We start from the raw sequence: 56143 nt of genomic DNA on the forward strand, positions 1-56143 counted from the left end.
TAAACTGCGCTTCCTCGCCTGTTTTTGCCTTGCCTGATCGCCGCTCGGCGAGTTCTCGTACAGACCCTGGTGCGTGCCCGCACAGAGGGTGCCTGGTCCAAGAGCTGTCGTCGCGGATCCTATGCGCCGGCTCGGTTTATTCCTCTGCCTGCGGCGGTGTCTGCGGCGGTGGACGCAGGCCGATTTCCGCCATCAGCTTGAGTTCCTTGCCGTTGCGCAGCACCTGGATGGCCACGTTGTCGGTCGGCTTGATCCGCGCCACCTGGTTCATCGAGCGACGACCGTCCGTGGCCGGCACGCCGTCGATGCTGAGAATCACATCCCCCAGCTGCAAGCCGGCCTTCTGTGCCGGGCCATCACGGAACACGCCGGCGACCACGATGCCGGGATGCCCGCTCAGACCGAACGACTCCGCCAGCTCCTGGGTCAGGGGCTGCACTTCGATCCCCAGCCAGCCGCGAATCACCTGGCCGTGCTCGATGATCGCCTTCATCACCTCCACCGCCAGGTTGATCGGAATCGCAAAGCCGATGCCCTGGGAGCCGCCGGACTTGGAGAAGATCGCGGTATTGATGCCGGTCAGGTTGCCGTTGGCATCCACCAGGGCGCCGCCGGAGTTGCCGGGGTTGATCGCCGCGTCGGTCTGGATGAAGTCTTCATAGTTGTTCAGGCCCAGCTGGTTGCGGCCGGTGGCGCTGATGATGCCCATGGTGGTGGTCTGGCCGACCCCGAACGGGTTGCCGATGGCCAGGGCGATGTCGCCGATGCGGATCTGGTCCGAGCGGCCGATGGTGATCGACGGCAGGTTCGGCAGATCGATCTTGAGCACCGCCAGGTCGGTTTCCGGATCGCTGCCGACCACCTTGGCCAGGGTTTCGCGGCCGTCCTTGAGGGCCACCACGATCTGGTCGGCACCGGCGGTCACGTGGTTGTTGGTCAGCAGGTAGCCGGTGGGGCTCATGATCACCGCCGAGCCCAGGCTGGACTCCATGCGCTTCTGCTTGGGCAGGTTGTCACCGAAGAAACGCCGGAACTGCGGGTCCTCGAACAGCGGGTGGGTGCTCTTGTTGACCACCTTGGTGGTGTACAGGTTGGCCACCGCGGGGGCGGCCAGGTCCACGGCATCGGCATAGGAAGCCGGGCCCTGCTGGTTGAGGGTGGTCTGCGGTGCCTGTTGCAGGTTCACATCGAGGGTGGGCAGGCCGACCCATTGCGGGTAGCGCTGGATGATCAGCAAAGCCACCAGCACGCCGGCCAACAGCGGCCAGCCAAAGAAACGCAGAGCCTTGAGCATTGAGCAAAGTCCTGGAAGGTTGCAGGCCATGTCGGACGGCCCATAATGTGGCGCATTATACGAGGCCACGGGCGCCTCTGAATGGGATATTCAGGAGTTTTTATGGCGGTTTCATTGAATACGCTGGTCGAGGAAGCGGATCGCTTCCTGAGCAGCGCGCGGATTGCCGATTATTGCCCCAACGGCCTGCAGGTCGAAGGCCGGCCGCAGGTGATGCGTATCGTCAGCGGCGTGACCGCCAGCCAGGCGCTGCTGGACGCTGCCGTCGAGGCCCAGGCCGACCTGATCCTGGTGCACCACGGCTACTTCTGGAAGGGCGAGGACCCTTGCGTCACCGGCATGAAGCAGCGCCGGCTGAAGACCTTGCTCAAGCACGACATCAGCCTGCTGGCCTACCACCTGCCGCTGGACCTGCACCCCGAGGTCGGCAACAACGTGCAGTTGGCGCGACAGTTGGATATCACCGTGGAAGGCCCGCTGGACCCGGAAAACCCGAAGGTTGTCGGGCTGGTGGGTTCGCTGAACGAGCCGCTGACCGCCCGCGACTTTGCCCGCAAGGTCCAGGAAGTCTTGGGGCGCGAGCCGTTGCTGATCGAGGGCGACACCATGGTCCGCCGGGTCGGCTGGTGTACCGGTGGCGGCCAGGGCTATATTGATCAGGCGGTGTTGGCCGGTGTGGACCTGTACCTGAGTGGCGAGGCATCCGAACAGACGTTCCACAGTGCGCGGGAGAACGGCATCAGTTTCATCGCCGCCGGCCATCACGCCACTGAGCGTTATGGCGTGCAGGCGTTGGGCGACTACCTGGCGCGGCGTTTCGCGCTGGAGCACCTGTTCATCGATTGCCCGAACCCGATATGAACCCGTGGGAGCGGTCAAACGCCCCGGTATATTCTTATACCGTTTCGATCTAGTCGGCCCCCCTCAATAGAATAGGGTGCTGTGCTAGCATGCCTCGCTCGAACACGGCCCGCTGGCCGTCCATAAGAACGCTTTTCGTGAGTAGCCATGGTCGACAAACTGACGCATCTGAAACAGCTGGAGGCGGAAAGCATCCACATCATCCGCGAGGTGGCCGCCGAGTTCGATAACCCGGTGATGCTGTACTCCATCGGTAAAGACTCCGCCGTGATGCTGCATCTGGCGCGCAAGGCGTTTTTCCCGGGCAAGCTGCCGTTTCCGGTGATGCATGTCGACACACGCTGGAAATTCAAGGAAATGTACAGCTTTCGCGACAAGATGGTTGCCGAGCTGGGCCTGGACCTGATCACCCACGTGAACCCGGACGGCGTGGCGCAGGACATCAACCCCTTCACCCACGGCAGCGCCAAGCACACCGACATCATGAAGACCGAGGGGCTCAAGCAGGCCCTGGACAAGTACGGCTTCGATGCGGCGTTCGGCGGCGCCCGGCGTGACGAGGAGAAGTCGCGGGCCAAGGAGCGGGTCTACTCCTTCCGCGACAGCAAGCACCGCTGGGACCCGAAGAACCAGCGTCCGGAGTTGTGGAACGTCTACAACGGCAAGGTCAACAAGGGCGAGTCGATCCGCGTCTTCCCGCTGTCGAACTGGACCGAGCTGGACATCTGGCAGTACATCTACCTCGAAGGCATCCCGATCGTGCCGCTGTATTTCGCCGCCGAACGCGACGTCATCGAGAAGAACGGCACCCTGATCATGATCGACGACGAGCGGATCCTCGAGCACCTGTCCGACGAGGACAAGGCGCGCATCGTCAAGAAGAAGGTGCGTTTCCGTACCCTTGGCTGCTACCCGTTGACGGGCGCGGTGGAGTCCGAGGCCGAAACCCTCACGGACATCATTCAGGAAATGCTCCTGACGCGGACTTCCGAGCGCCAGGGTCGGGTCATCGACCACGATGCTGCGGGTTCCATGGAAGACAAGAAACGTCAGGGCTATTTCTAAACAGGGTCTAAGCATGTCGCATCAATCTGATTTGATCAGCGAGGACATCCTCGCCTACCTGGGCCAGCACGAGCGCAAGGAACTGCTGCGTTTCCTGACCTGCGGTAACGTCGACGACGGCAAGAGCACCCTGATCGGGCGCCTGCTGCACGACTCCAAGATGATCTACGAAGACCATCTGGAAGCCATCACCCGCGATTCTAAGAAAGTCGGCACCACCGGTGACGACATCGACCTGGCGTTGCTGGTCGATGGCCTGCAGGCCGAGCGTGAGCAGGGCATCACCATCGATGTCGCCTACCGCTATTTCTCCACTGCCAAGCGCAAGTTCATCATCGCCGACACCCCCGGCCATGAGCAGTACACCCGCAACATGGCCACCGGTGCCTCCACCTGTGACCTGGCGATCATCCTGGTGGACGCCCGCTACGGCGTGCAGACCCAGACCCGTCGCCACAGCTTCATCGCCTCCCTGCTGGGGATCAAGCACATAGTCGTCGCCATCAACAAGATGGACCTCAAGGACTTCGACCAGGGTGTGTTCGAGTCGATCAAGGCCGACTACCTGACGTTCGCCGAAGGCTTGAAGATGAAGCCGACCAGCATGCACTTCGTGCCGATGTCGGCCTTGAAGGGCGACAACGTGGTGAACAAGAGCGAGCGTTCGCCCTGGTACACCGGCCAGTCGCTGATGGAAATCCTTGAAACCGTGGAAGTGGCGGGCGATCGCAACTTCACCGACCTGCGTTTCCCGGTGCAATACGTCAACCGGCCGAACCTGAACTTCCGTGGCTTTGCCGGCACCCTGGCCAGCGGCATCGTGAAGAAGGGCGATGACGTGGTCGTGCTGCCGTCGGGCAAGAGCAGCCGGGTGAAGTCCATCGTCACCTTCGAAGGCGAGCTGGAGCACGCCGGTCCCGGCCAGGCCGTGACCCTGACCATGGAAGACGAGATCGACATCTCCCGTGGCGACCTGTTGGTGCATGCCGACAATGTGCCGCCGGTGACCGACAGCTTCGAGGCCATGCTGGTCTGGATGGGCGAGGAGCCGATGCTGCCGGGCAAGAAATATGACATCAAGCGGGCCACCAGCTACGTGCCGGGTTCGATTGCCAGCATCGTCCACAAGGTCGATGTGAACACCCTCGAAGAAGGCCAGGCCAGCGCCTTGCAGCTGAACGAAATCGGCAAGGTCAGGATCGCCCTGGATGCACCGATTGCCCTGGACGGTTACGAGAACAACCGCACCACCGGCGCGTTCATTGTCATCGACCGCCTGACCAACGGCACCGTGGGCGCCGGCATGATCGTCGCCCAGCCGTTGGCCCATGGCAGCACCACGCACCATGGCAAGCTGGCTCATGTTGCCACCGAGGAGCGGGCCCAGCGTTTCGGCCAGCAACCGGCGACGGTGCTGTTCACCGGCCTGTCGGGCGCGGGCAAGAGCACCCTGGCCTATGCCGTGGAGCGCAAGTTGTTCGACCAGGGCCGTGCGGTGTTCGTGCTGGACGGCCAGAACCTGCGTCATGACCTGAACAAGGGCTTGCCGCAGGATCGTGCCGGACGTACCGAGAACTGGCGCCGTGCCGCCCATGTGGCGCGTCAGTTCAACGAGGCCGGCCTGCTGACCCTGGCCGCGTTCGTGGCACCGGATGCCGAAGGCCGTGAACAGGCCAAGGCGCTGATCGGTGACGAGCGTTTGCTCACCGTCTATGTCCAGGCTTCGCCGCAGGCCTGCCAGGCCCGTGATCCCCAGGGCCTGTACGCGGCCGGAGGCGATAACATTCCGGGTGAGTCCTTCCCGTACGACGTGCCGCTCAATGCCGACCTGGTGGTGGACACGCAGTCGTTGTCGCTGGAAGACAGCGTGAAGAAAGTCCTGGAGCTGTTGCGCCAGCGCGGCGCGATCTAAGGATCAGCCGCATTGAAAAAGCCCGCGACCGAGTGATCGGCCGCGGGCTTTTTCATGCCCTGAAGACGCCTCAAGGGCAGGCGGGGTACTCGCGATGCATCTGCGTCAGCAGCGCGTCCTTGTCGTGCCACAACTGGTTGATCCAGCCCTGGAACTCCAGGCGGTACTCGCCGTCCTGGTCGTAGTTCCTGCCGATGAACTGCGGAGGGATCTTCAGCTCTTCGAAATGCACCACCACATCCCGTACGTTGCCGCACAGCAGGCCCCAATACCCCGGCTTCCCACCCGGATAGTGAATGGTCACGTTGACGATGGACTCCAACTGCTCGCCCATGGCATCCAGCACAAAGGCGATACCGCCGGCCTTGGGTTTGAGCAGATAACGGAAGGGGGACTGCTGCTGCGCGTGCTTGCCCTGGGTGAAGCGCGTGCCTTCGGCGAAATTGAAGATACCCACAGGGTTGTCGCGAAACTTCGCGCAGGTCTTGCGCGTGGTTTCCAGGTCCTTGCCTTTCTTTTCCGGGTGCTTCTCCAGGTAGGCCTTGGAGTAACGCTTCATGAAGGGAAAGCCCAGGGTCCACCAGGCCAGGCCGATCACCGGCACCCAGATCAGCTCCTGCTTGAGAAAGAACTTCAGCGGCTGGATCTTCCGGTTGAGCACGTACTGCAAGACCATGATGTCGACCCAGCTCTGATGGTTGCTGGTGACCAGATAGGAATGCTGGTAGTCCAGGCCCTCCAGGCCGCTGAGGTGCCAGCGGGTGCGGCGGACCAGTTGCATCCAGGCCTTGTTGTTGCTGACCCAGGCCTCATGGGTATGGTTCATCAACCAGTGGGTGAAACGCCGGGTCAGGGCAAAGGGCAGGGCCTTGAGCAGGGCCACGCCGAACAGGAACGAGCACAGCAACAGGGTATTCAACGCCAACAGCAGCGAGGCGATCACGCCTCGCAACGGGGCCGGGAGGAAGTCGAGCATAGTGTCCTTTCTCGGAAATACGGTCATATTTTGGCGAGTGGCCGTTGCCCTCAGGCAAGGCGCCGCGACGAGTCATAGCCCGCTATGGCGAGGAGCGGCAACGCCGCATGAGGGTAACGGACGCCGCCAAAATTGAGCAGTTATTTTCGAGAAGGGACACTTAGATATCCACAGGTCGGTTGGCGGCTTGGATCGCGGTGAGGGCGATGGTGTAGACGATGTCGTCCACCTGGGCGCCGCGCGGCAGGTCGTTGACCGGCTTGCGCAGGCCTTGCAGCATCGGCCCCAGGCTGACGCAGTCGGCGCTGCGTTGCACCGCCTTGTGGGTGGTGTTGCCGGTGTTCAGGTCGGGGAACACGAACACCGTGGCACGTCCCGCCACCTGGCTGTTGGGCGCCAGTTGCCGGGCCACGTTTTCGTTGGCCGCGGCGTCGTACTGCAACGGACCGTCGATCAGCAGATTACGCTGCGACTCGTGGGCCAGCAGGGTGGCTTCGCGGACTTTCTCCACTTCCTCGCCGCTGGCCGATTCGCCGCTGGAGTAGCTGATCATCGCGACCCGTGGCGCGATCCCAAACGCCTGAGCCGAGTCGGCGCTTTGCAGGGCGATTTCCGCCAGTTCCGCCGCGGAAGGGTGGGGGTTCATCACGCAGTCGCCATAGACCAACACCTGGTCCGGGAACAGCATGAAGAACACCGACGACACCAGGGTGCAACCCGGCGCGGTCTTGATCAGTTGCAGGGCCGGGCGGATGGTGTTGGCGGTGGAGTGGATAACCCCGGAGACCAGTCCGTCCACTTCGTCCAGCGCCAGCATCATGGTGCCGATCACCACAGTGTCTTCCAGTTGCTGCTCGGCCATGGGGGTGTTCAGGCTCTTGCTCTTGCGCAGGGCCACCATGGGCTCGGCGTAGCGCCCGCGAATCAGGTCCGGATCAAGAATTTCCAGCCCCGGCGGCAGTTCGATACCTTGGGCCCTGGCCACCGCTTCGACTTCCGCCGGCTTGGCCAGCAGCACGCAGCGGGCGATGCCCCGGGCCTGGCAGATGGCGGCGGCCTGCACGGTGAGCGGCTCGCTGCCTTCGGGCAGGACGATGCGCTTGTTGGCTTCCTGGGCGCGCTGGATCAGCTGGTAGCGGAACACCGCCGGCGTCAGGCGCATTTCCCGTGGGGTGCCACAGCGCTGGTGCAGCCAGTGGGCGTCCAGGTGCCCGGCGACGAAATCGGTGATGATCTCCGCGCGCTCGCGGTCATCGATGGGGATTTCCTTGTTCAGGCCGTTGAGCTGGTTGGCGGTGTCGTAGGAGCCGGTGCTCACCGACAGCAGCGGCAGGCCCGCCGTCATGGCACCGCGACACAGCTCCATGATGCGCGGATCGGGCAGGGTGCCGCTGGTCAGCAACAGGCCGGCCAGGGGCACGCCGTTCATCGCGGCAATGCTCACGGCGAGAATGATGTCGTCGCGGTCCCCTGGAGTCACCACCAGTACGCCGGGCTTGAGCAGGTCGATGGTGTTACGCACCGTACGGGCGCAGAGGATGATCTTGTTCATGCGCCGTTGCTCGTAGTCACCGGCGTTGAGCACCTCTGCGCCGAGCAGTTCGGCGACGTCGCGGGTGCGCGGGGCATTGAGGTCCGGCTGGAACGGAATGCAGCCCAGCAGGCGGAAGTCGCCACTGCGCAGCAGCGGCGAATGTTCCTTCAGGCGGGCGGAGAAGTCGGCCATGCTCTCGTCGGTACGGACCTTGTTGAGGATCACCCCGAGCACTTTCGGGTCCTTGGGACCGCCGAACAGCTGCGCCTGCAATTCCACCCGGCCGGAGAGTTCGCTCAGCGCCTCGTTTTCCGCCGCCGAGACCAGGATCACCTCGGCGTCCAGGCTCTTGGCCAGGTGCTGGTTGACCCGGGCCGCATAGCTGGCGCTGCGGGTCGGCACCATGCCTTCGACCACCAGCACGTCCTTGCCGACGGCGGCCTGTTGGTACAGGGTGACGATTTCTTCCAGCAGCTCATCGAGCTGGCCGTCGCCGAGCATCCGTTCGACATGGGCCAGGCCCAGGGGTTGTGGCGGTTTCAGGCCATGGGTGCGGGCCACCAGTTCAGTGGAGCGCTCCGGACCCAGGTCGCCGGGATGGGGCTGGGCAATGGGTTTGAAAAAGCCGACCTTCAGACCGGCGCGTTCCAGTGTGCGGACCAGCCCGAGGCTGATCGAGGTCAGACCCACACCAAAATCGGTGGGCGCGATAAAAAAAGTTTGCATGCGTATTCTCTTGAGGAAGCGCAAGTGCAATCGCCTATGCCTGGCGATCTGCGAAGTTCAGTCGCCAAGGTTATCGTTAACCGAGCCTTGAGCGCACCAACCACATTCAAAGCGCTGAGCGATTTTTTCTGCGCGCAGCGATGGATCGAGCACCCAGGCGCGCGACTGCCAGGGCGGTTGATGGCGCAGGTGCTGGGTATGGCCGCAGGACAGCTCGACCACCCAGTGCCCGTCCTCGTCCTGATGAAAGCCGACGATGGTCGCAGGCGTGGCCTGGGGCCGTCTGTCCGGGTTCAGTTCGCTTTCGGACGAATCCTTGTTTAGACTTGTCCGTTCTTTATTCCTATGCAAAAGGTCTCGCTCTTATGACGATCGCTGCCAACAAGGCTGTCTCCATCGACTATACCCTCACCAACGACGCTGGTGAGGTCATCGACAGCTCTTCCGGCGGCGCTCCGCTGGTTTACCTGCACGGTGCCGGCAACATTATCCCAGGTCTGGAAAAGGCCCTGGAAGGCAAGAACGTCGGCGACGAGCTGAACGTGAGCGTCGAGCCTGAAGACGCCTACGGCGAATACTCCGCCGAACTGGTCAGCACCCTGAGCCGCAGCATGTTCGAAGGTGTCGACGAGCTGGAAGTGGGCATGCAGTTCCACGCTTCCGCTCCGGACGGCCAGATGCAGATCGTCACTATCCGCGATCTGGACGGCGACGATGTCACCGTCGACGGCAACCACCCGTTGGCCGGCCAGCGCCTGAACTTCAAGGTCAAGGTCATCGACATCCGTGATGCCAGCCAGGAAGAAATCGCCCATGGCCACGTCCATGGCGAAGGTGGCCATCACCACTGATTTCTGCTGCTAAGCTCAGGTAGTTGGAAGGCGCCCACGGGCGCCTTTTTTAGTCCGCCGCGGTTTTTAACTGGAAACCGGTCGGGGTGTCGGGCAACAATATTCGCGTATGAGTCCGGGAAAAACGGGAGTTCGTCATGAGTGCTTTCCACGATCTGACACTAAAAGCGCTGGATGGTCAGGAACTGCCGCTGGCGCCGTTCAAGGGGCACGTGGTGCTGGTGGTCAACGTGGCCTCGAAATGTGGCCTGACGCCGCAATATGCCGCTCTTGAGAACCTCTACCAGCATTACAAGGACCAGGGCTTCAGCGTGCTGGGCCTGCCGTGCAACCAGTTTGCCGGGCAGGAGCCGGGCACCGAGGAGGAGATCCAGGCGTTCTGCAGCCTGAACTATGGCGTGAGCTTTCCGTTGAGCAGCAAGCTGGAGGTCAACGGTCATGACCGGCACCAGCTGTACCGTCTGCTGGCGGGCGAGGGCGCGGAGTTTCCTGGCGATATCACCTGGAATTTCGAGAAATTCCTGATGGGCAAGGACGGCCGCGTACTGGCACGTTTCTCGCCGCGTACCGCGCCGGATGATCCGGCGGTGATCCAGGCGATCGAAAAAGCCCTGGCTTGATGTAACGGCGCAGATGGGCAGGCCCTACTCTTTCCTGTGGGAGCGGAGCTTGCCCCGGGCGGCGTTCCGACGAAGCTTTTGGCAGCTTCACAGTCCTCTTCGCGGCGGTGCGGCGATCCGACAGGCTCCGCTCCCACAAGGTCCGCACCTCTCCCTTGACACTTCTAAAGCTTAATCACTCAGATCAATAGTGCTGGGCGGCGTGTCCCTGGCGAAATATTATCCTGATCATAAATTCCCCCTGCGCCGTGGAGTACCCCATGCCCGTTAAAGCCCTGTTCCGACCTTTCCATCTTGGCGCGCTGGAGTTGCCGACCCGCGTGGTCATGGCACCGATGACCCGTTCGTTTTCCCCGGGCGGCGTACCCAATTCGAAAGTCATCGAGTACTACCGCAAGCGTGCGGCGGCCGGTGTCGGCCTGATCGTCACCGAAGGCACCACCGTCGGTCACCCGGCAGCCAACGGTTATCCGAACGTGCCGCACTTCTATGGCGAGGCGGCCCTGGCCGGCTGGAAAAAAGTCGTCGATGCGGTGCACGCCGAAGGTGGCAAGATCGTTCCGCAGCTCTGGCACGTGGGTAACGTGCGTCGCCTGGGCACCGAACCGGACGCGAGCGTGCCGGGTTATGGCCCGGGCGAGAAGCTCAAGGACGGCCAGGTGGTGGTTCACGGCATGAGCCGGCAGGACATCGACGAGGTGATCGGGGCCTTCGCCCAGGCGGCTCGTGATGCCCAGAGCATCGGCATGGACGGTGTCGAGATCCATGGTGCCCACGGTTACCTGATCGACCAGTTCTTCTGGGAAGGCACCAACCCGCGTACCGATGAGTACGGTGGCAGCCTGGCCAACCGTTCGCGTTTTGCCATCGAACTGATCCAGACCGTGCGGGCGGCGGTGGGGCCGGACTTCCCGATCATCTTCCGTTTTTCCCAATGGAAGCAGCAGGACTACAGTGCCCGTCTGGTGCAGACGCCGGAGGCCCTGGGTGAGTTCCTCAAGCCGTTGGCCGATGCGGGCGTGGATATTTTCCACTGCTCCACGCGGCGTTTCTGGGAGCCGGAGTTCGAAGGTTCCGAGCTGAACCTGGCGGGCTGGACCCGCAAGCTGACCGGCAAACCGACCATCACCGTCGGCAGCGTCGGCCTGGACGGCGAGTTCCTGCAGTTCATGGTCAACACCGACAAGGTGGCCCAGCCAGCGAGCCTGGAAAAACTGCTGGAGCGCCTGAACAACGACGAGTTCGACCTGGTCGCGGTGGGCCGCGCCCTGCTGGTGGACCCGGATTGGGCGGTGAAGGTGCGTGACGGCCGCGAGCAGGACATCCTGCCGTTCAGCCGTGAGGCGCTGACGAGCCTGGTCTGACCCGCCACGCGTTGGATCGCCATCGCCGACAAGCCGGCCTCTACAAGGGGCCGGGCTTGACGGTATTGTGTGGTGAAACCCCGTACTGTGGGAGCCGGCTTGCTGGCGATGGCGGCATTGAGTCTTGCAGCGCGGTTGCTGGCAAGCTCGCCTCCACAGGCGCCGCGTCACAGGCCCCGCGCAACTGCTTCTCGAACTGCTCGACTATCGCCCCCCAGCCTTGCCGACTGGCATGCTGGCGGGCGTTGAGACGAACATTGCGCAAGGTCTCCCGGCCTTCCAGCAACCAGCCGGCGGCGTCGCAGAACGCCTCCTCGTCGCCGGGCATGGCCAGCACGCCGTTGTAGCCATGGCGGATGTGCTGGGCGGCAGCGGCCTCATCGTAAGCCACGACCCCCAACCCCGACGCCAGTGCCTCAAGCACCACATTGCCGAACGTTTCGGTGAGGCTCGGGAACAGGAACAGATCCGCCGACGCATAGTGGCAGGCCAGGGCCTCGCCGCGCTGGGTGCCGCAGAAAATCGCCCCCGGCAGTTCCTTTTCCAGCATGTCGCGTTGCGGGCCGTCGCCGACCACGATCAGCTTCATCACCCGCTGTGGATAAGTCGCCTGCAGGTGCTCGAAGGTGCGCTTGAGCAGGCCGAGGTTCTTCTCGGTCGCCAGTCGCCCGACATACAGCAGCGCAATATCGTTGTCCGCCAGGCCCCAGGTGGTGCGCAGGGCGCTCAGGCGCTTGGCGGGATGGAACAACTGGCTGTCGACGCCGCGGGAGAGCAGTTCCAGGCGCTCGAAATGCCGCCGTTCCAGCTCCATGCGCTGGCTGACGCTGGGGACCAGGGTCAGCTTGGAGCGGTTGTGGAACCAGCGCAGGTAGTGGGTCAGTAGCCGCGTCAGCAAGCCCATGCCGTATTGATGGGAGTACTGCTGGAAGTTGGTGTGGAAACCGCTGACCACCGAAATCCCCAGGCGCCTGGCCGCCCGTAGGGCCGACAGGCCCAGCGGGCCTTCGGTGGCGATGTACAGCACGTCCGGACGCTGGCGTTTCCAGCGCCGCAGCAACTTGTGCATCGACGACTGCCCCCATTGCAGTCCGGGATAACCGGGCAGCGGCCAGCCACGGCAGAGCAGCAGTTCGGTATCGCTGGGGCGGGCCTGGTCGCAGCTCTGGCGCGGGCGTACCAGCTCGATCTGGTGCCCGCGGGCGCGCAGACCGTCGCACAGGCGGCCAAGGGTATTGGCCACGCCGTTGATTTCCGGTGGGAAGGTTTCGGTGATCAGGGTGATATGCAGAGCTGTCGTCATGCTTGCAGTGTCGACCCGGGCGGTTGCGACACTGTGGCGGTTTGATGATGGATTTATGACGAGGCGGCCAGCCGCCTCCCGCCCTGTGCGCAGGCCTCAGCGCCGGTCGCCGGCCAGGGCCTCGTCACCCCGCTCACGGACCCAGAACAAGGTCGCTCCGGCCACGGCGGCAGGCATCATCACGATGTTGACCAGCGGCACCAGCAGCACCAGGTAGACCACCCCGCCAAAGCTCATGCACTGCCAGCGTTTCTGCCGCAGCCAGGCGAGCATGCCTTGCCAGCTCAGCTTGTGGTTGTCCGCCGGGTAGTCGATGTACTGGATCGCCATCATCCACACCCCGAACAGCAGCCACAGCGGTGCGGCGACGATATTCACCACCGGGATGAACGACAGCACCAACAGCGCGATGGCCCGCGGCAGGAAGTAGCCCAGCTTGCGCATTTCCCGGGCCAGGGTGCGGGGAATCATCGCCAGCAGTTCCGCCCAACTGAAGGCCGGGAAGTTATCGGTGCCGCGCACCACCACTTCGACCTTCTCCGCGAGAAAACCGTTGAAGGGCGCCGCGATCACGTTGGCGATCATCGTGAAGGTGAAGAACACCATCAACACCACCAGCGCCACGAACAGCGGCCAGAGGATGTAGTTGAGGAAACCCAGCCAGCTGGGCAGGGTCGGCATCAGGGTGTCGACCCAGACGCTGAACTGGTGGCCGGCCAGGTAGATCAAGCCGACGAACAGCACCAGGTTGATCGCCAGCGGCAGCAGGACGAACAGGCGCAGGCCCGGGCTCAGGACCAGCTTCAGGCCCTCGCGCAGGTATTGCGGGCCGGACAGGACGGGTGCGGGCATAAGGGGCTCCGAAGAGAGGGAAAACGCGCCGACCTTACCGACTTTGTACGGGCGGTGAAAGGGGCGACATTTGCTGTAACAAAGGCGTCCGGAAGAACACCGTTCAGGATAGAGACCTGCTATGAGCTGGATTGTTATTGCGTATTTCCTTAATCTTCGCCTCCTCGATACGCTGCACCCCATTATTTTCAGGACTGTGTGCTACGAGCCTTCCCCAAGTGCTTTCGCAGTCCTTTTTTATTCCAGCCGGTACGCCGGCGCTCCGCTCCGGTAGCTGACGGGCGGTCGATAGGAGTGAGTCATGTCTGAAGTACGCCATTCGCGGGTGATTATTCTCGGTTCCGGCCCTGCCGGTTACAGCGCCGCGGTCTACGCGGCTCGCGCCAACCTCAAGCCGCTGCTGATCACCGGCATGCAGGCCGGCGGCCAGTTGACCACCACCACCGAAGTCGACAACTGGCCGGGCGATGTGCACGGCCTGACCGGCCCGGCGCTGATGGAGCGCATGCGTGAACACGCCGAGCGTTTCGAAACCGAAATCGTTTTCGACCACATCAACGCGGTGGACCTGGCGAAGAAGCCCTACACCCTGGTGGGCGACAGCGGCACCTACACCTGTGACGCACTGATCATCGCCACCGGCGCCAGCGCCCGTTACCTGGGCCTGCCGTCGGAAGAGACCTTCATGGGCAAGGGCGTTTCCGCTTGCGCCACCTGCGACGGTTTCTTCTATCGCAACAAGGAAGTGGCCGTGGTCGGTGGCGGTAACACCGCCGTGGAAGAGGCGCTGTACCTGGCCAACATCGCCAGCAAGGTGACCCTGGTGCACCGTCGCGAGACCTTCCGCGCCGAGAAGATTCTGATCGACAAGCTGCATGCCCGTGTGGCCGAGGGCAAGATTGTCCTCAAGCTGAACGCCACCCTGGACGAAGTGCTGGGCGACAACATGGGCGTGACCGGTGCCCGCCTGAAGAACAACGACGGCAGCTTCGACGAGCTGAAAGTCGACGGCGTGTTCATCGCCATCGGCCACACCCCGAACACTTCGCTGTTCGAAGGCCAGCTGACGTTGAAGGACGGCTACCTGGTGGTGCAGGGCGGTCGTGAAGGCAATGCCACGGCGACCAACGTCGAAGGTGTGTTTGCCGCGGGCGACGTGGCGGATCACGTCTATCGCCAGGCGATCACCTCGGCCGGCGCTGGCTGCATGGCGGCCCTGGATGCCGAGCGCTACCTCGACGACCTGCAGAACGCCTGACGCTGAGTGCTCTTAAATAAAAAACCGGCTGCGAGGCCGGTTTTTTATTGTCCCGCTATCGGGCTGTCAGCGGCGCTTGAGCGGCGCCTCGACGAACTTCACCCCGGCCAGTCCATGGGCCATCAGCGCGCGGATATTGCCGTGATCGCTGCCCTCGGGGGTGGCCAGTACCGAACGGTAATGCTCGCCGAAGGCCAGCAACGCTTCCTGGTCGCTCAGGCCTTCCAGCAGTGCCAGGCCGAGGGTCTTGCACGAGCCTTCGTTCTGCCCGGCGGCGTTTTCCACACCACCGTTGTTGAACGCCTGTGGCTGATAGTCGTAACCGGCGGCAATGAACGCCAGGGTGTCGGCGAAAACATGTTCGCCGCTGTTGAGGCGGGTGCGCAGGGTGTTCAGATCACTCATGGGGTTTTCCTTTGGCGAACGCCGCCTGTTGTTCGGCGCTGGCTTCTTGCTGGTATTGGGCTTTCCACTCGGCATAAGGCATGCCGTAGACCACTTCACGGGCCTCGTCGAGGCTGACCTCGATCCGGCGTTCGTCGGCTTCGGCCTTGTACCACTTGGACAGGCAGTTGCGGCAGAACCCGGCGAGGTTCATCAGGTCGATGTTCTGCACGTCCTTGCGGCTGTCCAGGTGGGCGACCAGCCGGCGAAAGGCGGCGGCTTCGAGTTCCAGGCGTTCTTGCTCGGTCATATAGGGGGCTCTGGGACGAAAGAGGGCGCTAGGCTCTGTACGATAACTGCCTGCGTGACGATCATGCTGCGTTAAAAACAGGCTCGGAATGCTCATTTAGTGGACTAAACTGCGCTTCCTCGCCTGTTTTTGCCTTGCCTGATCGCCGCTCGGCGAGTTCTCGTACAGACCCTAGTTTCGAGCTTCGAGCGGCCGGCTGCAAGCAGCAGCCGGTAACGGCCCTTTAGCGGCTGGCCGCCAGGGTAATCGACACCGATTCGGCAAACCGCAGCGCGTGGGGCTTGTCGACTTCGACCTCGGCATACAGCACCGCTTCGTTGCTCATCACCAGGTCCAGCAGTTCCTGGGTCAGGCGTTCGAGCAGGGCAAAGCGGTTGCCCTCCACATGCTGGATGATCGCCTTGGTGATGGTGCGGTAGTTCAGGGCGTGATCGATGTCGTTGTCGCGCACCGCTTCCTGGGCCGCATACAGGATGGTCAGGTTGATCAGCACGTCCTGCTTGTTGAGGATCTCGTCCTCGTTGATGCCGATATAGGTACGCAGGCACAGGTCCTTGACCCGGATGCGCGCCATGCCTGGTTGAAGTTGTGGCATTGCTACTTGCTCCGTCCAATCAGTTGCAGGAACTCCATGCGGGTGCGGCTCGAGTCGCGCAGGGCTCCGAGCATCACCGAGGTGTTCATGGTCGAATTCTGTTTTTCCACGCCGCGCATCATCATGCACATGTGCTGGGCTTCGATCACCACCGCCACGCCGGCGGCCTGGGTCACTTGCTCGATCGCGTCGGCGATTTCCCGGGTGAGATTTTCCTGGATCTGCAGGCGGCGGGCGAACATGTCGACGATCCGGGCGATCTTCGACAGCCCCAGCACCTTGCCGGTCGGCACGTAGGCGACATGGACCTTGCCGATGAAGGGTAGCAGGTGATGCTCGCACAACGAGTACAGCTCGATGTCCTTGACGATGATCATCTCGTCGTTGTCGGAGGCGAACAGGGCACCGTTGACCACGTCCTCAAGCGTCTGGGCATAGCCGCGACACAGGTATTGCATGGCCTTGGCGGCCCGCTTCGGGGTGTCCTGCAGGCCCTCGCGGTCAGGGTTTTCGCCCAGCCCCAGGAGGATCTCGCGGTAATGCTCGGGCAGTGTGGCACTCATGGAAAGGATTCCTCGCGGGGCGGCTTATTTAAGGTGCCGGCCGCCGTTGACGGTCAAGGTTGTGCCAGTGACATAGGGGTTGTCCAGCAGATAGCGCAGGCTCTGATAGATCACCCCGGCACCGGGCTCGATACCCAGGGCCGATTTGGCCAGGGTCCTGGCGCGGTACGCCGCGTCGTCGTCGGGGTGGAACATCAGCAGGGCGGGGGCGATTCCGTTGACCTTGATCCGCGGCGCGTAGCGGGCCGCGAAGGACAGGGTCAGGCTGTCCAGGCCGGCCTTGCTGGCGCAGTAGGCGACGTGCTGGGCGCTGCCCTTGCGGGTGACATCGTCGCTGATATGCACGATGTCGGCCACGGGCGAGCGTTCCAGCAACTCGGCGCAGTGCAGGTTGATCAGATAGGGCGCCAGCATGTGCAGGCTGAACATCTGGGTAAAGGCTGCGGTTTCGTTGCCGGGTGTTTCGGTCAGCCAGGCCGAGGCATTATGGACGATCGCCCGCAGGCAATCGGTGTGCTGCTTGAGCGTCTCGATAAAGGCCAGGATCCCGGCTTCGCTGGAGAAGTCGGCGAACAGCGCGGTCGCGCCGAGGTCGCGCAGGGCCTGGACGCCGGGGCGCTCGCTGCGATAGCTGACGATCACCGGGTAACCGTCGGCCAGCAGTCGCTCTGCGCAGTGCAGGCCGACACGCTGGCCGGCGCCGGTAATCAGGATCGGGGCACAAGACGGTGGCATCGAAGGCTCGTGGTAAGCGGTGGAGAGGCGTCGGTTGACGTTGAAGTCAAAACTATACCAGCCACACCGCTTGTACAACTGCCAAGCCGGATACTGCCGCTGCAGGAAGAGGTGCCGTCAATGCCGGGCGGTGGCGGTGTCCCTGGGCAGCGCCTTGGCCTTCGTGCTGTGCAACCAGCCCGCCAGCAGGTGGGTCGACAGCGGAATGAAGCAGTAGACCATCAGCGGTGTCAGGATCAGCGTGCTGAGCAGCACCCGGGGCACCAGGCTCAACTCGGCCAGCAACGGCCCCAGGGCGAAGTTGAACAGCAGCGACACCGGAAAGAACGCCAGCCAGATCGCCACTGCCTGTTTCCAGCGCGGCGGACGCTGGCCCACGGTGCCGAACCAGCCATCGATGCCACTGACCCGCTGTTCCTGCGGCCCGGCGAACAGGTCGCTGCCACGCGCCAGCCAGGCCTTGCGCGAGGCGGAGTGCTCCCAGGCGTTGAGGGTCGCGGCATCGCTGAAGCGGAAGATCATCTGGAATTCGTTGTCACCGGGCGGCGGGGCGAGCACGCCGGAACCCAGGTAACCGGGAAAGTCGGTGGCGAGCAATTCGCCTTCGTGCAACCAGGCGAGCAGGTCCTGGTAGCGGCCATCGGCAACGCGCCGGGCAACCATCATGGTGACGGGTGAGGTAGACATCATGTATCTCCGTAAGACAAGCATGCCGCCCGGGTAGGGCGAATGCGCAACGCAGCGCCGGGGTGATGGGCTGCGGTGGTGGACAGGCAAGAATTATTCCCTATTCCGGAAAATGCACCAGGAATGTGACTGGTATTGCGTAGGGTTTGCAGATGTTTGGATCCAGTGGTCTAGAATATCTGCCAAATCCTATTCCGAAATCTGTGACAGATGCCCGTCATGACCGAACTTGAACCTGCCGCGCCGCTGTTGCGGGCGTTGAAACAGGAAGAGTTGTTTCCCATTCGTGAAGTCTCGCGCCTGACCGGAGTCAATCCGATCACCCTGCGGGCGTGGGAGCGACGCTACGGTCTGATTCAACCGACGCGCACCGAAAGTGGGCATCGGCTCTATACCATGAGCGATATCGAGACAGTCCGCACCATCATGGGCTGGATCGAGCGCGGCGTGGCGGTGAGCAAGGTCGGCAAGATCCTGGCGAAAACCGCCGCCCAGGCCCTGCCCATCCACACACCTACCGGCATTGCGACGCAATCGATTGCGCAGACGGAATGGGACGACTGGCAGACGCAATTGCACGCGGCGGTCAGCGCTTTCGACGAATCGGCCCTCGAAGGCCTCTATGGACAGGTGTTTTCCAGCTACCCGCTGAACGTGGTGTTCCAGAATATCCTCCTGCCGCTGTGGCAGCGCCTGCAGGTTCAACCGGGTGAGTTCGGCCAGGTCAGCGAATGGCTGTTTCTCGATGCGTTCCTGCGTGCGCGGGTATTGCAGCGTCTGCGCTCGGTGTGTGGATTCCCCTGCAAGCGTATCGTGGTCGCCGCTGTGCCGGATCAATGTCGTGAACTCGAATTGCTGGTGGCGGGCCTGTTGCTGGGTGACGGCGACCGCTGCATCAGCGTCCTGGCGGTCGGCCAGCCCTTCGATGAATTGACCCTGGTGTGTGAAAAGCTCCGGCCCGAGGCGCTGGTGCTGTATTCCAACCGCTCGCCGATGACGGATCTGCCGCGCCGCCTCAAGCGTCTGGCCCTGTCCGTGGACTGCGCGGTGATGTTGGCCGGGGATGTCTCGGAGCTGCTGCAAGAGCGCCTGGAAGGTTCGAGCATCGGTTGCCTGGGCAGTGATGGCCAGTTGATGCGTCGGCGCTTGCGGCAGTTGCTGGTGGGCCGGCTCGACACCTGATCGGTGCTCAGGCGTCTTCCTCTGCCTCCACGCCCTGGGTTATGCCGGGTTACCGCCGGTGGCCTTGAGCGCCTCCAGCTCGGCCTGGACCTTGGCCAACTGGGCTTCCAGTTGCGCCACCCGCTGTTGTGCCTTGACCTGAAGGGTCACGTCTTTTTGCACGCCGACGAAGTAGGTCAGTTGGTCACCTTCGTTGAACACCGGCGACAGCGACAGTTCGTTCCAGAAATGGCTGCCGTCCTTGCGGTAGTTGCGCAGGATCTGGCGGCACGGCTTGCGGCTGCGCAGGGCTTCGCGGATCAGTTCCAGTGCCGGCTGGTCGCGGTCGCCCGACTGCAGGAAACGACAGTCCTGGTAGAGAATCTCTTCGTTGGTATAACCGGTCAGGCGTTCGAACGCCGGGTTGGCATAGATCAGGATATGGTCTTCACCTTCCTGTTCGGCCACCACGATACCGTCGTTCGACGCGTCGATCACCAGTTGCAACAGTTTGGGGTTTATCATTTCTCAAGACATCCGCAGTCCATCGACCTGTGCGTCGGAGTTTAAGACATCGTCTTGAGCAATCCATTCCATTTGATTCTGGCGAGTGGCGGGTTTTGTGAGAAAGTCTCTCATCTGCTGGTATCCTGTTCTTTTTATAAAGCACCAGGATCAGATTGATGAAAGTCGCCATCCTTTCCGGCTCGGTCTACGGCACCGCCGAAGAAGTTGCCCGCCATGCTGAAAAAATCCTCCGCGAGGCCGGTTTCGAGGCCTGGCACAACCCGCGGGCGACCCTGGCCGATGTCCAGGCCTTCGCCCCGGACGCTTTCCTGGCGGTGACCGCCACCACCGGCATGGGTGAGCTGCCGGACAATATCCAGGCGCTGTATCACGCCATCCGCGACCAGTTGCCGGCGGCGTGGCGCGGTTTGCCGGGTGGGGTGATCGGCCTGGGCGACTCCAGCTACGGCGACACCTTCTGCGGCGGCGGCGAACAGATGCGCGAGCTGTTTGCCGAGTTGGGGGTGCGGGAAGTCAAGGACATGCTGCGCCTGGACGCCAGCGAAAGCGTCACCCCGGAAACCGATGCCGAGCCATGGCTGGCCGAGTTCATCAGCGCGTTGCGCTGACGTTGGCGCGCTCGCGCAACAGCGCCAGCCAGGCCTGGGCGGCCTTGGACAGGTAGGCGCCGCGGCGCCAGATGAAGGCGATGTCCCAGCGCAGGTCGGTGGGCGAACTCAAGGTCAGGCGGACCACGCCGGGACGTACCAGCGAACGTGCCACCACGCTGGGCAGTAGCGCCACGCCTTGCCCGGCGGCCACCAGCGCGGCGAGAAAATCCGCCTGGCCGCTGCGCCCGCTTTCCCTGGGGGTGAACCCGGCCTGCCGGCAGGCCTCCATCAGCCGGTGATTGAGCACGAAACTGCGCTGGTACAGCAGAAACGGCGTATCGGCCAATTGCTCCAGGCGGATGGAGCCTTCCTCGGCCAGGGGATGGTCGGTCGCCAGCAACACATCCAGCGGTTCGTCGCAAAAGGGCTGGTAGTCGAACGCCGGATCGCTCGGCTTGAGGCTGCCGCCCAGTTCCAGTTCGCCGCTCAGCACCGCCGGCTCGATATTCAGGCTGCCGCCTTCGAGCAGGTGAATGCTGATATTGGGGTAGCGCCGCCGGTATTCGGCGAAGAGGCTGGCGAACAGCGTCTCGCCGCCCAGTTGCGGCAAGCCCAGGCGCAGTTCGCCCCGGGCCAGGTGGCTCAGGTCGTCCAGTTCACTGAGCAGCCCGTCGCGCAGGCGCAGCATTTCTTCGGCCCGTTGCAGCACCACGGCGCCTGCCGCGGTCAGCAGGACCCGGGAGCCCTGGCGGTCGAGCAAGGGCGTGGCGAGGTCGTGCTCGAGCTGGGCGACCTGCTTGCTCACCGCCGACTGGCTGATGTGCAGGGTTTTCGCCGCCTGGGTGAAGCCGCCCTGGCGGACCACTTCGATGAAGCTGCGCAGTTGCTTGAATTCCATGACCTGATTCCAGATTGGAATGGCTGCCAGTCTAACAATTCGCTTTTGGGATGGTAGGGGGCACTTTAAAATCGGGTCCCAGAGAGGACTGAACCCGATGAACCGTCTGTTGCTGAAAAAATCCTGCCGCTTGCTGGCCGAACTGGCGGTATTGCTGGGGCTCTATCAAGTGGGCGCACTGTTCGCCGCCTGGAGCCACTGGCCGATTCCCGGCGGTGTGATCGGCCTGGCGTTGCTGCTGCTGGCCTTCGCCACCGGCTGGATCAAGCCCGCCACCCTGCAACTGGGGGCCGGGCTGCTGATGGCCGAAATGTTGTTGTTCTTCATCCCGGCGTTGATGAGCCTGCTGGACTACGGCGCCATGGTGCGCCAGGACGGCTGGCGGATACTGCTGGTGATCGGGGTCAGTACCCTGGCGGTGATGCTGGCGACCGCCTTTACCGTCGAGTTCGTCTGTCGCTGGAGTGCCCGCCGTGAAGCTTGAGTGGATGTCCCTGTTCTGGCTGGGGCTGACCCTGGCAGCCTATGTGTTCAGCCGCTGGGTATATGGCCGCACGGATCGCTATCTGCTGTCACCGCTGATCCTGGTGCCGTTCGTGTTGCTGGCGGTGGCGATCCCCTTGCACACGGCGTACGCCGAATACTCGCGCGATACCCACTGGCTGATGCTGATCCTGGGGCCGGTCACCGTGGCCTTCGCAGTGCCGATCTGGCAGCAGCGGCGGATGCTGATGCGCCATGGTCCGGCGCTGCTGCTGGGGATGGTCGCGGGCAGCGCGGCGTCCATCGGCACTTCCTACGGGCTGGCCAGGGCGCTGTCGTTGGACACCAGCCTGACCCTGTCGCTGGTGCCGCGCTCGATCACCACGCCCTTTGCCATGCCTCTGGCCCAGGACCTGGGGGGCGTGCCCGAGCTGACCGCGGTGTTCGTGATGGTCACCGGCGTTTTCGGCGCCTTGCTCGGCGGGCTGCTGCTCAAGTGGTTGCCGCTGCGCAGCAGCCTGGCGCGCGGTGCCCTGTTCGGCGTGGGGGCCCACGGTGCCGGTGTCAGCCGCGCCCGTGAAGTGGGTGGCGAGGAGGGCTCGGTGGCGGGCCTGGTGATGGTGCTGACCGGCCTGCTGAACCTGTTTGCCGCGCCTTTGCTGGCGTCGCTGATCTGATCCGCGCCGGCAGGCTTTCATCCTCGGCAGCGCGCTGACCCGCTGGGTCATCAAGCTGGCTGGCAAGGCGACTCCGTTGCGGCGATGGGCTGATCTAGACTGGTCGGCACTCGAATAAAAACCGGAAACCGCCGAGGTCAGTGCCGTGAACGCAGCCCCTGTTACCGTCGCACCCGATGTGAAGAGCCAAGTCAGCGCCGCCGAATGGCAGACCCGCGTCGACCTGGCGGCCTGTTATCGCCTGGTGGCGATGCATGGTTGGGACGACCTGATCTTCACCCACATCTCGGCCAAGGTGCCAGGCACCGAGGACTTCCTGATCAACCCCTACGGGCTGATGTTCCACGAGATCACCGCGTCGAGCCTGGTCAAGGTCGACCAGGCCGGCAACAAGTTGATGGACAGCCCCTACGAGATCAACCCGGCCGGCTACACCATCCACAGCGCCATTCATGAGGTGCGTCACGACGTGACCTGCGTGCTGCACACCCACACCGCTGCGGGTGTCGCGGTCTCGGCGCAGCAGCAGGGGGTGCTGCCCATCAGCCAGCAGTCGCTGTTCGTGCTGTCGAGCCTGGCTTATCACGCCTACGAAGGGGTGGCCCTCAACCATGAAGAGAAAGCGCGGTTGCAGGCCGACCTCGGTGAAAACAACTTTCTCATGCTGCATAACCACGGTCTGCTCACCTGTGGCTCGAGCATTGCCGACACCTTCCTGATGATGTTCACCTTCCAACGCGCCTGCGAGATCCAGGTGCTGGCACAAAATGGCGCGGCGCCACTGATCACCATCGAGCCGCAGATTCTTGCCGGGGCCAAGGCCATGATCGCCGGGGTGACCCGCAGTGCCCAGGGCATGGGCGGTGCGCTGGCCTGGCCGGCGCTGTTGCGCAAGCTGGACCAGCAAGACGCCGGGTTCCGGCTCTGAGGCCAGTGTCCGGGATGGCCCAGGGGGGCGGGTGTCAACCTGGGCCGTTGCGGCGCCCGTGCCGGACTATCCCGCTGCCTTATCGCGCACCATTCAGCCCTGGCTGACTTTATTGTGACCCAAGGCCGGGTGTCCGACACTCGGCTTCTATTTCCATCGGTCCTGGCTGGAGTCCTGTATGAGTGAGTCTGTGCGCTTCGAAGATAAAGTGGTGATCGTCACCGGAGCCGGCGGCGGCCTGGGGCGTGCCCATGCACTGCTGTTCGCCCGTCATGGCGCGAAAGTGCTGGTCAACGACCTCGGCGGCTCGGCCCACGGTGAAGGCGCCAATGCCTCGGCGGCGGACAAGGTGGTGGCCGAGATTCGCGAAGCCGGCGGTACGGCCGTGGCCAACCATGACTCGGTCACCGATGGCGACAAGATCGTGCAGAACGCCCTGGATGCCTTCGGTCGTATCGATGTGGTGGTGAACAACGCCGGCATCCTGCGGGACAAGACCTTCCTGAAGATGGAGGATGCCGACTGGGACCTGGTTTACCGGGTGCATGTCGAAGGTGCCTACAAAGTCACCCATGCGGCCTGGCCACACCTGCGTGATCAGAACTACGGCCGGGTCATCTTCACCGCGTCGACGTCCGGTATCTACGGCAATTTCGGCCAGTCCAACTACGGCATGGCCAAGCTCGGCTTGTATGGCCTGACCCGGACCCTGGCCATCGAGGGCCGCAAGAACAATATCCTGGTCAACGCCATCGCCCCGACCGGCGGCACGCGTATGACCGAAGGCCTGATCCCGCCGCAGGTGTTCGAGTTGCTCAAACCGGAACTGATCAGCCCGCTGGTGGTGTTCCTCGGCAGTGAGCAGTGCGATGAAACCGCCGGCCTGTTCGAAGTCGGTGGCGGCTGGATCGGCAAGACCCGCTGGGAGCGCAGCCTGGGCGCCGGGTTCGATCCGCACAACGGTTTTTCCGTGGAGGACGTGGCGGCCAGTTGGAAGCAGATCTGTGATTTCGAGGGCGCCGTGCACCCGAAGGACACGCCCGAATCCTTGAAGGAAATGATGGCGAATCTGCAGAAATATATGGCCTGAGTCGTCTCCCGATAGCGGATCGGGATTCTTCGAACCGGCTTGCCGGCGATGGCGCTGCAAGATTTATTGCCATCGCCGGTCCCCACCGTCAGGGGAAGTACTTCGCCACCAGCGCTGCCAGATTGGCCGCCGTTTCGGCATCGAGCACCCCGTCATAATTCGCCGGTCGGAAATGCAACTGGAACGCCCTGACCAGTTGCCTGAATCCCGCTGGCGTGTCAGCTCTCGTCACCTCGTAACCGTACTTCTTGAAAAGCGCCAATGTCGTTGCTTGAGGGGGCAGACCCTCGCGCAGGTATTGCTGCCGGTACTGGTCGCGGGTCGCCTCGTCGAACCAGGCGCCGATGCCCGCCCGATACAGATCGTGCCAGGGAAAGGCGGCCCCCGGATCGCTCTTGCGGTTCCAGGCGATATCCGAATGCCCGACCACCTGGGTCGGGTCGATACCGGGATGGCGGGCGAGGATGTTCAGCGCCAGTTGCTTGAGCGCTTCGATCTGCCGGGGTTCATAAGGCGGAAAATGAAACTGCCCCGCGCTATCGGACGCCAGGTTGACGATCTCGATGCCGATCGAGGTGTCATTGAGCTGCGTTCTGCCGCCCCAGGCACTGGCGCCCGCGTGCCAGGCGCGTTTTTGTTCGTCCACCAGATTGAAGATTTCCTGCTGGTTGAAGCCGGCCTGGATATAGCTCGGGTCGGTGACATCGGGCACCAGGTAATGGCTGCTGACGTTGGGGCCGGTCAGGGTCGCCATTGAACTGGCGAAATCGGCGGCGGTGTAATGCATCACTAGAAACCGAACCCTGTCGTTGAAACTCCGCGTGCTGCGGTAGGCGTTGTAGTTGATGGCTTTCATAAGCGATTCCTTTCCCTATGGCACGACGTTGTTGAGTGAAACAGGGTGAATCGTGCTGCCAAGTGATGAAAAGGTGGTCGGGTCTCCTGTTCCTGTAGGAGTTGTCTCTATGTTTTGTTTTTAAACTTTCGGGGGGAATAAAAAAGGCCACTGCAAATGCAGTGGCCAAGGGAAGACGTTCGATCAAGGAGTAAATCAACGTCAGTAAACAGAAGATGATGATCAGCATAAGTACTTCGGACCCGTTGAAAAAGCCCGGTTTGCGACATTCACCGTTACCGTCGTGGTAACAGTTGTTTTTTTCGGTCGCTATGTTCGGATCGTCTCGTCCTCCCTCCATCCACGTGCGCTATGACGCGCTATCCATGGGTTCGATGGTCCGCTGCAAGCCGCGCCGGAGGCGCCCATTCATCCTTTCGAGGTACAGCACGAATACCTCCTTGGTGCGCTTATCGCTCCCGTTGGCGATGAGTAGGGTGAAGCCTTCTGTCACACACCGGGGAAGACGCATGACAAAAACAACAATGCGCGCCATCTTCACACCGCAGGCCCTGGCCATCGCGGTTGCCATCGGCGCCAGTGCGCAGGCGCAGGCGGTTTCGTTCAACATCGGGGACATCGAAGGCAAATTCGACTCCTCCCTGTCCCTTGGCGCGAGCTGGGGCATGCGCGATGCCGACAAGCGCCTGGTGGGCGTGACCAACGGCGGCACCGGCCAGGCTTCCACCGGTGATGACGGACGCCTGAACTTCAAGAAGGGCGATGCCTACTCGAAGATCTTCAAGGGCATTCACGACCTGGAGTTGAAGTACGGCGATACCGGCGTCTTCGTCCGGGGCAAGTACTGGTACGACTTTGCGACGGCCGACGGCGGCCAGGACTTCAAGGACATCAGCGATCACCATCGTGATGAAGGGGCGCGCTCTTCCGGCGCCGAACTGCTCGACGCCTTCATCTACCACCATTACTCCATCGCCGACCTGCCGGGCACCGTGCGCCTGGGCAAGCAGGTGGTCAGTTGGGGGGAAAGTACCTTCATCGGCAACTCGATCAACAGCATCAACCCCATCGACGTATCGGCCTTCCGCCGGCCAGGTGCCGAGATCAAGGAAGGCCTGATTCCGGTCAACATGTTCTTCGCCTCCCAGAGCCTGACCGACCAGCTGACGGTCGAAGGGTTCTACCAGTTGAACTGGGAAAACACGGTGGTGGACAACTGCGGGACCTTCTTCGGCAACGACGTGGTCGCCCATGGTTGCAACAACAACTACACCGTGGGCAGTCCGGCGATTGCGCCTTTGCAACCGTTGGCTGCGGCGTTCGGGCAGGGCTTCCAGATCACTCCGGAAGGTATCGTGGTACAGCGCGGCGATGACCGCGATGCCCGTGACGGCGGCCAATGGGGCATGGCCTTGCGCTGGCTGGGTAGCGAGACCGAGTACGGCCTGTATTTCATCAACTACCACAGTCGTACCCCGACAGTCGGTACCAAGACCGCCGATGCCAGCACCCTGGCCGCGCTGGGCCGTATCCTGCCGTTGGCGCCGGCAGCCTTCCGCAGTGGCCTGGCGCAAAGCGTCATGCTGGGGCGCGGCCAGTACTACCTCGAGTACCCGGAAGACATCCGTCTCTACGGCGCCAGCTTCTCCACGACCCTGCCCACCGGTACCGCCTGGAGCGGCGAGATCAGCTATCGTCCCAACGCCCCGGTGCAGCTCAACACCACCGACCTGACCCTGGCGCTGGTCAATCCGATTGCCGGCGGCGCCGCCTCACCGATCCAGACCAGCCTCGGTTCCGACAATACCGGTTACCGCCGCAAGGAAATCACCCAGATCCAAAGCACCCTCACGCAGTTCTTCGACCAGGTTCTGGGGGCCGAGCGCCTGACGCTGGTGGGCGAGGCGGGGATGACCTACGTCGGTGGCCTGGAGACCAAGGACAAGCTGCGTTACGGGCGTGACTCGGTATACGGCGCCTACGGCTTCCAGGGCGATACCGGCGGTTTCGTCACCGCGACTTCCTGGGGCTACCGGGCCCGGGCGATCCTCGACTACAGCAACGTGTTCGCCGGGATCAACCTCAAGCCCAACCTGTCCTGGTCCCATGACGTCAAGGGTTACGGCCCCAACGGCCTGTTCAACCAGGGCGCCAAGGCGATCAGCATCGGTGTGGATGCCGACTACCGCAACACCTATACCGCGAGCCTCAGCTACACCGACTTTTTCGGTGGCCACTACAACACATTGACTGACCGTGACTTCCTGGCGCTCAGCGTCGGCGCGAATTTCTGATCCAGGCTTGAGAAGGACAATTTTATGCGCAAGATGATTCTGCAATGCGGCGCCCTGGCCCTGAGCCTGTTGGCAGCCAACGTAATGGCGGCGGTTTCCGCGGAGGAAGCGGCCAAGCTCGGCACCACCCTGACGGCCATCGGCGCGGAAAAGGCCGGCAATGCCGACGGCTCGATCCCGGCCTACACCGGCGGTATCCCGAAGAACGCCGGCGCGGTGGACAGCAAGGGCTTCCTGGCTGACCCGTTCGCCAATGAAAAACCGCTGTTCATCATCACTGCGGCCAATGCCGACCAGTACAAGGCCAAGCTTTCCGAGGGCCAACTGGCGATGTTCAAGCGCTACCCGCAGACCTACAAGATTCCGGTCTATCCGACGCATCGCAGCGTCGCCCTGCCGCCGGCGGTCCTGGAGTCGGCCAAGCGCAGCGCCCTCAACGTCACGGCCATCAACGACGGCAACGGGCTGGCGAACTTCACCGGCATCCGCTACTACGCCTTCCCGATTCCGAAGAACGGCGTGGAAGTGCTGTGGAACCACATCACCCGCTACCACGGCGGCAACCTGCGCCGCACCATTACCCAGGCTACGCCACAGACCGACGGTTCCTTCACGCCGATCACCTTCGAGGAAGAAGCCGCCGTGCCGTCGGAAATTCCCGACCTGGCGCCGGACAAGGGCGCCAACGTGCTGACCTTCTTCAAGCAGGAAGTCACCGCGCCGGCGCGTCTGGCGGGCAACGTGCTGCTGGTGCACGAGACCCTCGACCAGGTGAAGGAGCCGCGCCTGGCCTGGGTCTACAACGCCGGCCAGCGCCGTGTGCGCCGCGCCCCGCAAGTCGCCTATGACGGCCCGGGTACCGCCGCCGATGGCCTGCGCACCTCGGACAACTTCGACATGTTCTCCGGTGCTCCGGACCGTTACGACTGGAAACTGATCGGCAAGAAGGAGATGTACATCCCCTACAACAGCTACAAGCTGGATTCGCCGACCCTCAAGTACACCGACGTGATCAAGGCCGGCCATCTCAACCAGGACCTGACCCGCTACGAGTTGCACCGGGTCTGGGAAATCGAAGGGACGGTCAAGCCGAGCGAGCGGCATATCTATGCCAAGCGCCACATGTACATCGACGAGGACAGCTGGCAGGTCGCGCTGGTGGATCACTACGACGGCCGCGGTCAACTGTGGCGGGTTGCCGAAGGTCATGCACAGTTCTACTACGACCACCAGGTGCCGGCTTATACCGTTGAAGCGCTGTACGACCTGATTGCCGGGCGCTACATCGCCCTGGGCATGAAGAACGAAGAGAAGCACAGCTTCCAGTTCGGCTTCATCGGCAAGGCGGCGGATTACACGCCGGCGGCGCTGCGGGCGAGTGGGGTGCGCTAAACCCTCTCTGTTGGATGTAGGATGTAGGAGCGAGCTTGCTCGCGATGGTCGTCAACGATAACGCGGGGCGTCTGATACCCCGCGGTGTCTGGGTTACCATCGCGAGCAATCGAGCGTCGACCGGCTGCTCCTACACACCGTCGCTGTATCCGGCCAAAACCTGCCCCCTTGGGGCCTCTTTGTTATAACGCTCGATAAGTTTCCTGAATATTCGTTCATTCCCAGGCTTGAACAGGATTAGGGTGACCGGATAAAACCAAGAAAGGCCGCCGCAATGACCGCCATGACCCCGCGTCTGGACCGTCCCGGGTTCCTGCCTCGTTTGTCCTCCCGCCATTTGCCGCGTGCGCGCCTCAGCACCCCCTTGATCGAGTCCCAGGCGCGGGTCCGCCTGCTCTGCGCGCCCGCCGGCAGCGGCAAGAGCGCGCTGCTCGCCGAATGCCTGCTGCAAGCGCCGCCCAGCTGTGGCGTGTGCTGGTTACCGCTGTCCGGGGCGAGTCTCACGACCGACGCCTTCTGCAGTGCCCTGGCCCAGGCGCTGGGGCTGGACGAGCCCCACGACGAGTCGAGCCTGTTGGCACGGCTGGCGCGCTGGACCACGCCCACCTGGGTTTTCCTCGACGACTATTGCCGTTTGCCCAACCCGGCGCTGGATCAGTTGCTCGATCGGCTGCTGGCGACCAGCAGTCCGGTCCTGAGCTGGTGGCTGGGCGTGCGGCGGCGGCCCCACTGCAACTGGCCACGGCTGTTGCTCGAAGGTGAACTCTACGAAGTCGACAGCCCGAGCCTGTTGTTCGAGCGGAGCGAAATCGAACAGTTGGTGAATCACCCGTCGATTACCCCGCAGTGCATCGACCGGATGAGCCAGTACACCGCCGGCTGGTGCGCCGGTGTGCGGGTTGCCATGCTGGAGGCCTCGGCCTGGATCGCCAGCGCCCCCGACGCCGGTGCGCGACGTTCGGCGACCCTGCTCGACTACCTGCAACACGAACTGTTCGATGCCCTGGCGCCCGAACTGGCCGAAGCCTGGCGCGTGCTGGTGCATCTGCCCCGCTTCAATGCCGACCTCTGCGAGCACCTGTTCGGTGCGGGGGAGGGCGCCCAGTGGATGCGAACCCTGCAGGAACTCGGGTGCTTTATCGAGCCCTGGGAAGACTCCTCGGAATGGCTGCGGGTGTTCGCGCCACTGACCCTGTTGCTGCGCGATGAACCCTGGCCGGCCGGGCGCTCCTGGCATCGCCGGGCCTGTCAGTGGTTCAGTGCCCGGGGCGACTGGCAGGCCGCGGTGGAGCAGGCCCTGGCCGCCGAGGAGTTCGAAGTGGCGGCCAGCCTGTTGCACAACTTCACCTTCGATTACCTGTTCCAGGACCAGAACGTGGCGCTGCTGCTGCGTCTGCACGAGCAGCAGCCGGACGAATTGATGTTCGGCACGCCGCATCTGGTGGGCCTGATCACCACCGCCTTGCTGTTCGCCGGGCGCTTCGACGAGGCGGCCCACAGCATCGAGCAGATGGCCCGTTTCACCCCGCAGCCGTCAGCGGCGGCACAACGGCAACTGGTGGCGCGCTGGCAGGCCCAGCAAGGCTGGTTGCTGCATCTGCAGGGGCAGGCGCAACCTGCGCGTGGGCATTTCCTCGAAGCCTTGCGGGATCTGCCGCCGGCCGCCTGGCCGGCGCGGTTGTTCTGTCTGTCCGGGCTGACCCAGCAGGCGCTGCTCGAGGGTGAGCTGGAGCAGGCCCACGCCTTGAGTCGCGAGGCGCTGTGCCTGGCGCGGGCACAAGGTTCGCTGCTGTTCGAGGCGCTGCTGGAGCTGGACCATGCACAGTTGCTGGAGCAACGGGGAGCCTTGCACCGCAGCGAGAGCCTGCTGGACAACATGCATGCCTTGTTATCCGCCAAGCGCTACCTGGCGGGACCGTTGCTGGGGCGTATCGCCTTGCGCCGGGGACGGATCGCCCTGCGCCAGGGCCGCGATCAACAGGCCGCCGAACATTTCCAGACGGGCCTGGACGAGTGCCTGCGCAGCCAGGACAAACGGGCCTTGTACGGGTTTCTCGGACTGGCCCTGCTGGATGCCAACCACGGCGACTACGCCCAGGCGTTTGTCCGCTTGCGCGATGCCGAACGGTTGATGCAGCAACGGCATATTCCGGATGTGGTGTATCGCGCGGTGCTGCTGATGGTCAGCTGCCATTTCTGGTTGCAACAGGGGCGGCCGGAGCTGGCGGAGGAGGCGCTGACCCGGGTGCTGCGTCACTACCGTGGCGCGAACGGGGTACAGGCGCCGCCGGCGACGCTGGAGCTGATTCCGCGACTTGAATACCTGTTGGTGCTGGCGCAGGTCTATCTGCACAAGGCCCAGGCCCCGCTGGAAGCGCTGGCGCCCTTGCTCGAGCAGGCTCAGCGTCGGGGCATGCAGGGGATGGAAACGGAGTTGCGTCTGGCGCTGGCGGAAGTGGCCTTCCTGCTGGGGCGTAGCGCGCTGGCCAAGAGTCATCTGGAGGAGGGGCTGGCGCTGGTCAGCCGCTGCAACCTGCAACAGGCCTTGCGTGAGTTGCGTTTGCGCCAGCCGGAGATGCTGGCGAGCCTGGGCTTTGAAGAAGCGCTGATGGCCACGGGAGACAATCCCTTGAGCCAGCGTGAACTGGAAGTGCTCAAGCTGATTGCCCTGGGCAGTTCCAATCTGCAGATCGCCGACCAGCTGTTCATCTCGCTGCACACGGTGAAAACCCATGCGCGGCGGATCCACAGCAAACTGGGGGTGGAGCGGCGGACCCAGGCGGTGGCCAAGGCCAAGGCCTTGGGGCTGATGGGGTAGTGCCTCTGGCCAAGGACGGCATTTTCAGCCCTGCGGCTGATAACCCATCCGCCAACTCACCGCCTGGCTCGCCGCCAGCAACCGCTTGGCCGCCGGGCCGTCTTCATCGGCGTGGAACAGCGACGTCGGCCCCACCACCGTGAGCACCGCCACCACCTGTCCCAGGGCATTGAACACCGGCGCCGACAAGGCATCGACCCCGGGCATCAGCAAGCCATGGACGAAATGCAGCCCGCGTCGGCGGATCCGTTCGCAGGTCGCGGTGTAGGCCGCGGCATCGGCCAGCGGGTGAGGGTGGCCGGCCTTGAGTTCCGCTTCACGCAGCTCGACCGTTTCCCGATCCGGCAGGAAGGCGTTGAACACCAGCCCCGTGGACGAACTGAGCAACGGCAGCACCGACCCCAACTGCGTCACCACCGTCACCGCGCGTACGGCCGGTTCGATATGCACCACGGTCGCCCCGTGGTTGCCCCACACCGCGAGGAAACAGCTTTCATTCAGGTCGTCGCGCAGCTCCGCCAACGGCATCGCCGCCACATGCAGCACCTCCATGCTGTTCAGCGCCGCCAGGCCGACCCGCAGCGCTTCGCGCCCCAGGCCATAGTGGTTGGTCGCCGCGTTCTGCTCGGCAAAGCCACTGGCGATCAAGGCCTGGAGATAACGGTGGACCTTGCTCGCCGGCATCTGCACATGCTCGGCCAGGCGCGACAGCGAGGTGCTGGGCGACAGCTCGGCCAACGCCTTGAGGATGTCGGTACCCACCTCCGCCGAGCGGACTTTCTGTTTACCGTTGCTGTCGCTGGTAGGACGTGGCTTTTCCATGGAGGCAATGTAATCCCGGGACGAATGGGCGTCTTTATAGCTTGACGGGCACGGTCAATCAAATTACGTTCTGCATAATCAAGTTACGTTATGCATAATTACGTCCCAATAAAAACAAACCGGACCGTGTTGCACGCCCCCTCGAATCAGGCCGGCAGCCCCAGGTCCACTCCCTCCAGGAGGCTCCATGAATCCCGATTCCACGGTGCTGGCCTATCAGTCCGGCTTCGGCAACGAATTCAGCAGCGAGGCCTTGCCCGGCGCGCTGCCGGTCGGCCAGAACTCCCCGCAGAAAGCGCCCTACGGTCTTTATGCCGAACTGTTCTCCGGCACGGCCTTCACCATGACCCGCAGCGAAGCACGGCGCACCTGGATGTACCGCATCCAGCCGTCGGCCCGGCATCCGGCTTTCGCCAAACTGGAGCGGCAACTGGCCGGTGGGTCGCTGGGCCCGATCACACCCAACCGCCTGCGCTGGAACCCGCTGGAGATTCCGAGCGAGCCGACCGACTTCATCGACGGCCTGGTGAACATGGCGGCCAACTCGGCGCCGGAAAAACCGGCCGGCATCAGCATCTACGGCTACCGCGCCAACCGCTCCATGGAGCGGGTGTTCTTCAATGCCGACGGCGAGTGGTTGCTGGTCCCGGAACAGGGGCGGCTGCGGCTCGTCACCGAGCTGGGCGTGCTGGAGATCGAGCCGCTGGAAATCGCCGTATTGCCCCGTGGCCTGAAATTCCGCGTCGAACTGCTCGACCCGCAAGCCCGTGGCTACCTGGCGGAAAACCATGGTGCGCCGCTGCGCCTGCCGGACCTGGGCCCCATCGGCAGCAACGGCCTGGCCAATCCGCGGGATTTCCTCGCCCCGGTCGCCCATTACGAAGACCTGCGGCAACCGACGACCCTGGTGCAGAAGTTCCTCGGCGAGCTCTGGGGTTGCGAGCTCGATCATTCGCCGCTCAACGTGGTCGCCTGGCACGGCAACAATGTGCCGTACAAATACGACCTGCGTCGTTTCAACACCATCGGCACGGTCAGCTTCGATCACCCGGACCCGTCGATCTTCACCGTGCTCACCTCGCCCACCAGCGTGCCCGGCATGGCCAACCTCGACTTCGTGATCTTCCCGCCGCGCTGGATGGTGGCCGAGAACACCTTCCGTCCGCCGTGGTTCCACCGCAATCTGATGAACGAGTTCATGGGCTTGATCCAGGGTGCCTACGACGCCAAGGCCGAAGGTTTCCTGCCCGGCGGCGCGTCGCTGCACAGCTGCATGAGCGCCCATGGCCCGGATGGTGAAACCTGCACCCGGGCGATTGCCGCCGAACTCGCGCCGAGCAAGATCGACAACACCATGGCCTTCATGTTCGAGACCAGCCAGGTGCTGCGCCCGAGCCGCTTCGCCCTCGACTGCCCACAGTTGCAGAACGACTACGATACTTGCTGGGCCACCTTGCCCGTCACCTTCAACCCGAATCGGAGATAACCCATGAGTCAGCCAGCCACCCTTCGCAGTTGGGTTGCGTCCGCCAACGGCCATGCCGATTTCCCGTTGCAGAACCTGCCGCTGGGGGTGTTCAGCCTCCCAGGTTCGGCGCCGCGCAGTGGCGTGGCGATCGGTGAGCAGATCTTCGACCTGGAAGCGGCCCTGGAACTCGGGTTGTTCGAGGGCCAGGCCAAGGCCGCTGTCGAAGCGACCCGTGGCGGTCAGTTGAATGCCTTCTTCGAACTCGGTTCCGCGGCCCGCGTGGCCTTGCGCGCGCGTCTGCTGGAACTGCTCGGCGAAAGCAGCAGCCTGCGCGGCAAGATCGAAGCCCAGGGCGCGAAGCTGCTGCCCCTGGCGGCCGATTGCCAATTGCACCTGCCGGCCAGGATCGGTGACTACACCGATTTCTATGTCGGCATCGAGCATGCGCAGAACGTCGGCAAGCTGTTCCGCCCCGACAACCCGCTGCTGCCCAACTACAAGTACGTGCCCATCGGTTATCACGGCCGGGCCTCGACCGTTCGCCCGTCCGGCAGCGAAGTGCGTCGACCCAAGGGCCAGACCTTGCCCGCCGGGCAAAGCGAGCCGAGCTTCGGTCCCTGCGCGCGACTGGACTACGAACTGGAACTGGGCATCTGGATCGGCCGCGGCAATGCCATGGGCGAGTCGATCGCCATCGGTGACGCCGCCGAGCACATCGCCGGTTTCTGCCTGCTCAACGACTGGTCGGCGCGGGATATCCAGGCCTGGGAATACCAGCCGCTGGGGCCGTTCCTGTCCAAGAGCTTCATTACCAGCGTCTCGCCCTGGGTGGTGACAGCCGAAGCGTTGGAACCGTTCCGCCAGGCACAACCGGCGCGTCCGCAAGGCGATCCGCAACCACTGCCGTACCTGTTCGATACACGCGACCAGCAGGGTGGTGCCTTCGATATCGAACTGGAAGTGCTGTTGCTGACCGAGGCCATGCGCGAGCAGAACCTGCCGGCCCAGCGCCTGACCCTGAGCAACACCCGACACATGTACTGGACCGTGGCGCAACTGGTTGCACACCACAGCGTCAACGGCTGCCAGTTGCAGGCCGGCGACCTGTTCGGTTCGGGCACCTTGTCCGGGCCCGAAGCGGGGCAGTTCGGCAGCCTGCTGGAGATCACCGAGGGCGGCAAGAAACCGGTGGAACTGGCCACGGGCGAGGTGCGCAAGTTCCTCGAGGACGGTGACGAAATCATCCTGCGGGCGCGTTGCCGCCGTGAAGGCTTTGCTTCCATCGGCTTCGGCGAATGCCGGGGCAAGATTGTTCCGGCACGTTGAGAGGAGTGGGCCATGGAGCTTTACACGTATTACCGTTCGACCTCGTCCTACCGCGTGCGGATCGCCCTGGCCCTCAAGGGCCTGGATTACCGCGCGCTGCCGATCAACCTCATCGCCCCGGGCGGCGGTGAACAGCGCCAGCCGGCGTACCTGGCGGTCAACCCGCAAGGACGGGTGCCGGCCTTGCGCACCGACGCGGGAGACGTGCTGACGCAGTCGCCGGCGATCATCGAGTTTCTCGAGGAACGTTATCCACAGGTGCCGCTACTGGCCTCGGACCTGCTGACCCGTGCCCGCGAGCGGGCGGTGGCGGCGGTGATCGGTTGCGATATTCATCCGTTGCACAACTCCGGCACCACCAACCTGCTGCGCCAGTGGGGGCATGACGATGCCCAGGTACTGGAGTGGATCGGCCACTGGGTCAGCCAGGGGCTGGCGGCGGTGGAACAGTTGATTGGCGATACCGGCTATTGCTTTGGCAAGGCGCCGGGGTTGGCGGATGTGTACCTGATTCCGCAGTTGTATGCGGCACAGCGGTTCAAGGTGTCGCTGGAGGTTTACCCGCGTATTCGCCGGGTGGCGGCGCTGGCGGAACAGCATCCTGCGTTCATCAAGGCGCATCCGGCCAATCAGCCGGATACTCCGCTGTAAGGCATATCGCAGAACCTGTAGGAGCTGGCTTGCCAGCGATGACGATGTAACATTCACCATCGCTATCGCTGCGGTGCGGCGTCCCGACAAGCCAGCTCCTACAGTGACCGCGTTGACCGTAGTTGCGAGTCAATGCACCACCGCATTCGGCGGCAATTGCCCCAGCCGCTCGGTCAGCCGCAGCCGCTGGATCGGGTCATCGCAGAGCAGTAGCGCCCGTTCCAGGTCATAGCGCTCGGCCCGTGGACAATCGAGCTGCTGGTAGAGACTGGCGCGGGCCAGGTAGTCGCTGGCATTGGCCTGGCCCAGCTCCAGGACCCGCTCGGCATCCACCAGGGCAGCGAGGAAATCGTCGTTGGTCTGGTGCAATTGCCGCAGGTTGCGCGATAAGCGCTGGAGCATCTGTACGGGTGTAGCGGTGTGCATGTGCTCGGCTTTCAGCAGCGCAGTCGGGCCGTACTGGCGGGTCAGCAACTCGCGGCAGTCGTTGGGATAAAGACGTCGGCCGCCGCACGGATCGAGCAGATGATCGGCCCCCGGCACCCGCAGCAGGAAATGCCCGGGAAAGTTCACCCCCACCAGCGGAATCTCCAGTTGCCGGGCCAGCTCCAGGGCGATCAAAGCCAGTACCAGCGGCTGCCCGCGTCGGCGCTGCAGGACTTTGTCGAGCAGTGCCGCGTGAGGGCGCAACGGGGTGAACTCGTCCTGCTGGAAACCCAGATCGTTCATTCGCCGCAACAGCGGCTGAGCCAACTCGCTGACCGGCAGCATCGGCAGGCCGGCGCTGACCCGTTGTTGCAGGTCGCGGAAGTCACGCAGCACGGACTCGGGTCGAACCTGCGGGTCATGCTCGGCCGCCATCCACAAGGCCGCTTCGAACACTGCGGGCGGGGTGCGTTCCAGGCAGGCGAAAAAGGCTTGGCGGGGGTTCATCAAAATCTCCGGCAGAGTCTCTGTTTTAGCCCCGCGACGGGCTTTCGTCCAGTCTCTTGCACAGGTCTATGGTTATATCGAAAAGCCTGAAAACGCCATGGGCTTATTCCTGCTTGCTTCTGCAAGCTTTCCCACGAGGCCTATAATCGCTATCAGGTAGTAGTCAGGGGGCCTCTCGATGTTCGCTCTCATGCAAAGCACTCGTCTTGAGTCGCTGCACCTCAGCGTCGATCCGGTTTCCGGGTTGAAGGCGGTGATTGCCATTCATAACCGTCGTCTCGGGCCGGCACTGGGAGGCTGTCGCTACCTGGCCTATCCCGACGATGAAAGCGCGATGGTCGATGCCATTCGCCTGGCCCAGGGCATGAGCTACAAGGCCGCGCTCGCGGGGTTGGCGGTAGGCGGCGGCAAGGCGGTGATCATTCGTCCGCCCCATGTGGAAAGCCGCGCCGCCTTGTTCGAAGCCTTCGGCCGTTGCATCGAGCAACTCAATGGACGCTACATCACGGCCATCGATAGCGGTACCTCCACCGCCGATATGGACTGCATTGCCCAATACACCCAGCATGTCACCAGCACCACGAGCGCCGGCGATCCGTCGCCTCACGCGGCCATGGGCGTGTTCGCCGGGATTCGCACCACCGCCATGGCGCGGCTGGGCAGCGACAACCTGGAGGGTTTGCGGGTGGCGGTGCAGGGCCTGGGCAATGTCGGTTATGCCCTGGCCGAGCAGTTGCACGCGGCGGGGGCGGAGTTGCTGGTCAGCGATACCGACCCGGGCAAGGTGCAACTGGCCATGGAACAACTGGGCGCGCACCCGGTCGCCTGTGAAGCCCTGCTCAGTACCCCGTGTGACATTCTTGCCCCTTGCAGCATAGGCAATGTGCTTACCAGCCAGAGTGTGGCGCAACTGCGTTGTGCCGCGGTGGCCGGTTCGGCCAGCACCCAGCTGACGCATATCAGCGTCGCCGACCAGTTGGAAAAGCGCGGCATTCTTTATGCGCCCGACTACGTGATCAGCTCTGGCGGGTTGATCTATGTCGCCCTCAAGCATCAGGGCGAGTCACTGCCGACCATCACCGCCCATCTGTCCCGTATCGGAGCCCGCCTGACCGAGGTCTTCGGTCATGCCCAGGCGGAAAAGCGTTCGCCGGCGCGGGTGGCCGACGAATTGGCGGAGCGTCTACTTTACCGGTAACTCCTTGATAGGGCTTGGAACATTCCCCCAGCTGGCATAAACCAGCTTGATCGGCATGGCGTCAATAAAATGGCTAAATATTTAGCCTTACCGTTTTTTTGTAATATTTGATCTAAATTCTTAACGGATTGTTGACGCTATCACTTTGGTATCATCATAATGCCCGCCATTACTAAGGTGTAAGAGAATCCGGAAAGGGTGATCGACGTCTAAGGTAGGACATGCCGATCGCGCTGTATCTGGTCCTAAGGGAAGAGAACTTGAGTCAGGTCACCCTAGCCATTCGTCATCTGCATGATGAGCAGATCTTGTTGGACAACGGCGGCCTTTATTGGGTAGCTGTGGATCAGGCAAGTGACTCTGCCGCGCTGGCCGTCCAATGCCTGGCCGCGATGCCGGCCAATGCGCGAGCGACCTTGGTGTGCTGCGAGCATTCAAGTCAGGAGCTGGCCAGCAAACTGGCGGCAGATACCGGTCCCGGTCTGCTGAAGCTGTTCGACATCAATAAAGCCGACATCGGCCTGACCCTCAAATCGCTGGTCGGCGAGCTGACCCGTACTGCTCCGGCAGCCGACAGCACCCTTGTCCTGATGCTGCCCGACAGCGCCTGGCAGAGCGACGTCGCGCCGCAGCTGCAGCAATGCTGCCTGTCCCTGAGGCAATGGCTGCGCGCACGCCAATGCAGCCTGTTGGTGATCAGTCATGGCCAGGCGTCTCAACTGCATGACCGCTTGTTGCGGCTCAACGATACGCTCTCCGGGCTCGCTCAGCTCTATCGCCGTGACGGTGGTATTTGCTATCAATTGCACTACTGGCGCAGCGAACTGGGCGTGTGCAGCGGGCAGGAGTTCGAACTCGAGTTGGGCGAGGGCGGTTTTGCGCTGTCGGTCAATGAGCAGGCCAATGAGCAGTTGAGCCACACCGACGACCAGCGTATCTACCTGACCCAGCGTCCGGTGCTTGAGGGCTCGCCGCCCTTATCGGATCAGTGGAGGCTGTTCGAGAGCCGCGAGGATTTGCTCCAGCAAGCCAGCCGCGCGCGGGCTGCCAGCATCATCGTGGCCATCGATAGCAACCGGGATGTCGAAGCGCTGGCCCGTCAGATTCACGCCCTGCGCGAGCGCTGCGGCATCGCGCTGAAGATCATTGTTCGCGAGATGGAGCCCTGCCTGCGTTATCGGGACGAGCGCTTGCTGGTGTCCTGCGGGGCCAACATCACCGTGCCTTATGGGACGACGCTGGCACACTTCTTCAGCATCATCGACAGCGTCCAGGGCCAGACCTGGCGCCGGAGTCGCATCACCGACTTCCAATTGATCTTCGAACGCCTGCGCCCGCCCGCCGAGCGCGGCCTGTTGGCGCCCCGGGAGTTCATCCGCACGTTGGAACGCGTCTACAGCGGCGCCTCTGGCGAAGTCAGCCACCAACTGCTCAAACTGATGCCGCGCGGTGGCCTGGCCATTGAGCAGTACTTGAATCAAATCGGCTTGCGTCGTTTCGGTGACGTCGCCTGCGTGGTCAACGGTGCCTTCTATCTGTTCCTGTTCGCCTGTCGCGCGGACGGGCTGGAACCCGCGTTGGGGAATATCTGCCGGCTGTCCTGGCGCGATCTCTTCAGCGATTTCCAGGCGTTCCCCGGCCTTGAAGCGTTGCCGCGCGAGGACTTCCTCGCGGAAACCTCGCTGCCTCCAACCTTCATTCTGGCAGAAGAGCGCACCGCCGGTAGTTCCGCCGGAGCCGCCGGGCATGGCGCCTATTCGCCGCAACGCACCACACTGCCCATTACGGATCTCTGTTCATGAGTTATTCCGAACTGATCCAGGTGATTGGCCTCAGCTGCCTGCTGACCCTGGCACTGATCATGGTACTGACCCGGCTGGGTCGCCGTTTTCTGGCCGTCGTGCAGGGGCTCCTGCCTCCGCGTTACCTCAAATCCCGTGGCGTGCGTCGTCGCGCCCCTGCCCAAAGCGAGCCCCATGAGCCGGTATGAAGTCATTAACCCGGTGTCGGTGCGTGTCTGGCCGGGCCTGGGTCACTGGAATCTGTATTTCCTCCTCAAATTCGTCCTGCTGTGGGCGGGTTACCTGAACCTGCAGATAGTGCCTAATCTGGTGTTCGCTGCGGCGTTGTTGCTGCCGTTGCCCAATCGTTATCTGCGCATCCTGCGCACCGTCATAGCGATCCCGGTGGGCGTTGCGCTGTTTTATCAGGACACCTGGCTGCCGCCCTTCAGCCGTCTGTTGGACCAGCCGGGTGTGTTGAATTTCAGCGGCGCCTACCTGGTCGAGCTGGTGGGGCGTTTCATCGACTGGAACCTGTGTGCGCTGTTGGCTGTGCTGGCGGTGGCCTATGCCTTCGTCCGTCACTGGCTGCGCCTGACCACCCTGAGCGTGCTGGGTCTGGCCTGGCTGGCCAGTGCCAACGTGCTGTCCCTGCACGCCGGCAGCGAGCCGGTCGCGGCGTCGGCCAGTGGCGCCCCCGTGGCTACGGCGAGCACGGCCGCCCCGGACAGCGCGACACTGGAAGCCTATCTGCAGAAGTTCTATAGCACCGAGGCCGGGCGCAAGGTGGAGTTCAAGCCGGCGACTTCGGCCGTGCAGCCTTTCGATCTGTTGCTGATCAATATCTGTTCCATGGCCTGGGATGATCTGGACGCCGTGGGCCTGCGCGATAACACGCTGTTCCAGCAGATGGACGTGATTTTCGACAACTTCAACTCGGCCACCTCCTATAGCGGCCCGGCGGCTATCCGCCTGTTGCGCGCCAGTTGCGGACAGGTTCCGCACAGCCAGCTCTACGGCACGCCCCCGGAGCAGTGCCTGTTGATGGGTGACCTGAGCAAGCTGGGCTTTGCCAACGAAGTGATGCTCAACCACACGGGGCAGTTCGAAGGCTTCCTTGACGAAGTCCGTGCTCAAGGTTCGTTGCCGGCCCCCGCCGTCAGTACCCGCAAATTGCCGCGTGAACTGGTGGGTTTCGACGGTTCGCCGATCTTGCGTGATGCTCAGGTACTGGACACCTGGTGGAAGCACCGCGAAGACGAAAAGAGCGATCGCGTGGCGCTGTTCTACAACACCACCACGTTGCATGACGGCAACCGTACGCTGACCGCCGATGGCGGCACCAAGAGCAGTGATTACAAACCGCGTGCCCAGGGGCTGATCGACGACCTCAACGGCTTCATCAAACAGCTGGAGCTCAGCGGCCGTCGGGTGGTGGTGGTGATTGTGCCGGAACATGGTGCGGCACTGCATGGCGACCGCATGCAGATATCCGGCATGCGCGAGATACCGAGCCAGTCCATCACCCACGTGCCGGTCGGCATCAAGCTGGTGGGCATGGGGCGCAACCCCGGTGCCGCGCCACTGCACATCACCGAGCCGAGCAGCTTCCTGGCCCTGTCGGAAATCATCAGCCGCCTGTACGGCGCTCAATCCAAGGGGGATGGCCAAGGTCCCGACTGGTCGGCCCTGCTGAGCAACCTGCCGCAGACGGCGGCAGTCTCCGAAAACTCTGGCACCGTGGTCGTTGACTACGGCGGAAAACCCTACATCCGACTCAAGGAGAAAGCAGGATGGCTGCCCTACCCACAGCGCTTCAAGTGAAGGCCAAGGTGCAGTCGCGTGCCGATCGTGCCGATGACATCGCACGCCTGAAGCAGGAGCTTGAGCTGCCCGAACTGGACTACGTGGACATTTCCGCGCAGATCGAATTGCAAAAGGCGCTGCATCGCTGGCCGCTGCTGGTGGAGATGCAGAGCCAGCAACCGGCGGCCCTGCCGGCGGTGCATGAGCGACCTGGAGCGCTGTCTTGACCAGCCTCAGCCTGCGCGGCCTGCGCGGCGGCGTCGGCACCAGCTCGCTGTTGGCGGCCACGGGGCATGCATTGCATAGCCTTGGCGAGCGCGTGCTGCTGGTCGACATGTGCCCGGAGAACCTGCTTCGCCTGCACTTCGGCGTCAGCGTCAGCGAACCTGACGGCTGGGCGCGCGCCATGATCGACGGTGTCGGCTGGAATACCCAGGCCTGGACCGTGGAGCCGGGGCTGGGCGTGTTGCCTTATGGCCGCCTGAAACGGGAAGAGCAGGATCAGATCGAGCAACACCTGCTCAAGGATCCGGAGTTGTGGCGCCGCCGCCAGGCCAGCCTTGCCGAACACTTTGACTGGATCCTGTTCGACGTACCCTTGCGCTTGCCCGGTCATGCGCATGTCGGACCCTGTGCGTTGCGCCTGCGGATTGTCGAGGCGGATGCCGCCTGCCATGTGCTGTTGCAGCAGGAAGAAGCCCTCGGCGGGCATCTGCTGATCAACCGCTTCGACCCGGTCAGCCAATTGCAGCGCGACCTGCTGCTGATCTGGCGCAAACAATATGGGGCCCGCCTGCTGCCACTGAGCGTGCATCAGGATGAAGCCATGCGCGAAGCCTTGGCGTTCAAGAAACCGGTGGGTGCTTATGCCCAAGCCAGCCTGGCTGCCCAGGATGTGTTGAGCCTGGCCACCTGGTGCCTGACCCGACGCCTGGAGCCGGTATGATCGCCCGCGTTTTCCCTTATGCCCACCTGCGTCGGCGCTATGACTGTGCGCCGCCAGTCGCACTGTTGCTGGCGACAATGAATGCCCTGGCGTGGCTGCTGTTGCGCCTGGAGTCGCCGAACTGGCGCGCGGTGCTCGATCAGCCCAGGCGCTGGTATCCGCAACTGAGCGACAAGGCCCCGAGCCTGGGCGACCCGTTGCGCTATGCGGTGCAAAGCCTCTGGCTGGTGCTGGTCCGCCCGGCCAGGTCGCCGGGTTGGACATTGACCACCCCGGCCTGGCTCAAGGCCGTCGGGGCGCTGTACCTGCGGCTGTGGGCCCGGGTCGGCAAGACCCTGGAAGAATTGCCCGTGCGCGCCGAGGCCAGCCAGCAGATTCGCCAGAGCAGTCATTGGTGGAAAGGCCTGGACCGTCGCAACCAACGCCTGGTCAACGCGGCCATCGGCGTCGTCGCCTTCATCTTCACGATGTTGTGCATCACCGAGCCCTTCGGTTACTTCGCCCAGTCGGTGTTCGTCTTGCTGCTATGGGCGCTGGCCATGCTGGTGCGGCGGATTCCGGGACGCTTTCCGACGTTGTTGATGGTGGTGTTGTCGACCATCGTCTCGTGCCGCTACCTGTGGTGGCGCTACACCTCGACCTTGAACTGGAACCAACCGCTGGACCTGGCTTGCGGGATGATCCTGCTGGTGGCCGAAACCTATTCCTGGGTGGTGTTGATCCTCGGGTACATCCAGACTTGCTGGCCCCTGGGCCGCAAGCCGGCGCTGCTGCCGAGCGACACAGGTCTTTGGCCCAGCGTCGACCTGTTGATCCCGACCTACAACGAAGACCTGTCAATCGTGCGGGGTACCGTGTATGCCGCCATGGGCATCGACTGGCCGAGCGACAAGCTGAACATCTACATTCTCGACGACGGCAGACGCGAGAGTTTCCGCCAGTTCGCGGCTGAGGTCGGCGTGGGCTACATCGCTCGCAGCGACAATCGTCACGCCAAGGCCGGTAACCTCAACCATGCGCTGAAGCAGATGAACAGCGAACTGGTCGCCATTTTCGACTGTGACCACATCCCTGTGCGTTCCTTTCTGCAAATGACCACCGGCGGCTTTTTGGAAGATCCGAAGCTGGCGCTGGTGCAGACGCCGCACCATTTCCTGTCACCGGACCCCTTTGAGCGCAACCTGAATGTGTTCCGCGAGCGCCCCAACGAAGGCGAGCTGTTCTATGGGGTGATCCAGGACGGCAACGACATGTGGAACTCGGCGTTTTTCTGCGGTTCATGCGCGGTGCTGCGGCGCACTGCGCTGAACGAGATCGGCGGCTTTGCCGTCGAGACCGTCACCGAGGACGCCCATACGGCGCTACGCCTGCACCGCAACGGTTGGCGTTCGGCCTATGTCAAGGTGCCGCAAGCGGCCGGCCTGGCCACCGAAAGCCTGTCGGCGCACATCGGCCAGCGCATTCGCTGGGCCCGTGGCATGGCGCAGATCTTTCGCACCGACAATCCCTTGCTCGGAAAAGGCCTGACCTTCTTCCAGCGCATCTGCTACGCCAACGCGATGATCCATTTCCTGGCCGGCCTGCCGCGCCTGGTGTTTCTGCTGGCGCCGTTGGCCTTTCTGTTTCTGCATGCCTACATCATCTACGCCCCGGCGCTGATGATCCTGCTGTACGTGCTGCCGCACATGATCCACGCCAGCCTCACCAACTCGCGGATGCAGGGCGACTATCGGCGGACGTTCTGGGGGGAGGTGTACGAGACCGTGCTGGCGTGGTACATCGCGCGTCCCACCACCGTGGCGCTGTTCAACCCCAGGAAGGGCAAGTTCAACGTCACCGCCAAGGGCGGCCTGATGGCGCACAACCAGTTTGACTGGAAAATCGCCCAGCCGTACCTGCTCCTGGCGTCGCTGAACATGGCCGGCCTGGGTTTTGCCATCTGGCGCCTGATCTGTGGGCCCCGCGACGAAATCGTGACCGTTGTGGTGAGCATTCTCTGGGTGGTCTACAACCTGCTGATCATCGGCGGCGCGGTGGCGGTCGCCGCTGAAGCGCGCCAGGTTCGCCAGACCCATCGTGTACACGCCAAGCTGCCTGCCGCTGTGCGTCTTGAAAGTGGCCACGCTTACTCAGGCTTGTTGCAGGACTATTCCGACGGTGGTGCAGGCATCCATCTCGACACCTCGCTGTCGTTGCCGGTGGGCGGGAGAATCTCGCTGATGATGCAGCGCGGCACCCGTGAGTTCCTGTTCCCGGGCTACGTCAGTCGCAGCCACAAGCACTTCATCGGCATCAGCTTCAGTGGCTTCACTGCGCAACAGAAAGTCGACTTCGTGCAGTGCACGTTTGCCCGCGCCGATGCCTGGCTCAACTGGAGCGAGAATGTCACCCCCGATCGCCCGCTGCAGAGCTTTTTCGACATCGTCAAGCTGGGTGGCACCGGTTACTACCGCCTCTATGAATACCTGCCTGCCTGGATCCGCGACATCGCCAGGCCGCCTTTGCGGATGTCGCGCTGGCTGGCCAGTTTCCTGCCGCGCATGCCGGCGGCTGACCCCACTCCCAATTCCCGATCAGTGAGCGCACCATGAGCCGCTACTTCAGCAAATCCCTTGTTGCCAGTCTGGCGCTCCTGGCCGTCGGTTGCGCCCAGGCCGTCACTGCACCTGCACCTGTTGCATCTGCTGCGACTGTTGTGCCTGTTGCACCTGTCGCGGTCAGCAACGTACCGACCTGGAGCAGCGCGTACAGCTTCGAACAGCTGGGCCGTCCCGCCGACAGCCTGTTGCTGGGTATCCACAACAGCGACCAGATCGAATTCAGTTTGCGCCGCGATCGCATCGCCAGTGACGCGAAACTGCAGCTGGAATACACGCCGTCGCCTTCGCTGCTGCCACAGATCTCGCATCTACGTGTGTATCTCAACGATGTGCTGATGAGCGTTGTGCCGATCGCCAAGGAGCAATTGGGTAAGCGAGTCAACCAATCGGTAGCCCTGGACCCGAGTCTGATTTCGGACTTCAACCGTGTGCGCCTGGAGTTCGTCGGCCACTACACCGACATCTGCGAAGACCCGGCCAACAACACGCTTTGGTTGAACGTGGGGCGCGGCAGCCAGATCCAATTGCAGGAGCAGGCACTCACGCTCAAGAACGACCTGGCCTATTTCCCGATGCCGTTCTTCGACATTCGGGGCCAGGACAAGCCGGTCCTCAATCTGGTCTTCGCCGATGCTCCGACCCTGGGCGAGCAGCGTGCAGCCGGTATCCTGGCGTCCTATTTCGGCAGCCAGGCCGCTTGGCGGGGTGCACAGTTCCCCGTTCTGTTCGACCAACTGCCGCCCGCTGATGAGCACCATCGCGCCAAGTCGGCCATTGTCTTCGCCACCAACGATCATCGCCCGTCCTTCCTGGCCGACACCCACAAGTTCCCGGCCGTGGATGCGCCCGTTGTACAGATGATCGACAATCCGCAGGATCCCTACAGCAAGGTGTTGCTGGTGTTGGGGCGCAACGACGATGACCTGGCGGTGGCTGCCCGCGCCCTGGCCTTGGGCGCGGGCGCGTTTCGTGGCGCGAACGTGATCGTCAACAAGGTCGAGCAGCTCAAGCCGCGGGTGCCTTATGACGCGCCGAACTGGATGCGCACGGACCGCTCGGTACGCTTCGCCGAGTTGATCAAGTACCCCGAGCAGCTTCGGACCAACGGTCTGCAGCCACGGCCCGTCACGGTGGACGTGAATCTGCCGCCTGATCTGTTCGTCTGGCGCAACCAAGGGATTCCGCTGCAAACCAAGTTCCGTTATACCCCACCGACGGTCAACGATGAGTCGCGCCTGACCATCAGCCTGAACGACCAGTTCATCACCAGCCTGCCGTTGCAAAGCAAGACCGACAGCCGTCTGGAGGAGCTGCGTCTGGCGGTGTTGTCCAACGAGTCGGCCAACCTCAGCGACAAGCTGCTGGTACCCGCGCTGAAGATTGGCGACCGCAACACCCTGCGTTTTGACTTCAACTTCGCCAGTACCTTTGGCAGTGCCCAGCGCGACCGTTGCCAGACTTCGCTGCCGGTGAACAACCAGGCCGTGATCGATGAAGAGTCGACCATTGACCTGTCCGGCTACTATCACTACATCGCCATGCCCGACCTGCGTGCCTTTGCCCGCAGCGGTTTTCCATACAGCCGCATGGCCGACCTGTCGGAAACCCTGGTGATGGTCCCGGCCCACAGTCGCCCTGTGCAACTGAGTACGATGTTCGAGACCCTTGCCGCCATCTCCGCACGCTCAGGTCTGCCAGCGTTCGGCCTGCGGCTGTCGGACAACTGGGACGACGCCAGGGCAGATGTCGATCTGCTGGTATTCGGCGCCATGGCACCGGGTGTGGGCGATGGTGCCGATGCCAATCTGGTGCTGGACAAGACGCGTGCCTGGCTACTCAAATCGTCCAATGAGCAGAACGGCCAGTCGGCCCGCGCCGGCCAGTTCAGTGATGAACGCGACCTGGGAGCCAACGGCGTCGACGTCAGCGCCCAGGCACCGATCGCCGCCATTGTCGGCTTGCAGTCGCCTTATCACCAACAGCGCAGCATCGTGGCCTTGCTGGCGAGCGACGAGACCGATTACCAACTGCTGCGCGACACCCTGGGCGACTCTGGAAAAATAGACGCCGTCAGCGGTTCCGTGGCGCTGATCCGCAGCAGTGGCGTCGGCAGCAGTTGGGTGGGCCAGCAGTACTTCGTCGGCCACCTTCCGTGGTGGCTGTTGCTTTGGTTCCAATTGTCCGAGCACCCGGTCCTGCTGGCGGCCATCGCCACCATCAGTGTGCTGCTGACGGCGTTCCTGCTGTGGCGTGCACTGCGTTGGGCGGCTCGCCGTCGCCTGGCGGCTCAGGAGTAGTCGGGTGACAGCCTTCCTAGCGCGGGTTTTGGCCGCGATCATGCTGGCGCCTGGCTTTGCCGCTGCCGCGCAGTGCCCTTGGCCAGCCTGGCAGCATTATCGCCAGGCCATGCTCAGTTCGGACGGTCGGGTCATTGACCACGCCTCGGAGCAGTTGATCTCCACGTCTGAAGGGCAGGGCTACGGGCTGTTTTTCGCCCTGCTGGGTAATGACCGCGAAAGCTTTGCCAAGGTGCTGCGCTGGACCCAGGACAACCTGGCCGGCGGAGACCTGAACCGGCAGCTTCCGGCCTGGCTGTGGGGGCGCGACACAGCCGGCCGCTGGCAGGTGCTGGATGGCAACAACGCCACCGACGCCGACTTGTGGATCGCCTATAGCCTGCTGGAAGCCGGGCGTCTTTGGGATCAGCCGAGTTACCTGACATTGGGCCGTAACCTGCTCTGGCGCAGTGCTGCGCAAAGCCTGCGCAAGCTTCCGGGCCTGGGCCTGATGCTGTTGCCCGGCGACGCAGGGTTCGACAGTGCCGAGGGTTGGCGTCTGAATGCCAGCTATCTGCCGCTACCCTTGCTGGCACGCTTCGCCCAGGAAGCGCCGATCTGGGCGGAGCTGGCCAGTAACACCGAGCGTCTGCTGATCGAAAGTTCGTCCAAGGGCCTGGCATCCGACTGGCAACTGTGGAAAGCCGGGCAGGGTTGGGCCGTGGACAGTCAGAAGGGCAGTGTCGGTAGCTATGACGCCATTCGCGTCTACCTCTGGCTGGGCATGCTGGACAAGGATACGCCGGGGCGCGCCAAGTTGATCGAGCACTTCAAACCCATACTGGACCTGATTGCGCGACTGGGCCATGTGCCGGAAAAAGTCGATAGCAGCACCGGCCTCGACAATGGCGCCGGCCCGGTCGGCTTCAGTGCCGCCTTGCTGCCCTTGCTGGCCGCCAGCCGGGACAGTGTGGGTGCCCTCGAGGCCCAGCGCCAACGCCTGCAACAACAGCCGCCCTTGGCGGATGCCTATTACAACCAGTCGCTGATGCTGTTCGGGCAGGGCTGGGACCAGCAACGTTATCGCTTCGATAAAGACGGACGCCTCGTGCCAGACTGGACTGCCGCATGCACAAATTGACCGGTTTCGGGCTGCTGCTGAGCGGCGTTTATGGGGTCGCACTGGGCCAGCCGCTCAGCCCTCCCGAGCAGCAGCAATGGCTGCTGGAGCAAGTCCGCATTGGCGAAGCTCTGTACCGCGAAGACCTGGTGCATGATTCGCTGGCGCGTCTCGAACTGATCGCCCCGGACAATCCGCAGGTGAAAGTCTTCGAAGTCCGCCAGGCATTGCTGCAGAAGAACCTGCCGGAGGCCGAACGCCTAGTCGCCCAACTGCACCAGCAGGCACCAGGCACCGCGGCCTTGCGCCAGGCCGAGAGCTTGCTGAAGATGCACGGCGCCGAGGGGCAGAGGGGCCTGCAGGAGGCGCGTCTGCTGGCCGTCGCCGGCCGTTCCGAAGACGCGATCAAGGCCTATCAGCAACTGTTCGGCGATGACATGCCGGATTTTTCCACGACCCTGGAATACCTGAACGTGCGCAGCGGCATCAAGGCTCAGCGCCCGCAGGTGATCGAGCAGTTACGCGAGTTGGACCGGCAGTATCCCGGTAACGCCTCGCTGCGCCAGAGCTTGGCGAGCCTGCTGTTTGCCGAAAAACGTGATCCCGAGGCGTTGGCTGTCCTGCATCAATTGGCTGGCGATCCGAACGCCAGCAACAACGCTGCCGAACGCGAATACAACTATTGGCTCAAGCAGCCGGTAGGGCGCGAAACCGCGCAGGGCTGGCAGGCTTTTCTGAAGCTTTACCCCTACACCAGCTTGTACGCTGACGCGACCAAACAGTTGCAAGCGCAGCAGCAATACCTGGCGGATCCGGCCTGGCAGGCCGGAGTCAAAGGCAAGGCATTGCTCGAAGCCGGCGACAACGTCGGCGCTGAGGCCAATTTGCGTCGGGCGATCAAGGGGTATCCGCAAGACGCCAGCCTGCTCGGTTCGCTGGGTATTTCGCTGATGCGCCAGAACAAGCACGAAGCGGCCTACAACACGTTCGTCCAGGCCTCGGCCATTGAGCAGGACACCGACTGGATGACCAAATGGCAGGACCTCAAGGCGGCCAACTACCAGTGGATGCTGCTGCAAAAGGGTGATGAAGCCCTTGAGCGAAAGGATTATCCCGTCGCGAAAAAATGGTACCGGCAGGCCGCCAAAGCCAAACCGAACGATCCTGCGCCGCTGATCGGCCTTTCCTATGCGGCCCGGGGCGAACTTGATGACATCAGCGCGGAAGCCCTGTTGATGCAGGCGCGCAAGCTTGATCCGAGTAACGCAAGCGTGGTGCGTGCGCTGGTCCGTCTGTACCAGTCGCAATCAGCGGAAAAGGCCGAGCACTACCTCGACAGCCTGACGCCCAGGGAGCAGCAGGAGTTCCAAAGCGTGCGTCGCGGGCTGGCGCTGGATCGCCTCAATGCGCAGGCCGATGACGCCACCCGGCGCAGCGATTGGGCGCAGGTGGCGGCAGTCTTGAGCAAGGCTCGAGTGCTGGACCCGGACAGTCCCTGGCTGGTGTACCGCTTGGCCAATGCCCAGCGCGAACTGGGCCGCAATGCTGACGCCGATCAAAGCTTCCGCGTGCTGTTGCAACGTCAGGGCCAGAACACCGAGGCGCGCTATGCCCACGGCCTGTTTCTGGCCAATGCCGAGCGTGACGGCGATGCCATGGGCAGTCTGCAACAGATCCCCCGTGCGGCCTGGAGCGACAACATGAACGAGCTGTGGGCGCGTCTGCAGCGTCGCCAGTTGCTCGCGAAGGCCCGGACACTACGCGACAGTGGCCATGAGGCCCAGGCCGAAGCGCAGCTGATGCGCGCGCCTACCCCTGACGACTACCTGACCCTGGCCGACTGGGCCCAGCAGCGTGGCGACCTGGTCCAGGCCGAAAGCCGCTACCGCAAGGTGCTGAGCAGCGAGCCGAAAAATACCGAGGCCCAACTGGGGCTGAGCGAAGTGCTGATCGCCCGTGGTCAGCCGGACGCCGCCAAGGCCAGTCTCATGGCGGTGACTGCGCCGGTACCGGTCGATGCATCGTTCCAGCGCCGCCTGGCCAATGCCTGGGCGTCGCTGGGCGACAAGACGCGTGCGAGCGCGCTGTTCGCGCAGTTGCTCAAGACCCCGCAAAGTGATCCGCTGGTCTATCGGGATGCGGCGCGTCTGCTGTCCCGGGAAGAGCCGGGGCGGGCTCTGGATGACTATGCGCGCAGCATGGGGGCGGCAAGGATGATCGAACCGCAGCAGGCCGAACCGCGCGACAACCGTGCCATGACCTTGGCCAGCCGGGCCAAGGATAGCGATGACTGGATGAAGCGCAGCATCCGCCGCGATGTCGACGAGCTGTACCAACAGCAGAACCCGACGGTGAACCTGTACCATGACTTCGCCTGGCGCACCGACAACAGCTCATCGGGGGTCTCGGACCTGACCACCCAGACCACCATCCTGCGCATCGACGCGCCGCTGGCGCAAGGACAGGGTTTCGTACAGGCCGAAGAGATCAATCTGGATGTCAGCAATTTTTCCAGCACCGATCGGTTCGGCTTGTGCGCGGTGGTCCAGGGTGGCTGTGCCACCGCTTCACAGAGCGTGAACGGCACCCTGCTGGGTATGGGCTGGCACGATGATCGCTGGGCCTTCGACCTTGGCCATACGCCACAAGCGTTCACGGTGTCCAACTGGGTGGGCGGTGTGACCTACAGCGGGGACTGGAGCAGCCTGGGTTACCGCCTCACGGCATCGCGACGACCCCTGACCAACTCACTGGTGTCGTATGCCGGTGCGGTCGATCCGGTCACGGGAACCAAGTGGGGCGGTGTGACAGCCAACGGCTTCACCCTGGGCCTGAGCCATGACGAAGGCGGCAAGGATGGTGTGTGGGCAAGCCTGAGCAGTCATTGGTTGGTGGGGCAGAACGTTGAGACCAACCAGCGGCGCACCGCCATGGGCGGCTATTACTATCGCCTGGTGGACCGTGCCGACGAGCGTATGCGTACGGGTCTGACCCTGCTGTACATGGGCTACGACAAGGACTTGAGCGAACTCACCCTTGGCCAGGGCGGTTACTACAGCCCGCAGCAGTACTACTCGGCCAGCGTGCCGGTGAACTATGCCTGGCGCAACGCGGATTGGTCAGTCTTCCTCGAAAGCGCGGTGGGCTGGTCGTTTGCGAAAATCGACGGTTCTGACCTCTACCCCAAGGCCAACAGCGAAGCCGAACTGCAAAGTCTGCTGGCGCAATCGAATCAGACCCTGGTGAGCGGCCCCACCCTGACCAAGAGTGGCAGTAGCAGCAACGGCATCAACTTCCGTGTCCAGGGCCTGGTGGAGCGCCGCCTGTCCGACAACCTGGTGTTCGGTACCGGTATCACTTGGCAACACAGCGAAGGCTACGCGCCGAGCCGCGCCTTGCTGTACTTGCGCTACACCTTTGACCCTTGGCAAGGCAACCTGCCGCTACCGGTTGAGCCGATCTCGCCTTATGCGGAGATGCGTTAGGCGCTGTACGAAAACTGCCTGCGCGACGATCCGGCTGCGAAAGCCAGCCGGTTTCGACTATTCGTGCGGCTCAGGCTTGTCCAGGTCGGCCAAGGCGGCTGCATTGTTTTTGAAAGCGGCAGCAAAGATTCCCCGGTTTTTCGCCATGAAAATACTGGCTTCTTCTGCCAGCGCCTCGTCCAGCCCCGGAACGTTTTTCACCAGGACCTGGGTCAGCACCTCTGCCAGTTCCAGCATCTGATCATGGGCATCAGCGAGTTTGCGGTCCAAAAACGTAGTCTCCAAATCGCGCGTGCTGCGGTAAAGAATCTCTACAGCCATACGAGGCCTCTCAATGAGTGATATTAGGGTGCCTCACTGGGTGCCACCCCGTGTCACGGTAAGTTTTTGTCAAAACGGCGATTGCCTTCACGATAGTAGTGTTTTGCAATTACTGTATCTATATACAGCAAAGAGCATAAGCGAATCCCCAGGCTTTGGGTAGTGGCTTTTTTTCCTGCTACGATCTTCGGGCGTTTTTCGACAAACCCTCACAAACGTCAATTCGCCTCCATGATGACCAACCCTTTGCGCCTGGCCTTACCTTGCTTGTTGCTGACAGCGGCGTTACTGAGCGGATGCGCCACCGCCTACGGACCGCATGGATTCACCGGTGGTTACACTGAAACCAAAATAGACGACAGTACCTATCGTGTCGTCTTCAATGGCAATGGACAGACCTCGCGCGACAAGGTCTGGTATTACTGGATCTATCGCTGCGCCGAATTGACCACGCAAAACGGTTATGAGTTTTTCATCCCCTCACAGACACAATTGAAGGCCCCGGCGCTGTCGCAAGCCGACACCCCCGCAACCCGGCTGGCTGACCTGCAACCTGGCTCCGACCTGCCGCTGAGCCAGTTGGCGACGCATTCGGTCCCGACCTACATCTATATTCCCGGCGGCACCGTGAAAACGTATTCCGGCAACGGCTTCGTCAAGATGCTGCATAGCCCCGACGGCTACAACGGCATGCTGGTCCTGCGCGCCGCCACCATCCTGGAAATGCTCGATCCCTACATCAAGAGCCAGGGAAATGCCGCCGCCCCCACCGGCAAGGACATCTTCAAGGCTGCGTTTGCGGGTAGCATGGCGCCGCGAACCGCCAACCCGCCCGTGACGATGGACGATCTGAAGCATCTGTTGCCGCCGCCTTGAGCTGATGCGTGAGGCCACGACCCCAGACGAATTTTGCGCACTCATGCGTCCTGCAAAACCGGGTAAGCATTCATCATGAAACCATCGCTCATCAAACAAGCAACCGTCCTGGCTGCCGCCCTGTCGACCTGCTCCTCGGTGTTCGCCATGGAGCCCGAAGCACTGTTCGAACAGGTCTCGCCGAGCATCTGGGTGGTGCTCGCCGCCGATGCCCAGGGCAAGCCGTTTTCGCAGGGGACCGCGGTCGTCGTCGGTCCCGGTCGCCTGGTCACCAATTGCCATGTGCTGGCCAAAGCCAGCAGCTTCAAGGTGCAGCACCTCAATGCCACCTTTGCGGGCACGCTGGAGTTTCCCGATGTGGAACGCGACCTGTGCCAGATCAAGGTCGCCAACCTGGTGGCGCCAGCGGTCAAGATCGCCCCGATCAGCCATTTGCGGGTCGGCCAGAAAGTGTTCGCCATCGGCTCGCCGCGTGGCCTGGAAGAAACCATGAGCGACGGCCTGTTGTCGGCGCTGCGCCTGGACAAGGAGGGCAAGCTGCGCCTCATCCAGAGTTCCGCACCGATTTCCCACGGCTCCAGCGGCGGTGGGCTGTTCAACGATCGCGGCGAGTTGATCGGCCTTACCACGCTGGGCATGGAAGGCAGCTACGCGCAGAACATTTCATTTGCCGTGCCGGCCCAGTGGATACAGGACATCGCCGAGCGCGGCAAAGCCGCCCTGGCGACGCGGGGGAAACCGGCGCCAACGCCGGTTCCCGCACCTGTGCCTGGGCCCGTGTCGACGGCAGAGAAATGGAATGGCTGGATGAGCTGCGGGGCGCGCGCCGACAAGGGTACGAACTTTGCCGCCTATCAGGCCAGGTTCACCATGGAAGTGAACGACGGTGCCGTCAATGCCTACCGCAAGAACGACACTTTTGTGGAAACCTTGACCGGCAACATCGCCCACAACATGCTGGACCTGCACGGCATCGGCTACCGCATCAGCAACCCCAATGTCATCTGGCAATTCAGCTTCAACGGCGAATTCCCGGTCGGCTCCAAGGTGTATACGGGCAAGGGCCACATGTTGCGCGCCGGCACGCCGATCCGAGACTGCGATTTGACCATGACGCATAGCTGAAGGCCGCGCCTCGTCCCTGGCCTTTTTTCTGCATGCAGGGACAATAGTCATCTTCCACCCGCATCATCCGATCAAGCCGAACCAAGGAACCTCTACCGTGAAAATCAATTGGGCCGAGAACCTGCGACGAAACGTGCACCAGGTGGCCGAGTCCCTGGGCAACCTGTTCGTCGAGTCGTTCCATTACCTAGCGCTGTTCGCCATCGGCGGGGTCACCGCCTGGGCGGCGGTGATGGAGTTCCTGACGATGATCGAAGGCGGGCAGCTCAAGATCGACGACATCCTGCTGCTGTTCATCTACCTCGAACTGGGGGCGATGGTGGGGATCTACTTCAAGACCAACCATATGCCCGTGCGCTTCCTGATCTACGTGGCGATCACCGCGCTGACCCGGCTGCTGATCTCCAACGTGTCGCACCACAATCCACCGGACATGGGCGTGGTTTACCTTTCCGGTGCGATCCTGCTGCTGGCGTTCGCGATCCTGGTGGTGCGCTATGCCTCGTCGCAGTTCCCGTCGGTGAAGATCGAGCATCCGCAGCGTAAGATCGGCGAGGGCTCCGGCGAGCATCCGGAAGTGGAGAAGGGTGAGCTGTAGGAGGTAGGAGGTAGGAGCGAGCTTGCTCGCGATGGTAGCCGGGACACCGCGGGGTATCAGGTTTCCCGCGTTATCGTTGACGCCCATCGCGAGCAAGCTCGCTCCTACACCATCATCAGTTCATCCAGACGCCGGCGCGCAAATGCCAGCCATCGTTATGCCGTTCCCAGTGCGGGTGCACATAGCGATAGCCCGGGCGCACCGGCTCCCAATGCCCGTGCATCGCCACATAGCGCCGTCCGTCCCAATGCCAGTAACCCCGCGCCCAGACGAAACCGGGACGATAGGCCGGCTCCACCTCGATCACTTCCTGCGGCGGCGGTTGCGGCGCCACCACTTCCACGTATTGCGGTGCCGGCCGTTCGACCACCACCTGGCGCTCGTGGACCACGCGCTCCTGTACGCAACCGGAAGCCGCCATGACTACCGCTGCAAGTGCTGCGTAACGTAAAAACATGTTGCCTCCTTGGAATGGTCCGCCTACGGCGAACGGATCAGTGCCGTGTTTTCTCACCGGCTACGCTTGTTGTAACAGCATGTATCTGTCCGGATCCTGAACCCGACACAGTCTTTTTAGCCGCAAGAGCCACTTGTCACAGAGCTTAGGCAGGATAGAACTGAATGCATCATTGTCAGCATTGGTACAGCCAGTTCGACAGACACTGGGGACGAAAGGACTGATGCCGCTCTCACCTTTGGAAGCCTCTTGATATGCCAGTACCGGGTGCTGTTCTACGTTGTCTGGGGTTGTCGGTTTGTCTGGTCGCGGGACTTCCCGTCGTTGCTGTGGCGGCGCCTGCCGCGCCCTTGAGTCCGGCCGATTCGGCCTGGCTGCGGCGTGACGGTTTCGACCTGGACGCGGCGAACGTCGCGCGCTTTCGCGCCATGGGCCGCAGTGGCCTGCTGGAGGCGCAACTGAGCGACCGTATTCGTGACACCTTGCCACCGGGTATCGATGCCCAATTGCGGGCGTACCCGATCCTCGCGCAACCGCTGCAGGCCACCTTGCTCGCGTTCAAGCAGCGCCAGGAGCAGCTCCAGTCGATGCCGGACGGCGATGCCAAGGTCGAGGCGAAAAAGTCCCAGCAGCAACAACTCAATGACGCCGCCGACCAGGCTCGGCAAATCACCCTGTTGCGAGCGGTCTACGGCAGCAACCAGCTCAAGGAGCAGATGGTCGGGTTCTGGCTCAATCACTTCAGCGTG

Annotated in this window: 51 protein-coding genes and 1 pseudogene (1 of these 52 cut by a window edge); 33 read left to right on the forward strand and 19 right to left on the reverse strand. The window is 63.0% G+C overall.

What is annotated here, in order from left to right; all coding sequences use genetic code 11:
* Positions 1-136 precede the first annotated feature (136 nt).
* Positions 137-1294, reverse strand: coding sequence for a Do family serine endopeptidase AlgW (gene algW / locus UCMB321_RS04840; protein ID WP_040064292.1), 1158 nt, complete (start codon positions 1292-1294; stop codon positions 137-139).
* 102 nt (positions 1295-1396) lie between these two features.
* On the opposite strand from algW, the gene UCMB321_RS04845 reads away from it, so the two are divergent.
* The 3 genes from UCMB321_RS04845 to cysN all read left to right on the forward strand — a co-directional run bounded on the left by UCMB321_RS04845 (position 1397) and on the right by cysN (position 5132).
* Positions 1397-2155 carry a Nif3-like dinuclear metal center hexameric protein gene (locus UCMB321_RS04845; RefSeq protein WP_040064293.1) on the forward strand — a complete coding sequence of 253 codons (759 nt, stop codon included), beginning with the start codon at positions 1397-1399 and terminating at the stop codon, positions 2153-2155.
* Positions 2156-2302: 147 nt separating this feature from the next.
* Complete coding sequence (gene cysD, locus UCMB321_RS04850) at positions 2303-3220, forward strand: sulfate adenylyltransferase subunit CysD (RefSeq protein WP_040064295.1); 918 nt, start codon at positions 2303-2305, stop codon at positions 3218-3220.
* A 13-nt stretch (positions 3221-3233) separates the two neighbouring features.
* Complete coding sequence (cysN, locus tag UCMB321_RS04855) at positions 3234-5132, forward strand: sulfate adenylyltransferase subunit CysN (protein WP_040064296.1); 1899 nt, start codon at positions 3234-3236, stop codon at positions 5130-5132.
* 70 nt (positions 5133-5202) lie between these two features.
* On the opposite strand, the gene UCMB321_RS04860 is transcribed toward cysN, so the two are convergent.
* The 3 genes and pseudogenes from UCMB321_RS04860 to UCMB321_RS29850 form a co-directional block, all read right to left on the reverse strand.
* Positions 5203-6108 (reverse strand): acyltransferase, encoded by a 906-nt coding sequence (locus tag UCMB321_RS04860; RefSeq protein ID WP_040064297.1) that lies wholly within the window; start codon positions 6106-6108, stop codon positions 5203-5205.
* Positions 6109-6268: 160 nt separating this feature from the next.
* On the reverse strand, positions 6269-8368 hold the full coding sequence (pta, locus tag UCMB321_RS04865) for a phosphate acetyltransferase (protein ID WP_040064300.1): 2100 nt from the start codon (positions 8366-8368) through the stop codon (positions 6269-6271).
* A 57-nt stretch (positions 8369-8425) separates the two neighbouring features.
* Positions 8426-8765, reverse strand: a pseudogene (locus tag UCMB321_RS29850) (DUF3565 domain-containing protein).
* On the opposite strand from UCMB321_RS29850, the gene UCMB321_RS04875 reads away from it, so the two are divergent.
* The 3 genes from UCMB321_RS04875 (at position 8734) to UCMB321_RS04885 (ending at position 11203) form a co-directional block, all read left to right on the forward strand.
* Positions 8734-9219 carry an FKBP-type peptidyl-prolyl cis-trans isomerase gene (locus UCMB321_RS04875; protein ID WP_040064303.1) on the forward strand — a complete coding sequence of 162 codons (486 nt, stop codon included), beginning with the start codon at positions 8734-8736 and terminating at the stop codon, positions 9217-9219. The pseudogene UCMB321_RS29850 and the gene UCMB321_RS04875 overlap by 32 nt on opposite strands.
* Positions 9220-9356: 137 nt before the next feature.
* Positions 9357-9839 carry a glutathione peroxidase gene (locus UCMB321_RS04880; RefSeq protein WP_040064305.1) on the forward strand — a complete coding sequence of 161 codons (483 nt, stop codon included), beginning with the start codon at positions 9357-9359 and terminating at the stop codon, positions 9837-9839.
* A 260-nt stretch (positions 9840-10099) separates the two neighbouring features.
* Positions 10100-11203, forward strand: a complete 1104-nt coding sequence (locus UCMB321_RS04885; protein WP_040064307.1) for an NADH:flavin oxidoreductase — start codon at positions 10100-10102, stop codon at positions 11201-11203.
* A gap of 40 nt (positions 11204-11243) precedes the next feature.
* Here UCMB321_RS04885 and UCMB321_RS04890 read toward each other — a convergent pair whose 3' ends face one another.
* Entirely contained in the window at positions 11244-12506 is a 1263-nt protein-coding gene (locus tag UCMB321_RS04890; protein WP_245220718.1) for a glycosyltransferase family 4 protein, read from the reverse strand.
* A gap of 96 nt (positions 12507-12602) precedes the next feature.
* On the reverse strand, positions 12603-13358 hold the full coding sequence (gene cysZ, locus UCMB321_RS04895) for a sulfate transporter CysZ (RefSeq protein WP_040064309.1): 756 nt from the start codon (positions 13356-13358) through the stop codon (positions 12603-12605).
* Positions 13359-13659: 301 nt separating this feature from the next.
* Here cysZ and trxB point away from each other — a divergent pair, with 301 nt between their 5' ends.
* Complete coding sequence (trxB, locus tag UCMB321_RS04900; protein WP_040064312.1) at positions 13660-14616, forward strand: thioredoxin-disulfide reductase; 957 nt, start codon at positions 13660-13662, stop codon at positions 14614-14616.
* A 66-nt stretch (positions 14617-14682) separates the two neighbouring features.
* On the opposite strand, the gene UCMB321_RS04905 is transcribed toward trxB, so the two are convergent.
* From UCMB321_RS04905 to UCMB321_RS04930, 6 genes are all read right to left on the reverse strand, one after another.
* Positions 14683-15021, reverse strand: coding sequence for a HopJ type III effector protein (locus tag UCMB321_RS04905; RefSeq protein ID WP_040064313.1), 339 nt, complete (start codon positions 15019-15021; stop codon positions 14683-14685).
* A complete protein-coding gene (locus UCMB321_RS04910; protein ID WP_040064314.1) occupies positions 15014-15310 on the reverse strand; it encodes a DUF1244 domain-containing protein in 297 nt (98 codons plus the stop codon). Before UCMB321_RS04910 ends, UCMB321_RS04905 begins: the two co-directional genes overlap by 8 nt.
* A gap of 223 nt (positions 15311-15533) precedes the next feature.
* Positions 15534-15905 carry a dihydroneopterin triphosphate 2'-epimerase gene (gene folX, locus UCMB321_RS04915; RefSeq protein WP_040064315.1) on the reverse strand — a complete coding sequence of 124 codons (372 nt, stop codon included), beginning with the start codon at positions 15903-15905 and terminating at the stop codon, positions 15534-15536.
* Between the two features lie 2 nt (positions 15906-15907).
* Positions 15908-16468, reverse strand: a complete 561-nt coding sequence (gene folE / locus UCMB321_RS04920) for a GTP cyclohydrolase I FolE (protein WP_040064317.1) — start codon at positions 16466-16468, stop codon at positions 15908-15910.
* Between the two features lie 24 nt (positions 16469-16492).
* Positions 16493-17203 carry a dihydromonapterin reductase gene (gene folM / locus UCMB321_RS04925; RefSeq protein ID WP_040064319.1) on the reverse strand — a complete coding sequence of 237 codons (711 nt, stop codon included), beginning with the start codon at positions 17201-17203 and terminating at the stop codon, positions 16493-16495.
* A 117-nt stretch (positions 17204-17320) separates the two neighbouring features.
* Complete coding sequence (locus UCMB321_RS04930; RefSeq protein WP_040064322.1) at positions 17321-17890, reverse strand: putative antibiotic biosynthesis monooxygenase; 570 nt, start codon at positions 17888-17890, stop codon at positions 17321-17323.
* Positions 17891-18100: 210 nt separating this feature from the next.
* On the opposite strand from UCMB321_RS04930, the gene UCMB321_RS04935 reads away from it, so the two are divergent.
* Positions 18101-19072: a MerR family transcriptional regulator gene (locus UCMB321_RS04935; RefSeq protein WP_040064324.1), complete on the forward strand. Its 972-nt coding sequence runs from the start codon at positions 18101-18103 to the stop codon at positions 19070-19072.
* 39 nt (positions 19073-19111) lie between these two features.
* On the opposite strand, the gene UCMB321_RS04940 is transcribed toward UCMB321_RS04935, so the two are convergent.
* A complete protein-coding gene (locus UCMB321_RS04940; protein WP_040064325.1) occupies positions 19112-19576 on the reverse strand; it encodes a PAS domain-containing protein in 465 nt (154 codons plus the stop codon).
* Positions 19577-19734: 158 nt separating this feature from the next.
* Here UCMB321_RS04940 and UCMB321_RS04945 point away from each other — a divergent pair, with 158 nt between their 5' ends.
* Positions 19735-20187, forward strand: coding sequence for a flavodoxin (locus UCMB321_RS04945; RefSeq protein WP_040064327.1), 453 nt, complete (start codon positions 19735-19737; stop codon positions 20185-20187).
* On the opposite strand, the gene UCMB321_RS04950 is transcribed toward UCMB321_RS04945, so the two are convergent.
* Positions 20171-21067 (reverse strand): LysR family transcriptional regulator, encoded by an 897-nt coding sequence (locus UCMB321_RS04950; protein WP_040064330.1) that lies wholly within the window; start codon positions 21065-21067, stop codon positions 20171-20173. The genes UCMB321_RS04945 and UCMB321_RS04950 overlap by 17 nt on opposite strands.
* Before the next feature lie 97 nt (positions 21068-21164).
* Between UCMB321_RS04950 and UCMB321_RS04955 the strand changes: the two genes are divergently transcribed.
* The 4 genes from UCMB321_RS04955 to UCMB321_RS04970 all read left to right on the forward strand — a co-directional run bounded on the left by UCMB321_RS04955 (position 21165) and on the right by UCMB321_RS04970 (position 24245).
* Complete coding sequence (locus UCMB321_RS04955) at positions 21165-21551, forward strand: CidA/LrgA family protein (RefSeq protein ID WP_040064331.1); 387 nt, start codon at positions 21165-21167, stop codon at positions 21549-21551.
* The gene (locus UCMB321_RS04960; protein WP_040064332.1) at positions 21541-22227 is read left to right on the forward strand and encodes an LrgB family protein; all 687 of its coding nucleotides are present in this window, start codon (positions 21541-21543) and stop codon (positions 22225-22227) included. The genes UCMB321_RS04955 and UCMB321_RS04960 overlap by 11 nt, the downstream gene beginning before the upstream one ends.
* Positions 22228-22372: 145 nt before the next feature.
* Positions 22373-23155, forward strand: a complete 783-nt coding sequence (locus UCMB321_RS04965; RefSeq protein ID WP_040064334.1) for a class II aldolase/adducin family protein — start codon at positions 22373-22375, stop codon at positions 23153-23155.
* Between the two features lie 178 nt (positions 23156-23333).
* Positions 23334-24245 carry an SDR family oxidoreductase gene (locus UCMB321_RS04970; RefSeq protein ID WP_040064335.1) on the forward strand — a complete coding sequence of 304 codons (912 nt, stop codon included), beginning with the start codon at positions 23334-23336 and terminating at the stop codon, positions 24243-24245.
* Positions 24246-24333: 88 nt separating this feature from the next.
* Here the strand turns inward: UCMB321_RS04970 and UCMB321_RS04975 are convergent, their stop codons facing one another.
* On the reverse strand, positions 24334-25101 hold the full coding sequence (locus UCMB321_RS04975; protein ID WP_040064337.1) for an N-acetylmuramoyl-L-alanine amidase: 768 nt from the start codon (positions 25099-25101) through the stop codon (positions 24334-24336).
* Between the two features lie 524 nt (positions 25102-25625).
* Between UCMB321_RS04975 and UCMB321_RS04985 the strand changes: the two genes are divergently transcribed.
* The 3 genes from UCMB321_RS04985 (at position 25626) to UCMB321_RS04995 (ending at position 31605) form a co-directional block, all read left to right on the forward strand.
* Positions 25626-27395, forward strand: a complete 1770-nt coding sequence (locus UCMB321_RS04985) for a DUF1302 domain-containing protein (RefSeq protein ID WP_040064341.1) — start codon at positions 25626-25628, stop codon at positions 27393-27395.
* A 24-nt stretch (positions 27396-27419) separates the two neighbouring features.
* Positions 27420-28787, forward strand: coding sequence for a DUF1329 domain-containing protein (locus tag UCMB321_RS04990; protein WP_040064344.1), 1368 nt, complete (start codon positions 27420-27422; stop codon positions 28785-28787).
* Positions 28788-29061: 274 nt separating this feature from the next.
* Entirely contained in the window at positions 29062-31605 is a 2544-nt protein-coding gene (locus tag UCMB321_RS04995) for a LuxR C-terminal-related transcriptional regulator (RefSeq protein ID WP_040064345.1), read from the forward strand.
* 24 nt (positions 31606-31629) lie between these two features.
* On the opposite strand, the gene UCMB321_RS05000 is transcribed toward UCMB321_RS04995, so the two are convergent.
* Positions 31630-32427: an IclR family transcriptional regulator gene (locus UCMB321_RS05000; RefSeq protein WP_040064346.1), complete on the reverse strand. Its 798-nt coding sequence runs from the start codon at positions 32425-32427 to the stop codon at positions 31630-31632.
* A 187-nt stretch (positions 32428-32614) separates the two neighbouring features.
* On the opposite strand from UCMB321_RS05000, the gene hmgA reads away from it, so the two are divergent.
* Genes hmgA through maiA form a run of 3 tightly spaced genes read left to right on the forward strand, consistent with a single transcriptional unit; the run spans position 32615 to position 35872 of the window.
* The gene (gene hmgA / locus UCMB321_RS05005) at positions 32615-33913 is read left to right on the forward strand and encodes a homogentisate 1,2-dioxygenase (protein WP_040064347.1); all 1299 of its coding nucleotides are present in this window, start codon (positions 32615-32617) and stop codon (positions 33911-33913) included.
* 3 nt (positions 33914-33916) lie between these two features.
* Positions 33917-35221 carry a fumarylacetoacetase gene (fahA, locus tag UCMB321_RS05010; RefSeq protein WP_040064348.1) on the forward strand — a complete coding sequence of 435 codons (1305 nt, stop codon included), beginning with the start codon at positions 33917-33919 and terminating at the stop codon, positions 35219-35221.
* A gap of 12 nt (positions 35222-35233) precedes the next feature.
* Positions 35234-35872 carry a maleylacetoacetate isomerase gene (maiA, locus tag UCMB321_RS05015; protein WP_040064349.1) on the forward strand — a complete coding sequence of 213 codons (639 nt, stop codon included), beginning with the start codon at positions 35234-35236 and terminating at the stop codon, positions 35870-35872.
* 129 nt (positions 35873-36001) lie between these two features.
* Here maiA and UCMB321_RS05020 read toward each other — a convergent pair whose 3' ends face one another.
* Complete coding sequence (locus UCMB321_RS05020) at positions 36002-36805, reverse strand: SirB1 family protein (protein WP_040064350.1); 804 nt, start codon at positions 36803-36805, stop codon at positions 36002-36004.
* Positions 36806-36983: 178 nt separating this feature from the next.
* Between UCMB321_RS05020 and UCMB321_RS05025 the strand changes: the two genes are divergently transcribed.
* From UCMB321_RS05025 to bcsC, 10 genes are all read left to right on the forward strand, one after another.
* The gene (locus tag UCMB321_RS05025) at positions 36984-38003 is read left to right on the forward strand and encodes a Leu/Phe/Val dehydrogenase (protein WP_040064351.1); all 1020 of its coding nucleotides are present in this window, start codon (positions 36984-36986) and stop codon (positions 38001-38003) included.
* A 260-nt stretch (positions 38004-38263) separates the two neighbouring features.
* A complete protein-coding gene (gene bcsE, locus UCMB321_RS05030; protein WP_040064404.1) occupies positions 38264-39805 on the forward strand; it encodes a cellulose biosynthesis protein BcsE in 1542 nt (513 codons plus the stop codon).
* Positions 39802-39993, forward strand: a complete 192-nt coding sequence (bcsF, locus tag UCMB321_RS05035; protein ID WP_040064352.1) for a cellulose biosynthesis protein BcsF — start codon at positions 39802-39804, stop codon at positions 39991-39993. The genes bcsE and bcsF overlap by 4 nt, the downstream gene beginning before the upstream one ends.
* Entirely contained in the window at positions 39980-41608 is a 1629-nt protein-coding gene (gene bcsG / locus UCMB321_RS05040; RefSeq protein ID WP_040064353.1) for a cellulose biosynthesis protein BcsG, read from the forward strand. Before bcsF ends, bcsG begins: the two co-directional genes overlap by 14 nt.
* Positions 41578-41817 (forward strand): cellulose biosynthesis protein BcsR, encoded by a 240-nt coding sequence (bcsR, locus tag UCMB321_RS05045; RefSeq protein ID WP_040064354.1) that lies wholly within the window; start codon positions 41578-41580, stop codon positions 41815-41817. The genes bcsG and bcsR overlap by 31 nt, the downstream gene beginning before the upstream one ends.
* A complete protein-coding gene (gene bcsQ, locus UCMB321_RS05050; protein ID WP_040064355.1) occupies positions 41814-42536 on the forward strand; it encodes a cellulose biosynthesis protein BcsQ in 723 nt (240 codons plus the stop codon). Before bcsR ends, bcsQ begins: the two co-directional genes overlap by 4 nt.
* On the forward strand, positions 42533-45127 hold the full coding sequence (gene bcsA / locus UCMB321_RS05055; RefSeq protein WP_040064356.1) for a UDP-forming cellulose synthase catalytic subunit: 2595 nt from the start codon (positions 42533-42535) through the stop codon (positions 45125-45127). Before bcsQ ends, bcsA begins: the two co-directional genes overlap by 4 nt.
* A complete protein-coding gene (gene bcsB / locus UCMB321_RS05060) occupies positions 45124-47433 on the forward strand; it encodes a cellulose biosynthesis cyclic di-GMP-binding regulatory protein BcsB (RefSeq protein WP_040064357.1) in 2310 nt (769 codons plus the stop codon). Before bcsA ends, bcsB begins: the two co-directional genes overlap by 4 nt.
* A gap of 4 nt (positions 47434-47437) precedes the next feature.
* Positions 47438-48553 carry a cellulose synthase complex periplasmic endoglucanase BcsZ gene (gene bcsZ / locus UCMB321_RS05065; RefSeq protein WP_040064358.1) on the forward strand — a complete coding sequence of 372 codons (1116 nt, stop codon included), beginning with the start codon at positions 47438-47440 and terminating at the stop codon, positions 48551-48553.
* Positions 48541-52017, forward strand: a complete 3477-nt coding sequence (gene bcsC / locus UCMB321_RS05070) for a cellulose synthase complex outer membrane protein BcsC (RefSeq protein WP_040064359.1) — start codon at positions 48541-48543, stop codon at positions 52015-52017. Before bcsZ ends, bcsC begins: the two co-directional genes overlap by 13 nt.
* A 57-nt stretch (positions 52018-52074) precedes the next feature.
* Here bcsC and UCMB321_RS05075 read toward each other — a convergent pair whose 3' ends face one another.
* Positions 52075-52338 (reverse strand): YebG family protein, encoded by a 264-nt coding sequence (locus UCMB321_RS05075; protein WP_040064360.1) that lies wholly within the window; start codon positions 52336-52338, stop codon positions 52075-52077.
* A gap of 231 nt (positions 52339-52569) precedes the next feature.
* Here UCMB321_RS05075 and UCMB321_RS29400 point away from each other — a divergent pair, with 231 nt between their 5' ends.
* The 3 genes from UCMB321_RS29400 (at position 52570) to UCMB321_RS05090 (ending at position 54937) form a co-directional block, all read left to right on the forward strand.
* Positions 52570-53214: a CC0125/CC1285 family lipoprotein gene (locus UCMB321_RS29400; protein WP_157015850.1), complete on the forward strand. Its 645-nt coding sequence runs from the start codon at positions 52570-52572 to the stop codon at positions 53212-53214.
* A 75-nt stretch (positions 53215-53289) separates the two neighbouring features.
* Complete coding sequence (locus UCMB321_RS29405) at positions 53290-54339, forward strand: S1C family serine protease (RefSeq protein WP_052451072.1); 1050 nt, start codon at positions 53290-53292, stop codon at positions 54337-54339.
* A 97-nt stretch (positions 54340-54436) separates the two neighbouring features.
* A complete protein-coding gene (locus tag UCMB321_RS05090) occupies positions 54437-54937 on the forward strand; it encodes a phosphate-starvation-inducible protein PsiE (protein WP_040064361.1) in 501 nt (166 codons plus the stop codon).
* A 115-nt stretch (positions 54938-55052) separates the two neighbouring features.
* Here UCMB321_RS05090 and UCMB321_RS05095 read toward each other — a convergent pair whose 3' ends face one another.
* Complete coding sequence (locus UCMB321_RS05095; RefSeq protein WP_040064362.1) at positions 55053-55394, reverse strand: YXWGXW repeat-containing protein; 342 nt, start codon at positions 55392-55394, stop codon at positions 55053-55055.
* Between the two features lie 350 nt (positions 55395-55744).
* Here UCMB321_RS05095 and UCMB321_RS05100 point away from each other — a divergent pair, with 350 nt between their 5' ends.
* Positions 55745-56143: the start of a DUF1800 domain-containing protein gene (locus UCMB321_RS05100; protein ID WP_245220719.1), read on the forward strand. Its footprint extends 1044 nt past the window's final position; 399 of the gene's 1443 nt are visible here — the first part of the coding sequence; the start codon lies at positions 55745-55747; the stop codon falls past the right edge of the window.

Source organism: Pseudomonas batumici (assembly GCF_000820515.1).
In the GTDB taxonomy this organism is placed as follows: domain Bacteria; phylum Pseudomonadota; class Gammaproteobacteria; order Pseudomonadales; family Pseudomonadaceae; genus Aquipseudomonas; species Aquipseudomonas batumici.

What these genes read in the sequence shown, in the direction of transcription:
- algW (WP_040064292.1), bottom strand. Translation starts at nt 1,294, where the DNA reads ATGCTCAAGGCTCTGCGTTTCTTTGGCTGGCCGCTGTTGGCCGGCGTG.
- UCMB321_RS04845 (WP_040064293.1), top strand. Translation starts at nt 1,397, where the DNA reads ATGGCGGTTTCATTGAATACGCTGGTCGAGGAAGCGGATCGCTTCCTG.
- cysD (WP_040064295.1), top strand. Translation starts at nt 2,303, where the DNA reads ATGGTCGACAAACTGACGCATCTGAAACAGCTGGAGGCGGAAAGCATC.
- cysN (WP_040064296.1), top strand. Translation starts at nt 3,234, where the DNA reads ATGTCGCATCAATCTGATTTGATCAGCGAGGACATCCTCGCCTACCTG.
- UCMB321_RS04860 (WP_040064297.1), bottom strand. Translation starts at nt 6,108, where the DNA reads ATGCTCGACTTCCTCCCGGCCCCGTTGCGAGGCGTGATCGCCTCGCTG.
- pta (WP_040064300.1), bottom strand. Translation starts at nt 8,368, where the DNA reads ATGCAAACTTTTTTTATCGCGCCCACCGATTTTGGTGTGGGTCTGACC.
- UCMB321_RS04875 (WP_040064303.1), top strand. Translation starts at nt 8,734, where the DNA reads ATGACGATCGCTGCCAACAAGGCTGTCTCCATCGACTATACCCTCACC.
- UCMB321_RS04880 (WP_040064305.1), top strand. Translation starts at nt 9,357, where the DNA reads ATGAGTGCTTTCCACGATCTGACACTAAAAGCGCTGGATGGTCAGGAA.
- UCMB321_RS04885 (WP_040064307.1), top strand. Translation starts at nt 10,100, where the DNA reads ATGCCCGTTAAAGCCCTGTTCCGACCTTTCCATCTTGGCGCGCTGGAG.
- UCMB321_RS04890 (WP_245220718.1), bottom strand. Translation starts at nt 12,506, where the DNA reads ATGACGACAGCTCTGCATATCACCCTGATCACCGAAACCTTCCCACCG.
- cysZ (WP_040064309.1), bottom strand. Translation starts at nt 13,358, where the DNA reads ATGCCCGCACCCGTCCTGTCCGGCCCGCAATACCTGCGCGAGGGCCTG.
- trxB (WP_040064312.1), top strand. Translation starts at nt 13,660, where the DNA reads ATGTCTGAAGTACGCCATTCGCGGGTGATTATTCTCGGTTCCGGCCCT.
- UCMB321_RS04905 (WP_040064313.1), bottom strand. Translation starts at nt 15,021, where the DNA reads ATGAGTGATCTGAACACCCTGCGCACCCGCCTCAACAGCGGCGAACAT.
- UCMB321_RS04910 (WP_040064314.1), bottom strand. Translation starts at nt 15,310, where the DNA reads ATGACCGAGCAAGAACGCCTGGAACTCGAAGCCGCCGCCTTTCGCCGG.
- folX (WP_040064315.1), bottom strand. Translation starts at nt 15,905, where the DNA reads ATGCCACAACTTCAACCAGGCATGGCGCGCATCCGGGTCAAGGACCTG.
- folE (WP_040064317.1), bottom strand. Translation starts at nt 16,468, where the DNA reads ATGAGTGCCACACTGCCCGAGCATTACCGCGAGATCCTCCTGGGGCTG.
- folM (WP_040064319.1), bottom strand. Translation starts at nt 17,203, where the DNA reads ATGCCACCGTCTTGTGCCCCGATCCTGATTACCGGCGCCGGCCAGCGT.
- UCMB321_RS04930 (WP_040064322.1), bottom strand. Translation starts at nt 17,890, where the DNA reads ATGTCTACCTCACCCGTCACCATGATGGTTGCCCGGCGCGTTGCCGAT.
- UCMB321_RS04935 (WP_040064324.1), top strand. Translation starts at nt 18,101, where the DNA reads ATGCCCGTCATGACCGAACTTGAACCTGCCGCGCCGCTGTTGCGGGCG.
- UCMB321_RS04940 (WP_040064325.1), bottom strand. Translation starts at nt 19,576, where the DNA reads ATGATAAACCCCAAACTGTTGCAACTGGTGATCGACGCGTCGAACGAC.
- UCMB321_RS04945 (WP_040064327.1), top strand. Translation starts at nt 19,735, where the DNA reads ATGAAAGTCGCCATCCTTTCCGGCTCGGTCTACGGCACCGCCGAAGAA.
- UCMB321_RS04950 (WP_040064330.1), bottom strand. Translation starts at nt 21,067, where the DNA reads ATGGAATTCAAGCAACTGCGCAGCTTCATCGAAGTGGTCCGCCAGGGC.
- UCMB321_RS04955 (WP_040064331.1), top strand. Translation starts at nt 21,165, where the DNA reads ATGAACCGTCTGTTGCTGAAAAAATCCTGCCGCTTGCTGGCCGAACTG.
- UCMB321_RS04970 (WP_040064335.1), top strand. Translation starts at nt 23,334, where the DNA reads ATGAGTGAGTCTGTGCGCTTCGAAGATAAAGTGGTGATCGTCACCGGA.
- UCMB321_RS04975 (WP_040064337.1), bottom strand. Translation starts at nt 25,101, where the DNA reads ATGAAAGCCATCAACTACAACGCCTACCGCAGCACGCGGAGTTTCAAC.
- UCMB321_RS04985 (WP_040064341.1), top strand. Translation starts at nt 25,626, where the DNA reads ATGCGCGCCATCTTCACACCGCAGGCCCTGGCCATCGCGGTTGCCATC.
- UCMB321_RS04990 (WP_040064344.1), top strand. Translation starts at nt 27,420, where the DNA reads ATGCGCAAGATGATTCTGCAATGCGGCGCCCTGGCCCTGAGCCTGTTG.
- UCMB321_RS04995 (WP_040064345.1), top strand. Translation starts at nt 29,062, where the DNA reads ATGACCGCCATGACCCCGCGTCTGGACCGTCCCGGGTTCCTGCCTCGT.
- UCMB321_RS05000 (WP_040064346.1), bottom strand. Translation starts at nt 32,427, where the DNA reads ATGGAAAAGCCACGTCCTACCAGCGACAGCAACGGTAAACAGAAAGTC.
- hmgA (WP_040064347.1), top strand. Translation starts at nt 32,615, where the DNA reads ATGAATCCCGATTCCACGGTGCTGGCCTATCAGTCCGGCTTCGGCAAC.
- fahA (WP_040064348.1), top strand. Translation starts at nt 33,917, where the DNA reads ATGAGTCAGCCAGCCACCCTTCGCAGTTGGGTTGCGTCCGCCAACGGC.
- maiA (WP_040064349.1), top strand. Translation starts at nt 35,234, where the DNA reads ATGGAGCTTTACACGTATTACCGTTCGACCTCGTCCTACCGCGTGCGG.
- UCMB321_RS05020 (WP_040064350.1), bottom strand. Translation starts at nt 36,805, where the DNA reads ATGAACCCCCGCCAAGCCTTTTTCGCCTGCCTGGAACGCACCCCGCCC.
- UCMB321_RS05025 (WP_040064351.1), top strand. Translation starts at nt 36,984, where the DNA reads ATGTTCGCTCTCATGCAAAGCACTCGTCTTGAGTCGCTGCACCTCAGC.
- bcsF (WP_040064352.1), top strand. Translation starts at nt 39,802, where the DNA reads ATGAGTTATTCCGAACTGATCCAGGTGATTGGCCTCAGCTGCCTGCTG.
- bcsG (WP_040064353.1), top strand. Translation starts at nt 39,980, where the DNA reads ATGAGCCGGTATGAAGTCATTAACCCGGTGTCGGTGCGTGTCTGGCCG.
- bcsR (WP_040064354.1), top strand. Translation starts at nt 41,578, where the DNA reads ATGGCTGCCCTACCCACAGCGCTTCAAGTGAAGGCCAAGGTGCAGTCG.
- bcsA (WP_040064356.1), top strand. Translation starts at nt 42,533, where the DNA reads ATGATCGCCCGCGTTTTCCCTTATGCCCACCTGCGTCGGCGCTATGAC.
- bcsB (WP_040064357.1), top strand. Translation starts at nt 45,124, where the DNA reads ATGAGCCGCTACTTCAGCAAATCCCTTGTTGCCAGTCTGGCGCTCCTG.
- bcsC (WP_040064359.1), top strand. Translation starts at nt 48,541, where the DNA reads ATGCACAAATTGACCGGTTTCGGGCTGCTGCTGAGCGGCGTTTATGGG.
- UCMB321_RS05075 (WP_040064360.1), bottom strand. Translation starts at nt 52,338, where the DNA reads ATGGCTGTAGAGATTCTTTACCGCAGCACGCGCGATTTGGAGACTACG.
- UCMB321_RS29400 (WP_157015850.1), top strand. Translation starts at nt 52,570, where the DNA reads ATGATGACCAACCCTTTGCGCCTGGCCTTACCTTGCTTGTTGCTGACA.
- UCMB321_RS29405 (WP_052451072.1), top strand. Translation starts at nt 53,290, where the DNA reads ATGAAACCATCGCTCATCAAACAAGCAACCGTCCTGGCTGCCGCCCTG.
- UCMB321_RS05095 (WP_040064362.1), bottom strand. Translation starts at nt 55,394, where the DNA reads ATGTTTTTACGTTACGCAGCACTTGCAGCGGTAGTCATGGCGGCTTCC.